General features: G+C 46.3%; 59 protein-coding genes, 2 tRNA genes, 1 pseudogene and 1 riboswitch (1 of these 63 only partly in view). Of the genes and pseudogenes, 31 read left to right on the top strand and 31 right to left on the bottom strand.

Going from position 1 to position 56247, the window contains the following annotated elements; genetic code table 11:
• Positions 1-250: the end of a Na+/H+ antiporter NhaC family protein gene (locus tag NQS30_RS15560; protein ID WP_015239249.1), read on the top strand. 1040 nt of this gene lie to the left of the window's left edge; only the last 250 of its 1290 coding nucleotides appear in the window; the start codon falls outside the window, past its left edge; its stop codon occupies positions 248-250.
• 30 nt (positions 251-280) lie between these two features.
• On the opposite strand, the gene pdxR (NQS30_RS15555) is transcribed toward NQS30_RS15560, so the two are convergent.
• Complete coding sequence (gene pdxR, locus NQS30_RS15555; protein ID WP_015239250.1) at positions 281-1663, bottom strand: MocR-like pyridoxine biosynthesis transcription factor PdxR; 1383 nt, start codon at positions 1661-1663, stop codon at positions 281-283.
• 117 nt (positions 1664-1780) lie between these two features.
• Here pdxR (NQS30_RS15555) and NQS30_RS15550 point away from each other — a divergent pair, with 117 nt between their 5' ends.
• Positions 1781-2401 carry an FMN-binding negative transcriptional regulator gene (locus NQS30_RS15550; RefSeq protein ID WP_015239251.1) on the top strand — a complete coding sequence of 207 codons (621 nt, stop codon included), beginning with the start codon at positions 1781-1783 and terminating at the stop codon, positions 2399-2401.
• A 47-nt stretch (positions 2402-2448) separates the two neighbouring features.
• On the opposite strand, the gene NQS30_RS15545 is transcribed toward NQS30_RS15550, so the two are convergent.
• A complete protein-coding gene (locus tag NQS30_RS15545; protein ID WP_218791501.1) occupies positions 2449-2811 on the bottom strand; it encodes a hypothetical protein in 363 nt (120 codons plus the stop codon).
• A 207-nt stretch (positions 2812-3018) separates the two neighbouring features.
• Between NQS30_RS15545 and NQS30_RS15540 the strand changes: the two genes are divergently transcribed.
• The 4 genes from NQS30_RS15540 (at position 3019) to NQS30_RS15525 (ending at position 6111) form a co-directional block, all read left to right on the top strand.
• Entirely contained in the window at positions 3019-3627 is a 609-nt protein-coding gene (locus NQS30_RS15540) for a class I SAM-dependent methyltransferase (protein ID WP_218791502.1), read from the top strand.
• Positions 3599-4285, top strand: a complete 687-nt coding sequence (locus NQS30_RS15535) for a response regulator transcription factor (protein ID WP_015239254.1) — start codon at positions 3599-3601, stop codon at positions 4283-4285. Before NQS30_RS15540 ends, NQS30_RS15535 begins: the two co-directional genes overlap by 29 nt.
• Positions 4282-5355 carry a sensor histidine kinase gene (locus NQS30_RS15530; protein ID WP_015239255.1) on the top strand — a complete coding sequence of 358 codons (1074 nt, stop codon included), beginning with the start codon at positions 4282-4284 and terminating at the stop codon, positions 5353-5355. Before NQS30_RS15535 ends, NQS30_RS15530 begins: the two co-directional genes overlap by 4 nt.
• Before the next feature lie 117 nt (positions 5356-5472).
• A complete protein-coding gene (locus tag NQS30_RS15525; protein WP_227590178.1) occupies positions 5473-6111 on the top strand; it encodes a TVP38/TMEM64 family protein in 639 nt (212 codons plus the stop codon).
• A 91-nt stretch (positions 6112-6202) separates the two neighbouring features.
• Here NQS30_RS15525 and NQS30_RS15520 read toward each other — a convergent pair whose 3' ends face one another.
• Positions 6203-7393 carry an MFS transporter gene (locus NQS30_RS15520; protein ID WP_218791503.1) on the bottom strand — a complete coding sequence of 397 codons (1191 nt, stop codon included), beginning with the start codon at positions 7391-7393 and terminating at the stop codon, positions 6203-6205.
• Positions 7394-7651: 258 nt separating this feature from the next.
• Between NQS30_RS15520 and NQS30_RS15515 the strand changes: the two genes are divergently transcribed.
• On the top strand, positions 7652-8230 hold the full coding sequence (locus NQS30_RS15515) for a TetR/AcrR family transcriptional regulator (protein ID WP_167340521.1): 579 nt from the start codon (positions 7652-7654) through the stop codon (positions 8228-8230).
• Positions 8231-8307: 77 nt separating this feature from the next.
• On the opposite strand, the gene NQS30_RS15510 is transcribed toward NQS30_RS15515, so the two are convergent.
• The gene (locus tag NQS30_RS15510) at positions 8308-9192 is read right to left on the bottom strand and encodes a DMT family transporter (protein WP_218791504.1); all 885 of its coding nucleotides are present in this window, start codon (positions 9190-9192) and stop codon (positions 8308-8310) included.
• A gap of 126 nt (positions 9193-9318) precedes the next feature.
• Here NQS30_RS15510 and pdxR (NQS30_RS15505) point away from each other — a divergent pair, with 126 nt between their 5' ends.
• Complete coding sequence (pdxR, locus tag NQS30_RS15505) at positions 9319-10707, top strand: MocR-like pyridoxine biosynthesis transcription factor PdxR (protein WP_218791505.1); 1389 nt, start codon at positions 9319-9321, stop codon at positions 10705-10707.
• Positions 10708-10772: 65 nt separating this feature from the next.
• Here the strand turns inward: pdxR (NQS30_RS15505) and NQS30_RS15500 are convergent, their stop codons facing one another.
• The 7 genes from NQS30_RS15500 to NQS30_RS15470 form a co-directional block, all read right to left on the bottom strand.
• Positions 10773-11072: a spore coat protein gene (locus NQS30_RS15500; protein ID WP_032866803.1), complete on the bottom strand. Its 300-nt coding sequence runs from the start codon at positions 11070-11072 to the stop codon at positions 10773-10775.
• A gap of 15 nt (positions 11073-11087) precedes the next feature.
• A complete protein-coding gene (locus NQS30_RS15495) occupies positions 11088-11285 on the bottom strand; it encodes a hypothetical protein (protein ID WP_025284324.1) in 198 nt (65 codons plus the stop codon).
• An 18-nt stretch (positions 11286-11303) separates the two neighbouring features.
• Entirely contained in the window at positions 11304-12440 is a 1137-nt protein-coding gene (locus tag NQS30_RS15490) for a zinc-dependent alcohol dehydrogenase (RefSeq protein WP_069006886.1), read from the bottom strand.
• Between the two features lie 18 nt (positions 12441-12458).
• Positions 12459-12827: a spore coat protein gene (locus NQS30_RS15485; protein ID WP_015416918.1), complete on the bottom strand. Its 369-nt coding sequence runs from the start codon at positions 12825-12827 to the stop codon at positions 12459-12461.
• 17 nt (positions 12828-12844) lie between these two features.
• The gene (locus tag NQS30_RS15480) at positions 12845-13090 is read right to left on the bottom strand and encodes a spore gernimation protein GerQ (RefSeq protein ID WP_069006887.1); all 246 of its coding nucleotides are present in this window, start codon (positions 13088-13090) and stop codon (positions 12845-12847) included.
• Between the two features lie 146 nt (positions 13091-13236).
• Entirely contained in the window at positions 13237-14451 is a 1215-nt protein-coding gene (locus tag NQS30_RS15475; protein WP_218791506.1) for an MFS transporter, read from the bottom strand.
• Positions 14448-15485, bottom strand: coding sequence for an ROK family protein (locus NQS30_RS15470; RefSeq protein ID WP_025284327.1), 1038 nt, complete (start codon positions 15483-15485; stop codon positions 14448-14450). The genes NQS30_RS15475 and NQS30_RS15470 overlap by 4 nt, the downstream gene beginning before the upstream one ends.
• 146 nt (positions 15486-15631) lie before the next feature.
• Here NQS30_RS15470 and NQS30_RS15465 point away from each other — a divergent pair, with 146 nt between their 5' ends.
• From NQS30_RS15465 to NQS30_RS15450, 4 genes are all read left to right on the top strand, one after another.
• On the top strand, positions 15632-16168 hold the full coding sequence (locus NQS30_RS15465; RefSeq protein WP_069006889.1) for a sugar O-acetyltransferase: 537 nt from the start codon (positions 15632-15634) through the stop codon (positions 16166-16168).
• Positions 16169-16380: 212 nt separating this feature from the next.
• A complete protein-coding gene (locus tag NQS30_RS15460) occupies positions 16381-17544 on the top strand; it encodes a sensor histidine kinase (protein WP_218791755.1) in 1164 nt (387 codons plus the stop codon).
• Positions 17537-18172: a two-component system response regulator YdfI gene (gene ydfI, locus NQS30_RS15455; RefSeq protein WP_012116939.1), complete on the top strand. Its 636-nt coding sequence runs from the start codon at positions 17537-17539 to the stop codon at positions 18170-18172. The genes NQS30_RS15460 and ydfI overlap by 8 nt, the downstream gene beginning before the upstream one ends.
• 97 nt (positions 18173-18269) lie before the next feature.
• Complete coding sequence (locus tag NQS30_RS15450) at positions 18270-20423, top strand: MMPL family transporter (protein ID WP_069006890.1); 2154 nt, start codon at positions 18270-18272, stop codon at positions 20421-20423.
• Positions 20424-20456: 33 nt separating this feature from the next.
• Here NQS30_RS15450 and NQS30_RS15445 read toward each other — a convergent pair whose 3' ends face one another.
• The 7 genes and pseudogenes from NQS30_RS15445 to NQS30_RS15420 form a co-directional block, all read right to left on the bottom strand.
• On the bottom strand, positions 20457-21179 hold the full coding sequence (locus NQS30_RS15445) for a gamma-glutamyl-gamma-aminobutyrate hydrolase family protein (protein WP_025284331.1): 723 nt from the start codon (positions 21177-21179) through the stop codon (positions 20457-20459).
• 293 nt (positions 21180-21472) lie between these two features.
• Positions 21473-21546: pseudogene (locus tag NQS30_RS21435) on the bottom strand (hypothetical protein); the annotation flags it as partial.
• Positions 21547-21593: 47 nt separating this feature from the next.
• Positions 21594-23003 (bottom strand): MFS transporter, encoded by a 1410-nt coding sequence (locus tag NQS30_RS15440; RefSeq protein WP_069006891.1) that lies wholly within the window; start codon positions 23001-23003, stop codon positions 21594-21596.
• The gene (locus NQS30_RS15435; protein ID WP_032870431.1) at positions 23003-23473 is read right to left on the bottom strand and encodes an Rrf2 family transcriptional regulator; all 471 of its coding nucleotides are present in this window, start codon (positions 23471-23473) and stop codon (positions 23003-23005) included. The genes NQS30_RS15440 and NQS30_RS15435 overlap by 1 nt, the downstream gene beginning before the upstream one ends.
• Before the next feature lie 222 nt (positions 23474-23695).
• Positions 23696-25327: a ribosomal protection-like ABC-F family protein gene (gene abc-f, locus NQS30_RS15430; RefSeq protein ID WP_205164465.1), complete on the bottom strand. Its 1632-nt coding sequence runs from the start codon at positions 25325-25327 to the stop codon at positions 23696-23698.
• 277 nt (positions 25328-25604) lie between these two features.
• Entirely contained in the window at positions 25605-26132 is a 528-nt protein-coding gene (locus tag NQS30_RS15425) for a GNAT family N-acetyltransferase (RefSeq protein WP_167340529.1), read from the bottom strand.
• A gap of 116 nt (positions 26133-26248) precedes the next feature.
• A complete protein-coding gene (locus tag NQS30_RS15420) occupies positions 26249-27106 on the bottom strand; it encodes a YitT family protein (RefSeq protein WP_032866769.1) in 858 nt (285 codons plus the stop codon).
• Between the two features lie 282 nt (positions 27107-27388).
• Between NQS30_RS15420 and NQS30_RS15415 the strand changes: the two genes are divergently transcribed.
• Entirely contained in the window at positions 27389-28522 is a 1134-nt protein-coding gene (locus tag NQS30_RS15415; RefSeq protein ID WP_014304447.1) for a glycerol dehydrogenase, read from the top strand.
• Between the two features lie 145 nt (positions 28523-28667).
• On the top strand, positions 28668-29879 hold the full coding sequence (locus NQS30_RS15410; protein WP_015239269.1) for a Bcr/CflA family efflux MFS transporter: 1212 nt from the start codon (positions 28668-28670) through the stop codon (positions 29877-29879).
• Positions 29880-29907: 28 nt separating this feature from the next.
• Here NQS30_RS15410 and fabF read toward each other — a convergent pair whose 3' ends face one another.
• Positions 29908-31143 (bottom strand): beta-ketoacyl-ACP synthase II, encoded by a 1236-nt coding sequence (gene fabF / locus NQS30_RS15405; RefSeq protein ID WP_015239270.1) that lies wholly within the window; start codon positions 31141-31143, stop codon positions 29908-29910.
• A gap of 108 nt (positions 31144-31251) precedes the next feature.
• Between fabF and NQS30_RS15400 the strand changes: the two genes are divergently transcribed.
• A complete protein-coding gene (locus NQS30_RS15400; RefSeq protein WP_007409314.1) occupies positions 31252-32091 on the top strand; it encodes a helix-turn-helix transcriptional regulator in 840 nt (279 codons plus the stop codon).
• 41 nt (positions 32092-32132) lie between these two features.
• Here NQS30_RS15400 and NQS30_RS15395 read toward each other — a convergent pair whose 3' ends face one another.
• Both NQS30_RS15395 and NQS30_RS15390 read right to left on the bottom strand, forming a co-directional pair.
• On the bottom strand, positions 32133-32876 hold the full coding sequence (locus NQS30_RS15395) for a sulfite exporter TauE/SafE family protein (protein ID WP_015416927.1): 744 nt from the start codon (positions 32874-32876) through the stop codon (positions 32133-32135).
• 157 nt (positions 32877-33033) lie between these two features.
• The gene (locus tag NQS30_RS15390) at positions 33034-33492 is read right to left on the bottom strand and encodes a spermine/spermidine acetyltransferase (protein ID WP_124692567.1); all 459 of its coding nucleotides are present in this window, start codon (positions 33490-33492) and stop codon (positions 33034-33036) included.
• 131 nt (positions 33493-33623) lie between these two features.
• Here NQS30_RS15390 and NQS30_RS15385 point away from each other — a divergent pair, with 131 nt between their 5' ends.
• From NQS30_RS15385 to NQS30_RS15370, 4 genes are all read left to right on the top strand, one after another.
• Positions 33624-34445: a MerR family transcriptional regulator gene (locus NQS30_RS15385; RefSeq protein WP_124692566.1), complete on the top strand. Its 822-nt coding sequence runs from the start codon at positions 33624-33626 to the stop codon at positions 34443-34445.
• Positions 34446-34660: 215 nt separating this feature from the next.
• Positions 34661-35533: a DMT family transporter gene (locus NQS30_RS15380; protein ID WP_015239274.1), complete on the top strand. Its 873-nt coding sequence runs from the start codon at positions 34661-34663 to the stop codon at positions 35531-35533.
• A 175-nt stretch (positions 35534-35708) separates the two neighbouring features.
• A complete protein-coding gene (locus NQS30_RS15375; RefSeq protein WP_025284337.1) occupies positions 35709-36326 on the top strand; it encodes an NUDIX hydrolase in 618 nt (205 codons plus the stop codon).
• A gap of 35 nt (positions 36327-36361) precedes the next feature.
• Complete coding sequence (locus NQS30_RS15370) at positions 36362-37144, top strand: class I SAM-dependent methyltransferase (protein ID WP_025284338.1); 783 nt, start codon at positions 36362-36364, stop codon at positions 37142-37144.
• A 48-nt stretch (positions 37145-37192) separates the two neighbouring features.
• Here NQS30_RS15370 and NQS30_RS15365 read toward each other — a convergent pair whose 3' ends face one another.
• A complete protein-coding gene (locus NQS30_RS15365; RefSeq protein WP_124692564.1) occupies positions 37193-38251 on the bottom strand; it encodes a tartrate dehydrogenase in 1059 nt (352 codons plus the stop codon).
• Positions 38252-38433: 182 nt separating this feature from the next.
• Here NQS30_RS15365 and NQS30_RS15360 point away from each other — a divergent pair, with 182 nt between their 5' ends.
• Entirely contained in the window at positions 38434-39120 is a 687-nt protein-coding gene (locus NQS30_RS15360; RefSeq protein ID WP_007409306.1) for a GntR family transcriptional regulator, read from the top strand.
• A gap of 141 nt (positions 39121-39261) precedes the next feature.
• Entirely contained in the window at positions 39262-40455 is a 1194-nt protein-coding gene (locus NQS30_RS15355; RefSeq protein ID WP_124692563.1) for a macrolide family glycosyltransferase, read from the top strand.
• A gap of 56 nt (positions 40456-40511) precedes the next feature.
• On the opposite strand, the gene NQS30_RS15350 is transcribed toward NQS30_RS15355, so the two are convergent.
• A complete protein-coding gene (locus NQS30_RS15350) occupies positions 40512-40766 on the bottom strand; it encodes a hypothetical protein (RefSeq protein WP_007409304.1) in 255 nt (84 codons plus the stop codon).
• A 231-nt stretch (positions 40767-40997) separates the two neighbouring features.
• Between NQS30_RS15350 and NQS30_RS15345 the strand changes: the two genes are divergently transcribed.
• Together NQS30_RS15345 and NQS30_RS15340 are read left to right on the top strand one after the other, a co-directional pair.
• Positions 40998-41267: a hypothetical protein gene (locus tag NQS30_RS15345; RefSeq protein ID WP_007409303.1), complete on the top strand. Its 270-nt coding sequence runs from the start codon at positions 40998-41000 to the stop codon at positions 41265-41267.
• Positions 41268-41403: 136 nt separating this feature from the next.
• Positions 41404-42762: a serine hydrolase gene (locus NQS30_RS15340; RefSeq protein WP_124692562.1), complete on the top strand. Its 1359-nt coding sequence runs from the start codon at positions 41404-41406 to the stop codon at positions 42760-42762.
• A gap of 52 nt (positions 42763-42814) precedes the next feature.
• On the opposite strand, the gene NQS30_RS15335 is transcribed toward NQS30_RS15340, so the two are convergent.
• The gene (locus NQS30_RS15335; RefSeq protein WP_007409301.1) at positions 42815-42988 is read right to left on the bottom strand and encodes a hypothetical protein; all 174 of its coding nucleotides are present in this window, start codon (positions 42986-42988) and stop codon (positions 42815-42817) included.
• Between the two features lie 196 nt (positions 42989-43184).
• On the opposite strand from NQS30_RS15335, the gene NQS30_RS15330 reads away from it, so the two are divergent.
• A complete protein-coding gene (locus tag NQS30_RS15330; RefSeq protein ID WP_007409300.1) occupies positions 43185-43751 on the top strand; it encodes a YdhK family protein in 567 nt (188 codons plus the stop codon).
• 51 nt (positions 43752-43802) lie between these two features.
• Here NQS30_RS15330 and NQS30_RS15325 read toward each other — a convergent pair whose 3' ends face one another.
• Positions 43803-44963: an MFS transporter gene (locus NQS30_RS15325; RefSeq protein ID WP_007409299.1), complete on the bottom strand. Its 1161-nt coding sequence runs from the start codon at positions 44961-44963 to the stop codon at positions 43803-43805.
• A gap of 54 nt (positions 44964-45017) precedes the next feature.
• Positions 45018-45117, bottom strand: a riboswitch (purine riboswitch).
• 176 nt (positions 45118-45293) lie between these two features.
• Between NQS30_RS15325 and NQS30_RS15320 the strand changes: the two genes are divergently transcribed.
• From NQS30_RS15320 to NQS30_RS15310, 3 genes are all read left to right on the top strand, one after another.
• Complete coding sequence (locus NQS30_RS15320) at positions 45294-46010, top strand: GntR family transcriptional regulator (RefSeq protein WP_007409298.1); 717 nt, start codon at positions 45294-45296, stop codon at positions 46008-46010.
• 121 nt (positions 46011-46131) lie between these two features.
• Positions 46132-46818, top strand: a complete 687-nt coding sequence (locus NQS30_RS15315; protein WP_007609773.1) for a FadR/GntR family transcriptional regulator — start codon at positions 46132-46134, stop codon at positions 46816-46818.
• Positions 46808-48022, top strand: coding sequence for a CynX/NimT family MFS transporter (locus tag NQS30_RS15310; RefSeq protein WP_012116961.1), 1215 nt, complete (start codon positions 46808-46810; stop codon positions 48020-48022). The genes NQS30_RS15315 and NQS30_RS15310 overlap by 11 nt, the downstream gene beginning before the upstream one ends.
• Before the next feature lie 59 nt (positions 48023-48081).
• Here the strand turns inward: NQS30_RS15310 and NQS30_RS15305 are convergent, their stop codons facing one another.
• From NQS30_RS15305 to NQS30_RS15280, 6 genes are all read right to left on the bottom strand, one after another.
• Entirely contained in the window at positions 48082-48396 is a 315-nt protein-coding gene (locus NQS30_RS15305; protein WP_007409295.1) for a DMT family transporter, read from the bottom strand.
• Positions 48396-48725, bottom strand: coding sequence for a DMT family transporter (locus tag NQS30_RS15300; RefSeq protein ID WP_003156023.1), 330 nt, complete (start codon positions 48723-48725; stop codon positions 48396-48398). The genes NQS30_RS15305 and NQS30_RS15300 overlap by 1 nt, the downstream gene beginning before the upstream one ends.
• A 72-nt stretch (positions 48726-48797) precedes the next feature.
• Positions 48798-49379: a TetR/AcrR family transcriptional regulator gene (locus tag NQS30_RS15295; RefSeq protein ID WP_007409294.1), complete on the bottom strand. Its 582-nt coding sequence runs from the start codon at positions 49377-49379 to the stop codon at positions 48798-48800.
• Positions 49380-49495: 116 nt separating this feature from the next.
• The gene (locus NQS30_RS15290; protein ID WP_007409293.1) at positions 49496-51058 is read right to left on the bottom strand and encodes an APC family permease; all 1563 of its coding nucleotides are present in this window, start codon (positions 51056-51058) and stop codon (positions 49496-49498) included.
• Positions 51059-51296: 238 nt separating this feature from the next.
• Positions 51297-52151: a manganese catalase family protein gene (locus NQS30_RS15285; protein WP_020955413.1), complete on the bottom strand. Its 855-nt coding sequence runs from the start codon at positions 52149-52151 to the stop codon at positions 51297-51299.
• A 111-nt stretch (positions 52152-52262) separates the two neighbouring features.
• Positions 52263-52730, bottom strand: coding sequence for an SRPBCC family protein (locus NQS30_RS15280; protein ID WP_015239285.1), 468 nt, complete (start codon positions 52728-52730; stop codon positions 52263-52265).
• Positions 52731-52857: 127 nt separating this feature from the next.
• Here NQS30_RS15280 and NQS30_RS15275 point away from each other — a divergent pair, with 127 nt between their 5' ends.
• The 4 genes from NQS30_RS15275 to NQS30_RS15260 all read left to right on the top strand — a co-directional run bounded on the left by NQS30_RS15275 (position 52858) and on the right by NQS30_RS15260 (position 56166).
• Positions 52858-53859 carry an NADPH:quinone oxidoreductase family protein gene (locus tag NQS30_RS15275; RefSeq protein WP_015239286.1) on the top strand — a complete coding sequence of 334 codons (1002 nt, stop codon included), beginning with the start codon at positions 52858-52860 and terminating at the stop codon, positions 53857-53859.
• Positions 53860-54287: 428 nt separating this feature from the next.
• Entirely contained in the window at positions 54288-55706 is a 1419-nt protein-coding gene (locus tag NQS30_RS15270; protein ID WP_015239287.1) for a sugar porter family MFS transporter, read from the top strand.
• Positions 55707-56007: 301 nt separating this feature from the next.
• A tRNA-Arg gene (locus NQS30_RS15265) sits at positions 56008-56084 on the top strand.
• Positions 56085-56092: 8 nt separating this feature from the next.
• Positions 56093-56166: transfer RNA gene (locus NQS30_RS15260), tRNA-Gly, on the top strand.
• Positions 56167-56247 lie beyond the last annotated feature (81 nt).

The following is a 56247-nucleotide window of genomic DNA, read 5'->3' as shown; positions in this document are numbered from 1 at the left end:
GCCGATTGCAAAGAATATCGCTGATAAATTCAACATCGACAACAGAAAATCGGCAAGTATTCTGGATATCTTTTCGTGCATGATTCAAGGATTGATTCCTTACGGCGCACAGCTGTTATCAGCCGGGAAATTCGGGAATATTTCACCAGTCAGCATCCTGCCATACTCTTTCTATCCCGTTTTAATCGGAATCTGCGGCATCGCCGCCATCATATTTGGACTGCCGAAATTCACAAGAAATACGAAATAAAAAAAGGCGCCGTTCGGCGCCTTTTTTCTTTCATGACAGCCAAGCATTTCTCAAAAGCTGTACGCCCTGTGTGATCTGATCCGTATCGAGATGGGCGAAACCCAGCTTTATGATCGGCGGTTCGGGTTTTTCGGCAACGAAATAAACGGCGGTAGGATATACCTTCACTCCGTACTGAAAAGCGCGTTCAATTAATGTTTCTTCTGTATAGTTCAGGTGAACTCTCACCAATATATACAATCCCGACTGCTCGCCGATGATCGTCACATGATCGCCGAACTGCTGCTTTACATGTGAAATCAAGTGCTGCATTTTTCGCCTGTAAACAATGCGCATGCGCTTAATATGGCGGGTCCATTCACCGGCCTTCATCAATTCAGCCATGGTCAGCTGGTTAAGCGAAGAAGCGGTGCTTTCGAAATGAATAAACCGTTTTTTATACCGGTGCAAAAGGCGCTGCGGCAAAACCATATAGCTTATGCGGATGCCCGGAAGAAAGGATTTTGAGAAATTCCCTAAATAAATCACCCGGTCTGATTGAATGGAAGCAAGAGCGGGAAACGGCTGCTGTGTATAACGGAATTCACTGTCATAATCATCCTCAAGAATATAACCCTCTCTATGATTCACCCAATTGATCAGAGTTTGGCGCTGCTGAATGGACATGCTTACGCCGTAAGGGCTGTGATGGGATGGGGTCACATAGATTAATTTTTCTTTCATTGCATGTAATTGAGAAAAATCAGCTCCGTTTTCATAGACAGGCATCGTTTCCAGAGATAGCCCGTGAAATTGAAAAGCCGCTCTGGCACCGTCAAATCCCGGGTCTTCAACGATCATTCCCGAAAAATCCTCTTTCAGAATCCGGCTGAGATATATCAGCATCTGCTGCGTGCTGCTGCCGATGATAATGGAATCCGCATCTGTTTTCACTCCGCGGGATTCCAAGAGATAAGCGGCAATTTGTTCACGCAGGTCTCTCTCGCCGAACGGTTCACCGTACAGGAAGCTTTTCTCTGATGTCAAAACTTGATTGTATAATTTTCTCCATGTTTTCAGAGGAAAATGCTTTTGATCGACGGCTCCGGCGCGAAAATCAATCAGGACCGGCTGAGTTGATTCGGTTTTTTCAGCGTAAACAACATCGTTTTCTTTTTGAAATATAGAAGGTTCTACTTCATTTACAAAATAACCTTTGCGTGTTTCTCCGCGAATGTATCCCTCCGCTAAAAGAAGATCATAAGCCATCAGCGTTGTATTGCGGCTTACCCGCAGGGAATCTGCCAGCTCCCGAATCGAAGGCAGCCGCTCATCTGCCTGAATATTTCCCTGCTCAATCAATGTTTTAAATTGCTCGTAAATTTGTTTGTATTTCGGGGTGTCGCTTTCGAAAGCGAAAATCATATTTTTCATCAGATGTTCTCCTCTGACATGTGTATTTATTCCTAACTGTACCTTTTAAAATGTCAGGTGATATCTTATTATAGCGGAAAGCGCTTTATCAATCCATGTTCGAGAGGAGAGTTTTGTATGTATATTCCGGCTCCATTTCAGCTGAGTGAAGCTCAAGCGTGCGATGTTATCAAAGAGTATGGTTTCGCAGCATTGTTTTCAACGGCGGAAGGCATGCCGTATGCAACCCACCTGCCATTGATGATGAGTAAGAATAACGAATACTTATACGGTCATTTTGCATTGCCGAACCCCCAATGGAAAGAGATTGATGGCCAAAACGTGTTAGCCGTTTTTCAAGGGCCGCATTGTTATATCTCGCCTAAATGGTATGAGACGAATCAGGCTGTTCCCACATGGAATTATGTGGCGGTTCATGTTTACGGAGAGGCGGAGCTTTTGGATGAGGAAGAAACCGTGCAGTCGATGAGTGATCTCGTATTGAAATACGAAAGCCCCGACAGCCCGTACAAATTAGAGGATGTCGATGCGAAATTGCTGGCAGGCATGAACAAAGGGGTAAAAGGCTTTAAAATCAATATCAGCAAAATAGAGGGGAAAGCAAAGCTGAGTCAAAATCATTCAGCTGCAAGACAAGGGCTGGTCGTACAACAGCTCAAACAGATTCCTCATACAAACGAACAGCTCATTTCCGGCTTGATGGAAGAAAACATCAAACAGATCACTGCGAACAACTGACAAGCATGTTAAAAACATACCGGCAGCATGCGGTATGTTTTTTCAGGTTATGAAGCTTTTCTCAGGATGAATAACGACTCAAACAGCACATAAACTAACGGCGCCATTAAAATGGAGAAAGAATGAAAAATAGCATACGGTATGAGTAAGTAAACGATAAGTTTCAATAGAATGGTAGCCGGTTTATTGAATGTCCAGCGGTTCTTCAAGATATCAGTCATACAAGCTAAAACAAGGCCGACCGTCAAATATCCGGCTGCTATGTAAAGATAAATAAAAAGGTAAAACGGGTAAGAAGACAACGGCGGTGTGTCTTCCTGTGTCATTTTTAAACTCATGTAAAAGACCAATAAAAAGCAAACGGACGAAATCAGAGCCAGCAAAAGGTGTTTATATAAATACTTCTTCATGTGTTTCACCTGCCTATGGCGCAATTATTTCTTAACATATTATGACATGGTTTTACCGCTGCTGAAAGAATCGGCAGCTGAAAAAGACGGCAAATCCCGCCGTCTTTTTTTATATCTTAAGATTTCTTAAGAACTTTCACCGCTTTTTCTTCAGGTTTTGAATGTAGAGTGTGTTTTATAAATTCAAAACAAATGGAGAGATTAAAGATGAAACGTCTGTTATTTTTATTTCAATATATTATGAATCCCAGATCTGTCGGCGCCGTTCTGCCCAGCTCACATTTTCTTGCTGAGAAAATGACCGGAAAAATTGATTTTCATAAAGCTGAATACATTGTTGAATACGGGCCGGGCACGGGAGTATTTACAAAAAAGCTGCTTGAAAAACGTCAGCCTGGGACGATGATCTTATTGATAGAACAAAATGAGGAATTTTATGCTTTACTGAAAGAAAAATATAAAGAGGAACAAAACCTATTTATTGTACATGGATCGGCTGAACATATTGAGAGTCATATGAAGGAGCATGGAATTCCTTATGCCGACTATGTCGTCTCCGGACTTCCTTTTGCAAGCCTTCCAAAAAAAGTGTCTGCTGATATTTTGAAGGATACAGCTAAAATCTTAAGAAATCATGGAGAATTTATTACATTCCAATATACTCAATATAAAAAGGCATTGATTGAGCAATTCTTTCCCAAAACAGAAGTAAAGAGAGAATTCAGGAATATTCCGCCGGCTTATGTTTTCAGCTGTTCATTGCCGCGAAAAAAGAGGGAGGATTCATATGGGGACAACCATTCTAATCGTAGATGATGACAAAGATATCCGAAACCTGATCTCTGTCTATTTAGAAAATGAAGGAATAGACACACAGAAGGCGGAAGATGCTGCTGAAGCATTGAAATTATTGGAGCAAAAGGAGTTTGACCTGATTATTTTGGATATTATGATGCCCAATATGGATGGGATTGAGGCATGCATGAAGATCAGAGAAGAACGCAATCTGCCCATCATCATGCTTTCCGCCAAATCGGAGGATATGGATAAAATTCAAGGACTGGCCTCCGGCGCAGATGATTATTTAACGAAACCGTTTAACCCATTGGAATTGATCGCCAGAGTGAAATCGCAGCTGAGAAGGTATAAAAAATACAATACAGATACGATCAGCACGGCGAACGTCATTGAAATCGGTGATTTGACCGTTAATACGGATACAAGGCAGGTGTGGGTGCGGGGGAAAGAAGTCAGGCTCACTCCGAAAGAGTTTGATATTCTGGAGCTGCTTTCGAGAAACAAAGGAATTGTCATGAGTGTTGAAAAAATATATGAGGCGGTATGGAAGGAAGACTTTTTTAAGTCGGACAATACCGTAATGGTCCACATCACAAAGATCAGAGACAAGATAGAAGAGGATTCTAAACATCCGATTTATATCAAAACGGTATGGGGAACGGGATATAAAATATGAGGAAGTTTGGAAAAAAGCTGATTGTCAGGCTTCTGATCGCGATCGCAATTAGTTATCTTGTTGCATTTGGTGTGTTGATTCTTGTTATTTTATCTATCTCATATCTGTACAAAATAAATTATTTAACAGATGTGAGCCAAGGAAACGCTAATTTTAGGATACTGATTCAATTTACTGCAGCTATTTTGACCTTTATTGCGGTTTTTTTGTTATTGGTGCGGAAAAAAATATTATATTTGAAACACATTACGGAGAGTGTTCACCATATTGCCAATGGAAATTTAGGCTTGACCATCAGGACTGAAAGCAGGGATGAATTGACACAGCTTGCACAACATATCAATTATATGTCCGAAGAATTAGAGAATAAATTTGAACATGAAAGACAATTAGAACGAGTGAAAAGTGAGCTGATCTCAAGTGTATCTCACGATTTAAGGACCCCGTTAACATCAATTATCGGATATTTGGATCTGCTTAAAAAAGAACAATACAACAGTAAAGCTCAATTTCAGGAGTACCTTGAAACGATTTATTCCAAATCGCAAAGGCTGAAATATTTAATAGATGAACTGTTTGAATATACACATTTATCGAGTCCGGATGTTACTTTGAACCGCAGCAAAACAGACTTGTCAGCCCTATTGGAACAAATCACGGGAGAGTACATTCCCATGTTTGAAAAGGAACGATTAACTGTCCGAAAATCAATTACGGAAGAGCATGTTCCCGTCTGTATTGATATAGAAAAGATGGTTCGCGTTTATGATAATCTTTTTATGAATGCGCTGAAGTACAGCATCAAACCATCTGAATTGTTCATAAACCTTGAAATAAAAGATGAAAAAGCGATTTTGCAAGTGTCAAACAAGGCCGAACATCTCACTGCTGACGATATCAATCAATTGTTTGAACGGTTTTTCAGAGGAGATAAGGCCAGGACGGGTCATCAAGGTACCGGGCTCGGACTTGCCATTTCAAAGAGAATTGTTGAGCTTCACAGCGGCCGTATCCATGCGGATTACAGCGGCGGCTGGCTTCGTTTTACTGTTGAACACCCGATTGACTAGAGCTTGCGGGACAAACGTTCCGTAAGCTTTTTTCATAGAATAATTTAAGAATCCTTAAGGATTTTACCGGCTGTTTCTTCATTTTCTTTGCTTATGATGTGATGGGAAGCGAGGAGAGTGGAGAAATTGAAAAATAAAATGATTTTATTATGTATATGGTTTTTAGGCGTTTATTGTTTGAAGGAACTGGACTTGCTGTCATTTGATATGAATGATGTAACGGACTTTATATCAGGGCATGCGGAATACGCGATGCTGCTGTTTTTGGTTTTGTGGGTCGTCAGGCTTCTCTTTTTTATTCCCGGCATGACGCTTATGTTTTTGGGCGGAATCTGCTTTGATCCGATGGTCAGCATTTTATTATCAATGGCCGGCCTGTTTATAAGCGAAACATTAGTTTATCTGTTTTCAAGGAAATTCGCCAGCGAAAAAACGACTCAATTACTGGAAGATAAATATCCTGACTTGAAAGTGTTATTGGAGGCGTACAATTATAAGTTTTTGGCATTGGGGATGATTTGTCCGGCAGCTCCTACGGATGTGATTTGTTTTTTATCGGCAGCAATCGGGTTAAGGTATTCTGCATACATGTTAACTGTATTGATTTCAAATATTCCTATGGTGCTATTGTCCAGCTTTGTCGTTATCAATTTCAGTGAATCAATTACAGGTATTGTGTTAGTAATCGTTTCGTTTCTATTGATTACGATCTTAACGGTGAGAATGTGGAACCGCATGAAGCAAAATTACTCATGAAACAGGGGTTTTTTGTTCCGAAGGATGTAAAGAAGAATACATCAAAAAAAGCTGTCAGCTTGGTCCTGACGGCTTATTTTTGGTGAATGGTTTATTTCTCCGTGGTGAAATAAAGCAATGCGATGACTGGGAACGCGATTCCAATCCATAATGTAATACTCCACCCGCCTGAGGCGTATGCCCATCCTCCGATTGATGATCCTATAGCACCGCCCAGAAAGAAGATGGCCATAAATAATCCGTTTAATCGGCTGCGAAATTCAGGTGCCAACGAAAAAATGGCACGCTGACTGAGTACGAGATTGGCAGATACACCCATATCCAACAGGATAGCTGCGGCCACCAGAACTGCTATGCCGACGGGGGAGCTGCTCTGAATCATGAGCGGGAGTATTAAAGAAACGATGACAGCACCGAGAGCGATTCCGGTGGCAAGCCGGGTCAAGCCGCGATCAGCCAGACGGCCGCCTATAGGTGCAGCCGCTGCACCTGCAATGCCCGCTAATGCATACAGCGCGATTGCCTTTTGAGAAAAATGAAAAGCAGGACCGGACAATAATAAAGGTACAGTCGTCCAGAACAAGCTGAAAGCGCCAAATACAAACGCATGATAAATGGCACGGCGGCGTAAGACCGGAGTCGTGCGCAGCAGCTTCCACATTGAACCGAGTAAGACGGTGTAGCTTGTGTTTGCTGTTGGTTTTCTGGCAGGAAGCACTTTTGATAAGACGATTGCCAGGACAACACTTAACGCGGCGGATAAAGCAAATATGGCATTCCACCCCCATATATCAGCGACCAGACTGGATATCGGACGGGAAAGCATAATACCGAGCAGCAGGCCGCTCATCACATTGCCGACAACCCGGCCGCGTGCGGCGTCCGGTGCAAGGTATGATGCGAACGGAACTAGCACTTGGGCTGCAATTGATCCCAGTCCGATGAAAAACGCAGCGGCTAAAAACAGTGTTCCATGCTTCGCAAATGCTGTCAGTGTCAAAGCGGCTGCGCTTAGAAGGAGCGATACAACGACAAGTTTTTTGTTTTCGATAATGTCTCCCAAAGGGACGAGAAACAGTAAGCCGGCAACGTATCCGATTTGAGTCAGCGTGACAATCAATCCGGCGCTGCTTGGAGAAAGTCCGATTGCCGCACTAATGAATCCTGCCAAGGGCTGTGCATAATAAAGATTAGCGACAATGATACCGCATGCCGTTGCGAGAAGAAGGGTTAAACCAGGTGAAATTCCCTGATCTGCTGTTTGTTTGTTTTCTTTAGCCATATGAATGAACTCCTTTTTAAGTGTTTTTTATGATGCTTGATAAATGATTTGCTGATTCATCTCCTTTACGCAGAGGCTTTTGGAGTCTGCATTTCATCAAGACTTCCCTCAAGTTATTTTATAAACTAAACGTTTAGTTTTATTATAAACAAATAATATACTAAACGTTCAGTTTTGTAAATGGGTTTCTGTTTTCTTTTTTTATAAAGGTTAAGTATACTGAACGTATCGTTTATAATTCGGGAAGGAATGATTCATGTGCAGAGTAAACGAGGACGGCCGCGCGATGAAGGAACACATAAGGCAATTCTTTCTGCAGCCTATGACCTATTGTTGGAAAATGGCTTTGACGCGGTGACAGTCGATAAAATTGCTGAGCGTGCCAAAGTAAGTAAGGCAACGATTTATAAATGGTGGTCAAACAAGGCTGCCGTTATCATGGACAGCTTTCTTTCGACCGCTACGGACAGACTGCCTGTGCCAGATACAGGATCAACAGTGCAAGATATATTGACCCACGCCACGAATTTAGCAAGATTTTTGACGAGCCGGGAAGGAACCGTTATTAAGGAATTAATCGGTGCGGGGCAGCTGGATGCAAAATTGGCGGAAGAATATCGCGCTCGATTTTTCCAGCCCCGCCGCCTCCAAGCGAAAGGCCTTCTGGAAAAGGGAATTCAAAAAGGTGAATTAAGAGAGAATCTTGATATTGACGTAAGCATCGATCTCATTTACGGACCGATTTTCTATCGTCTGCTTATTACAGGTGATGAGGTGAATGATTCCTATGTGCATGATCTGGTGATAAGTGCGTTTAAGGGAGTTCAGCCTGCCTGAAAAATAGCCGGATCATGTGAAAGAGATACAGACTTCTGCTGCCTACGGGCGGAATATAATGAAAAGGCCGAACAAGTTCATTGTTCGGCCTTTTCTGATTGATTTGCGAACTGCCGGGCGGCCGCCACGCAAGCGATAACGCCGATATTCACCGCCGCAAGTTCCCATCCTGCTTTTTCATGGAGAATCATGGCGGCCAGTAACAGTCCGAAGAAAGGCTGCAGAAGCTGCAGCTGTCCGACCGCGGCGATGCCTCCCTGGGCGAGTCCGCGATACCAGAATACGAAGCCGATCAGCATGCTGAATATTGAGACATATGCAAGACTGAGCAGTGCGGGCGCGCCGATGTTTGACCATGAGTCCGGCATGAAGCAGAAAGACAGGATGAACATAAGGGGAAGCGATAAAACGAGTGCCCAAGAGATCACCTGCCAGTTGCCAAGCCGCCGGGAGAGGCGGGCGCCTTCGGCATAACCGAGACCGCACACGATAATCGAAGCGATCATGTACGTATCACCGAGCGGAGAGGATTCTCCTCCTTGCAGCAGAGCATATCCGGCTACGAGGATGCTGCCGGCAGCCGAGAAAATCCAAAAGACCGGCCTGGGCCGTTCGCCTCCTCGCAGTACGCCGAAGATCGCCGTCGCAAGCGGGAGAAGCCCGATGTAGACAATGGCATGAGCGGATGTGACATGCTGAAGCGCTAAGGCTGTAAGCAGCGGGAAACCGATCACGACGCCGAGCGCTACTGTTATTAGTGAAATGATGTCGCTTTTGGCAGGGCGTTTCTCCTGAAAAATGAGGAGCAGAGCGCCTGCCAATATACCGGCTATCGCGGCGCGGCATACGGTGAGAAATACCGGGTCAAAGTCCGCTACAGCCAAGCGGGTCGCCGGAAGCGAGCCGCTGAAAATGAGCACGCCGATAAATCCGTTAATCCAGCCGTTTGCGGCTTTATTCATTCCAATCACTCCAATATATATTTCTAAACCCATTTTCAAAGTTTATAATGACTATAAACTGAAATTGGCCTTATACAAATGGCCAGTTTTTATAAAAAGAAGAATGCCAGTTTGGAGGGAGCAAAAATGGATATCACGCCATTTTTAAATAGAGATCTGGATATTCCGCTTTATCAGCAGCTTTATCGGCATTTTAAGGAAAATATGCATCAGGGCCGTCTTCCTAAAGGACTGAAGCTTCCTTCAAAAAGGCTTTTGTCAAGTCAGCTTTCCGTCAGTCAGACGACTGTAGAGCGGGCCTATGAACAGCTTGCCGCCGAAGGCTATATTGTCAGTAAGCCGAGAAGCGGATGGTTTGCCGATTATGACTCGGACGCCGTCTATGTGAAAAAGCCGGGCGCTTCGCCTGTTCAAACAAAGGCGAAGGAAGACCGCCAATGGATTGATTTTCACTACGGCACTGTGGATGCCGCTCATTTTCCGTTTTCGGCATGGCGCAAAAGCATGGTTGCAAGCTTAGATCAATACGGGCACGAGCTGTATCGGTCCGGGGATGATTTGGGCGAGCTTGAACTGAGAACGCTCATTTCGGAGTACTTATATCAGTCGCGCGGGGTGAATTGCCGTCCCGAACAAGTGATAGTCGGCGCCGGGAACCCTGCTCTTTTGCAAATGCTGTGCAAAATATTTGAAGCAAATCTATCCATCGGATATGAAGATCCGGGTTATCCGAGAGCGAGGGAGATTTTTAAAGCCAATCACATGAAGATCATTCCGATACCCGTCGATGATGAAGGAGTCTGTATCCGGAAGCTGAATGAAGAGCGGCCGCGTCTTGTATATGTCACGCCTTCTCATCAATTTACGTTAGGAACGATTATGCCGGTAAACAGAAGAATTCAGCTGCTGAAATGGGCGGAGGAACATCAATCGTTCATTATAGAAGATGATTATGACGGTGAATTCCGATACACCGGCCAGCCGATCCCATCATTGCAGGGGCTTGATCAGCATCACCGTGTCATTTATATGGGAACGTTTTCCCAATCTCTGCTTCCTTCGCTGCGCATCAGCTATATGATTCTTCCTTTGCCGCTTATCGAAAAAGGCAGGGAAATCGCTTCTTTATATAAACAGACCGTTTCCTGCCACAGTCAGCTGACGCTGGCTCAATTTATCAAAAGCGGAGAGTGGCAGAAACATATTAACAGAATGAGAAAGCTGTACCGGAAAAAAAGAGCGGTATTATTAGAGGCCGCGCGGCGCGAGCTGGGACAATACGTCAGGATTCGCGGAGAAAATTCCGGACTGCGGATTTTACTTGACGTTCAGCTGCCTTTCAGTGAAAAAGAGCTGATTGAAAAGGCGGAGGAACAAGGCGTCAAAATCTATCCCGTGTCTCTTACCTATCAAAAACAGGTCCCTGAAAAAACAGTTTCCCTCGGTTTCGCGGGGGTTTCTGAAACCGATATACAAGAAGGTATAAAAAAACTGAGAGCCGCCTGGGCGCTGTAAAAGGCAGCTCACAGTTTGAAATACTGAAGCTTGAGTCAGGGGTGATGTCTCAGCAGCAAAACGATTTATAGGACGGGCAGGCGGAGCGCCGTATCAATATTTTGTAAATTAAACCGGACTTGTTCATCTGTGTTCCACGGATGATACCAGCCTTTTTCCATCATATAGCGTGAGATTTGCTCATGCATGTCGATGGCTTCTTCTAAGTGCCGGGTGAGGATCGCTTTCACTTCAGGCGTTCCGGCTTCCGTCGCCGCCATCGCATAGTTTCTGACACCGCTTTTTGCCGAATTCAATAAATCCATTGCGACAATTTGGTCTGTCAGTGCATTCATTCCCGTCAAGTATTCAATAATCGGATTCATTCGTCATTCATCTCCTCATTCATGCTGTGCATCAGATAAAATTGAGGCAAATTCCTGCAATTGCCTTGTTGATGTATCCGCATCCTGCTGCATGATTTCTTTCAGCTGCGGATCGGATACGAGCGCTTTCATGGTTTTAGATTTCGTCAGACAAAGTGACTTAAAAGAAGCCATCTCCTGAATTTCGAGTAATTCATGTAAGGCGCGGGCCATTTCTGTAGCCTCCGTTCTTTAAGGTTTGAGTACAACTTTTATGCAATCATCTGTTTTCGTGTCAAACATCTCATAGCCGTGCTTCGCTTCACTAAGCGGAATGACATGGCTTACAACATCGCCCGGATCAATTTTGCCGGTTGACACCAATTCAAACATATACGGCATATAGTGGATGACGGGAGCTTGTCCTGATCGGATATTGACGTTTCGCTGCATGATATCGCCAAGGGGAAACCCGTTGTATCTGCCGCCGTACACGCCCGTAATCTGGATCGTTCCGCCTTTTCGCACCGCTTGGGATGCGATGACCAATGCGCTCATCGCCCCGCCCTGAAGTTTTAATCCGCTGGCGAGGAACTCAAGGTCTGTCATTTTCCCGTCCATGCCGACGGCGTCAATGACAACGTCGGCGCCGCCTTTGGTGATTTCCTTCAGGTAGCTGCCCGTATTTTCGTGGTCTTCGAAGTTCACGATTTCCACTTTATTCGTCCGTTTCGCATGCTGGAGACGGTAGTTGACATAGTCTACGGCTATTACGCGTTTCGCTCCCTTTAACCAGCAGAATTTTTGAGCGAAAAGGCCCACGGGCCCGCAGCCGAGAACGATAACTGTATCGCCTTCTTTTACGCCGGCATTGTCAACGCTCCAAAAGCCGGTTGTCATCGCATCGGAAATAACACTCAGTTTCTCATCCGGTTCTTCGCATGTTTCGGGAACTTTAAAATGAGTAAAGTTCGCAAATGGAACGCGCAAATACTCCGCCTGGCCGCCCGGATAGCCGCCGGCATTTCCTGAATAGCCGAAATAAGCGCCTATATCGCCGTTCTCATTTGATTGATCACATTGGCTTTCCAGGTGATTTTTACAATAAACGCATTCTCCGCAGGCGATATTAAAAGGAATAATGACGCGGTCGCCTTTTTTGACTTTCGTCACGCCGGGACCGGTTTCTTCCACGATGCCCATCGGTTCATGCCCGATGATGTAGTCTTCCTGCAAGTTCGGGATGAGTCCGTGGATTAAATGTAAATCTGATCCGCAAATTGCCGTACTTGTGACTTTTATAATCATGTCATCGTGGTTTTCAATCTTCGGATCAGGCACGTCTTTCACAACGACGTTTTTCACTCCTTGATACGTTACGGCCTTCATGCTGTAATACCTCCAGTGTTAGTGTTCATCAGGTGTGCGGTCAAACATCCCTTTTCTGTTCGTTTCAACGGGAAACAGATTCATATTTCCGACCATGAGGGTATTTTTCGCAGAGAGCTGATCCAATTTATACTGTTCGCTCAGATCATGCGGGTGAAACCACTTTTTGCTGACCATCAAGTCTGTTATCTCCTGATGCATCGTGATTCCCTGCATGAGCTGTTTGCGCAGCAAAGCTCTTACATCAGGTGAAGCGGTTTCTGTTAAAGCGACGGCGGTATTTCTGACGCCTTCTTTGGCGCGTATGAGAAAATCCATTGCGAATGTCATATCCGCAAGTTCAGGGACATGTAATGAATTGATCGGATCTAAATGGTCATGATTCAATGATGCTTACCTTCCTTTCAATTGATGATCGAAGTCGGCCGGTTTTGAGGAACGGGAGCCTGAAACGTTGCCCGTTCATAAACCGCCTGCAGATCAGCCAGGTCTTGAGAGGCTTGCTGAACGTCTTTTTCCATTAACGTTTTCAGATCCTGATCAAACACAAGCCCTTGCATGAGCTTGGATTTCGCGACACAAAGCGTCTTGAAGTTAATCATTTCATGTAAGTCAAGCGACTCGTGAGCCGCTAATTCACGCTTTTCCATAATTATCTTTAAACCTCCTCTTCTCAATTACGTAATTAATTTCCCCTGAGAAAAGAGCTATAGTCTTACAAATTTTGTTTATCAGAAAAAGCGGAGAAAAAGCCTGACGGTTCAAAAAAAGAGGAAGCACAATCGCTTCCTCTTGTTCACATGGAATGGCTGTTGGTGTCATGAGCGTTTTTCTGATGCGCGGGCGGTTTTGCCGCGCGGGAGACGAGCCCGCTGAGCACGATGCCGATCAGCACGATCATCAGCGCTCTGACAAGGCCGAATTCTTCACCGAGCAGTCCGAGAACGGGAGGGCCGACTAAGAAGGCGCAGTAGCCGACGAAGGAGATTGCTCCGACCCGCTTAACTGCTCCTTTTGGGTCATCGCCGGCTGCGGAAAGGCCGACCGGGAAGCCGAGGGAGGCGCCGATTCCCCAAAGAAAGACGCCGATTACGGCTGCTGTGAGGTTTCCGCTGAAAATCACAAGGGAAAGTCCGATGACACTGACGGCGGTGCAGAGACGAAGAACGGGCACGCGTCCGTACCGGTCCAAAAATGCCCCGCCAAAGATGCGGGCGATCAGCATAGCGGTGAGGAAAACGCCGTAAACCGCCGTGCCTTGCGCGTGCGTCACGTGAAAACCATCCGTCATGGTGAGCGGAAGCCAGTCATTGGCCGACCCTTCTGCGAAAGCCATTCCGAGCACGATGAGCCCGATCAGCAGCGTGCGCGGCTCTGTCCAGACGTTTACCGGCTTTTCGCTTGAAACTTCCTGCCGCCTTGAGACGGCATCTTCTTTCCCGGTGTCCTCGGGCAGAAACCGGAAGAAAGTAAAAATCAGGATAAACTCAATTCCGGCAATGAGCAGCAGGTGAACGAGAACGGGAACCTTGAATAAAATAGCGAGAGAGGCGAGTCCCGCGCCTAGCAATGTGCCGGCGCTGAATGATGCGTGCAATGCGGGCATCATGGTTTTCCCGGCGGCGCGTTCAAGGGCGGAACCATCTACATTAAGGGCCACTTCCGCAAGTCCGTAGCCGAGCCCGAAGATGATCAGTCCGGCAAATACGATGCTTTTGAAAGCGGCAAAAACACCTGCGCTGATGACGAATATCCCGATAATGACAATCAGAACGCTGATCAAAGCAACGAATCTGGTGCCTTTCCGCGAGATGATCCGGCTGGCGCTTAACAGGCCGATCAATGAGCCGCATGCAAGCCCGAAAATAATCAACCCCATCATTGACGTCGAGGCTTTCAGCGTTTCTCTGACTTCAGGCGTGCGGGAAATCCAGGATGAGAAAGCAAGTCCGGGCAGCGAAAAAATAATAAAAAGGGAAAGTTTCCATTTTTGAATGCCCTGTTTACTCATGAAATCAGTTCCCTCTCTGCCAAATGAAGCGGAAAACGCAGAGATTTTAAGGTGATGGCAATCAATCCTTTTTGATAATAGGGCTGGATGTCATCTATGAGAATCAGCTCGGGCATGTGTTCTTTCGGGACAAAAGCGGAGCATGCTTCATAAACCTGTTCCATATCCAACCCTTTTGATAATTCTCCGATAAACGCAATGGCCTGCGGATTGATGATTGAAATCATGGCGCTTGTCATCTTAACAGCCAGTTCCGGAAAAGAATCCGGTGAATAGAGCTTTTCAAGCTGCTGCTTGCGTGTCGATTCAAATGGAATATAAGAAATTTCTCCGGCGAATTGTGTATTGCCTTTGACTAAGCGCCCGTCTATAACGAAGCGCGCTCCCGGAGGATTGTCTTTGACAAATGCGGCCATGGCGATGGTTTTCGGGACGGTATATTGCTGATCGCGATAAAATCCGTACAAAGCGTAATGCATCTCGTTTTCTACATTGACTTTGACAGAATATCTGGCTTCAAGTCTTTCCTGCATCGGGATATCACACAGCTCCTCAGTGTCACAAATGCCGATCACCCCGTGGCTGACCACACCCTGAACCCCCATGCCGATCGCCTTTATATTGGGAAACCGCCTTATCCATTCGTCAGTAAGCCGTTCGATGACGTCATAATTGATGACATCATAAAAGCAGCTGTCTTTTTCAACATAGTCACCGTGCCAATCTGCCAGCGCGACGTCAATCGAATGGACGCCGCCTTCTGTTTTAACGGATATGCCGAGTACCAAATGACTGTCCGCATTTAACGTAAACTGCCTTGCTTTTCTTCCGCCTGTTGAGGCGCTCGGTTCCATTTCCATGACTTCGCCGCGTTCTTTTAATTCATGTAAAATGTTTCCGCACGTGGCGGCGCTGAGCCCTGTTTGTTGAGAGAGAAAGGAAATGGTGGCCGCATCCGTTTTCAGCAGCGCTTCAATGATGGTTTCTTCATTCGTTTTTTTTACAATGGATGTATTATTAATGGTATTCGCCATGATTCCGCACTCCTTTATTAATCACTTTTTAAAAGACTTATTAAAAGTAGTTTAAAATATACTTCCCGAATCAGTCAAGACGGTTTAAAATTGTTTTCAAACGGAGAATAAATAGAATATCCTTGCTGAGAATGGAGGCTCGACACATGAGTTCTGATAACAAAATCTATTATGAACGCGGAACGGAAGAGCTGAGGAAGAGAAACATCCGGGCGCATAGGCTTGTCCGGGAATTAAACGACGCCGATCCGGAAGCGTTTGAAACAAAAGAAGCGATCATCAGAGAACTGTTCGGGACGGCGGGAGAGAAACCGAGCATTGAGCATAACTTTCATTGTGATATCGGAACCAATATTCATGTCGGCGATCATTTTTATGCCGGCTATAATTGCACCATTTTAGACATGGCTGACGTGCGGATAGGCGATAACTGTATGATAGGGCCGAATGTCGGGATCTATACAGCCGGGCATTCTCTGCAGCCGGAAGGAAGAAATAAAAGCGGTTACGGCATTCCGATTACGATCGGCAGCAATGTATGGATCGGAGGAAGCTGTGTCATTTTAGCAGGCGTCACCATCGGCGAAAACTCCGTCATTGCGGCCGGTACAGTCGTTACGAAAGACGTCCCGCCAAATTCCGTCATGGCCGGAAACCCGGGAAAGGTCATAAAAAAGATATGAACAAAAAAGCAGCTTGCGAACAATCCCGCAGGCTGTTTTTTCTTTCACCCGTCATGCAGGAAAGAAGGGGAAGGTGAGGAGCAGGCACTTATGGTATGATGACAAATAGAATAAAACCTCGTGAGGCCGGTCGGCTAAAAGGAAGTGGACAGAGATTGTTTGGTACAAAACATCAAGAAGACTACGTCTCCCGTGACATACGTTCATTGCATATGCTTGCGCTTCGGGTGCCCGGTCTGGCGTTTATTTTAATGGTATATGCCGCATCAGTCTCTTTGCAGTACATTTATGAAAGCTGGACGGTTTTTTTGCTGCTGTTATTCACGATATTGATCGTCATTTTTACCGTGCTGCACTGGCATTCCCATCGCTGGGTGAAGAAAAAAACGTTTCTTTATTTCATCATACAGGGATTTATCATATATACATCGGCTAACTTGATGACTGGCGGCTATATTGCGGTTGTCGTCGGTCTCTATGCCTTTTTAATCGGGCAGATTATCGGAATGGCGGATAAGGGAAAAACGCTGCTCATACTCTATCTGTTCATTTTAATGTCCATAACAGCTTTGCACCAGGAGCATCCGCATCATCTGCTGCGTTTCATCGTTATCGCCGCTCCCATCATGATCGTGATTATCACGTATGCGGCCACATTTTTCGCGCAAGTTGTTGATGAAAAAATAAAAACACAGATGACGCTTGAAAAATTAGAGCTCGCTCACCGGCAAGTGAAACAGCTGACGCTCCAGAACGAAAGGCAGCGGATGGCGAGAGACTTGCACGATACGCTTGCTCAAGGATTGGTCAGCTTGCATATGCAGCTTGAAGCGGTGCATGTTCATCTTTCAAAGGGTAACACTGACAGAGCGAAAGACATCATCAGCCAGTCAATGGACAGAGTGAAAGGCACATTGGCTGATGCGCGCTCGGCCATTGACAACCTTCGCAGCACATCAGAAAAGATCGGGTTCTTAAAAGAAAGCATTACTGAACAAATCAACCATTTTACAGAAGCCTCCGGGCTGTCTTGTTTTTTAGATTACAGCGTGCATCATGTGCTTGACGTTCATATGGCGGAGAATTGCCATTACATGATCGGAGAAGGCCTGACAAACGCTGCCAAGCATGCAGAAGCAAAGAATGTCTGGGTATCCGTTCAGGAAGAAGAGGGACAGATCCGCATAACCGTCAAAGATGACGGGAAAGGTTTTGACGCCGGGACAGAAATGAGAAAAAGCGGACATTACGGGCTGCTTGGGATACAAGAACGCGTCAATATGATGAACGGCACTTGCCGTATAACAAGCGCCAGATCAGCGGGAACTCAGATCGAGATCATCATACCAATTCAAGGAGAGGCGGAACATGTATAAAGTGTTAATAGCAGATGACCATCTTGTCGTCAGAGAAGGTCTAAAGCTTTTGATAGAAACAAATGACCATTACACCATAACGGGAGAGGCGGAAAACGGGAAAACCGCCGTCCGCCTCGCAGAGGAACTAAAGCCCGATGTCATTCTCATGGATCTGTACATGCCGGAAATGAGCGGGCTGGAAGCCATTAAACAGATAAAAGAGCATTCTGATGTGCCGATCATTATTTTGACGACCTATAATGAAGATCATCTGATGATAGAAGGCATTGAATCAGGCGCGAACGGTTATCTGCTGAAAGACACAAGCTCAGAAACCTTATTTCATACGATGGATGCGGCGGTCAGGGGAGAAGTGCTTCTGCAGCCGGACATCTTGCGGCGTTTCCGGGAAATGAAAATGGAACGGGCAAATGCCAATGAAACACAGCTGACGGACAAGGAAATCATAGTTCTAGAAGCCGTTGCGCAAGGACATAAAAGCAAAGCGATCGCCTTCGATTTAGGAATCTCAGAGCGGACGGTAAAAGCGAGATTAACATCGATTTATAACAAATTAGGCGCTGATTCGCGGACGGAAGCCGTCACCATTGCCATGCAAAAAGGCATTCTGAAACTGAATATATAATGAAAAACTGCCCAAACGTACATGCCCCTATGTACGTTTTTTTATGTGAATGTGAACTACAATTAGGCAGAAAGTAATGATTGGAGAGGAGTATTCGATGTCTGGTTTTTTATATAAATTAGGGGGATGGTCTGCCCGCAACCGATTTAAAATGATCAGTGCGTGGCTCGTGATACTGATCGCTTCGATTGTGATCGCCATCTCGTTAAAACCTGCTTTTTCTGAGGATATGTCAATTCCCGACACACCTTCTGAAAAGGCGATGGATATCATTCAAAAAGAATTTTCAAAGGGTCCCGATAAAGGAAGCATACGGGTTATTTTCGGAGCTGAAGACGGGAAGAAATTGACGTCAAAACCGGAAAAACAAGCGGTTGAAGAGACATTAAAGAAGATCAAAACCGATCATTCAGTCGCTTCAATTGCAAGTCCTTTTGAGACAGGAACCATTTCTAAAGACGGCTCAGTGGCATATGCCGATATTACGTACAAAAAAGCGGCGGATGACATTACGGATGCGTCTGTTTCACATATGAAACACAGTCTGTCCGCCGCCGGAGACAAGGGCCTGCAGACGGAGCTCAGCGGCGATGTGCCGGGGGCCGGTGTTGAAATCGGCGGTGTATCTGAAATTGTCGGCGTTGTGCTGGCATTCGTCGTTCTGGCCATTACGTTTGGTTCATTAGTCATCGCGGGGCTTCCGATTGTCACGGCCCTGATTGGGTTAGGTGTAAGCGTCGCGCTGACGTTAATCGGGACACAGTTCTTTACGATAGCCTCGGTCAGTCTCTCATTATCCGGAATGATCGGCCTGGCCGTCGGGATTGATTATGCGCTGTTTATCTTTACGAAGCATCGTCAGTTTTTGGGCGAAGGTGTACAAAAAAATGAATCGATCGCGAAAGCCGCGGGAACGGCAGGCAGCGCCGTCGTTTTTGCGGGACTGACCGTGATCGTCGCGCTTTGCGGATTGACTGTTGTCGGCATTCCGTTCATGTCTGCCATGGGATTGACTGCGGCACTCAGTGTGCTGATGGCTGTATTGGCATCAGTAACGCTGGTGCCTGCGGTGTTGTCAATCGCGGGAAAACGGATGATTCCGAAATCAAACAAGAAGAAAGAAAAGAAAAGCGCCGGCACGAATGCCTGGGGGCGCTTCGTTACAAAGAAGCCTATTCTGTTAAGCATTTTCAGCATCATTCTTTTAGCCGTCATCAGTCTGCCGGCCATGCATTTAGAGCTGGGGCTGCCTGATGCGGGAATGAAAGCGAAAGACAGCCCGGATCGCCGCGCCTATGATCTGTTGTCTAAAGGATTCGGAGAAGGCTTTAACGGCAAGCTGACAATTGTTGCCGATGCAAAAGGGGTCAAGGGGAACAAAAGTGAAGCATTTCAAGACGCCGTGAAAGAAGTGAAGGACTTGCACAATGTGGCGAGCGTCACACCGGCCATGCCGAATCAAAAAGGGGACTATGCCATCATTACGGCAATGCCTGAAACCGGGCCGAATGATAAGGCAACGAAAGAGTTAGTGCAGGATATACGGAAACGATCAGACAAAAAAGGCATCCGCCTGCTCGTCACCGGGTCAACCGCGGTGAACATTGATATTTCAGACCGATTAAACGATGCCATTCCGGAATTCGCCATTCTCATTGTCGGGTTTGCGTTTGTATTGCTGACCGTTGTTTTCCGCTCGCTTCTCGTGCCCCTTGCCGCCGTCGTCGGCTTTTTGCTGACGATGACCGCTACACTCGGCTTATCGGTATTCGTCCTGCAGGATGGGAATTTCACCGGCTTGCTCAGCATTCCGGAAAAAGGCCCGATTCTCGCCTTCCTGCCTATTTTGGCGATCGGTATTCTTTTCGGGCTGGCGATGGATTATCAAGTATTCCTTGTCAGCAGAATGAGAGAAGAATATGTCAAAACAAAAAATCCGGTACAAGCCATTCATGCCGGATTGAAACATAGCGGACCTGTCGTAACAGCGGCGGGACTGATCATGATTTTCGTCTTTGCGGGATTCATCTTTGCGGGAGAAGCTACGATCAAATCCATGGGCTTGGCAATGACCTTCGGTGTACTTTTTGATGCGTTCATTGTAAGAATGACCATTATTCCGAGTGTCATGAAGCTGATGGGACATGCGGCCTGGTACTTGCCGAAGTGGCTGGATAAAATCATTCCGAACTTGGATATCGAAGGCCATAAGCTGACACAAGGCAAAACACCGGAGAAACCGGAAGAATAAAATGAAAAAGCAGATCGTTTTGATCTGCTTTTTTTATGTGCTGACCGCATCCATGAAAAGAGAAAAAAGCTTTTTCATGTCTTCATGTTTTTTTGTCAGCATTTCGGGATGCCATTGCACGCCGACGACAAATAATTCACCCGTCCGTTCAATCGCTTCAATGGCCCCGTCTTTCGCATAAGCCGAGGCTTTAAACGAAGGCGCCGTCTCTTTTATGATCTGGTGATGGAATGAATTCACCCGCGCTGAATCGCCAAACAAGGAATGAAGACGTGTCCCTTTTTCAAAAGAAACATGATGGGTTTTTAACGGCGGATCTTTTTCTTGATCATGCTTAATGTCAGCAAACGAAGCGTGTGTCAGGTCTTGATATAAAGTTCCCCCGTAAGTGACGTTTAACATATGCATCCCCCGGCAGATGGCCAGAATCGGCTTTTCTAAAGCAACCGCCGTGAGAATCAGCTCCTTCTCGTAGGCGTCCCGATCAGGAAAGGTCTTTCTTAAAGCCTGTAAAGGTTCTTCGCCGTAAAACAGCGGGTCTATATCCTGGCCGCCGGACAGAATGATCCCGTCAACATGAGAGACCTGTTCCTTTAAAAGCGCCGTCTCTTGAATTACCGGCAATATAAACGGCACACCGCCGGCCTCAGAAACAGACTGAATATAATCATTATTGACATATGCCCGATTATAACCCGGGAAAGGGCCGGATTGATCAGCCATAATGTTTCCCGTAATTCCGATGCGTTTGGCCATTCTTCGCCCCCCTGAACCATGCTCATAATTAATCTGAACGTAGGTTGTACAAATCAGTTTGAAATTATTCTTCTTAATTACGGAATCATTGTTTTAGAAAAAAGATTGACCGTACTGATGTAAGGGTTTCAGTTAGGATGAGTCTTCATTTGATTTTTGTTTATAAAAAACACACCGGTCCCGTTGAAGGGACGAGTGTGTGATGTACCGTGGTTCCACCCAAGTTCCTGATAAACGCTATTTATCGGCTCGATGCTGTAACGCAGCATGACGGTATCGGATACTTGATTTCACCGATACGGCTCAATGGCGGTAAGCTGCTTTCCCTCGTTAAAAAGGTCTCAGCTGTTCTTTCCTCTCTTGAAATGTCCTTATCAGCGACTGTTGATTTCGATATATTTCCACACGCCGCAATCAGTGGTTTGCATTTTTTTCTGTCGCGGCATTGCCGTTATGGGCCGCCAGAAACAGCCATACAAGCAATGCGGCGAGGCTGTACGCCGCTCCCATCATCAAAAACGTAAAGCCGGCACCGCCGTACCAAGTGGCGGACAGATGAATGATCACACCGGAAACCGCTACGCCGACCAAGGCTCCAATTTGCCTGTTGGCATTTAAAGCCGCACCGGCGATATTCGCATGCTGTTGTCCAGCAGCCTGCATGATCACAGTTGTCATGGCAGGAACTGTAATGCCGGTGCCAAGGTTCATAACAGACATCAAAACCGCCAGCTGCCAATAAGGAAAATCAGGAGAAACAAGCACAAACAACAGCAATGCAATGATACAGCTGGCCGCCATTGACATAAACATAAGCTGTCCGGCTTCAAACCGATTCGCCAGACGGGCAAACAGAATATTGCCCATCACGAAGACCGCCATCATCGGCAGCAGCTCAACACCGGCCATAAAGGAGCTTGCGCCTCTTGCTTCCTGCAAAAAAAGGCTTAGCATAAACATGCCGCCGAAAAGAGCAAAATTCAGCAAAAACCCAACGAATTGAGCAGCTGAGAATCGGCCGTTTTGATATAAGGACGCCGGCAGAATCGACGTTTCCGCAGAGATTTCCCGCAGCAAAAACAGCACAAATGCCAAAAGCGCCGCCGCGAATGCACCAAGAATTATGGGTGAGCGCCAGCCCGCTGAAGGCCCCTGTATCAAGGCAAACGAAAGAAAGCCGAGAGCAGCCATTCCAAGCAGATGCCCTGTAATGTTCATGCGGCTGCTTTTTCGCGGCACGTGGCCGAGTACTCGGTAAGCAGAAATGAGCGCAGCAACCCCTAACGGCACATTGATCAGAAAAATACTCTGCCAGCCTGCCGCCTGTACCAGCACGCCGCCAATAAAGGGCCCAAGGCCAGAAGCAGCGGAAACAAGAGCGGCCCACAGTCCAAACATTCGCGCCCGCACCCGCTCATCCGGGTAAGAGGCCGCCAAAAGACTGAGTGAGCTCGGCATAAACAAAGCCGCGCCAATCCCTTGCATGAGACGTCCGGCAATCAGCATCTGGCCATTAATAGATACGGCGCATAGGCAAGAGGCCATGACAAAAACGGCCAAGCCCAGTATGTATATCGCCTTCGAGCCAAAACGGTCTGCCAAGGCTCCGCCCGCCAGCAGAAGTGACGCAAACGTAAGGATGTACCCGTCCACAACCCACGTCACACCTGAAAGTGACATTGAAAGGGTGTTTTTCATATCAGCCATCGCCACATTCACGACGGTTACATCAAGAGTTGCCATGAGGAAACCAAGTGCGAGCACGATCAGCACGGATAGGCCTGTTGATGATTTTGATTTTTGTAAAGACCCGCTGTTTGTCATTACAAATGCCCTTTCACTTGCTTGTTTACCCAATCATCTATTTTTTCAAGATCATACAATTCCCCGACTCTGTTCATGACATGCTGCAAGGATTCTTCTCTCATGAGATTGGCCCATTTATCCTCGATTTCCCCCATGACTGTCTCCAGCACACAGTTGCTTTCATCCTCGAATACGGATTGCAGCAGGCCCTTCCCCTGATACATCGAACCTCTGCCTTCGACCGCCTGATAAACATCATAGAGCGTAATGTCCGTCAAAGGCTTCGTCAGGGTAAAACCGCCCTTGGTCCCCGGTATGGATTCTGCCAAATCGGCCTGTACCAATGTTCTCATCAGCTTCTTCAAATAAGACGGAGACACGCGTAAACGCTGGCTGATTGCTTCTGACGTTAAAGAAGACTGTACGGGCAGCCGTGACAATAACAGCAGCACAGAAACCGCCTGCTCCATCCCTGATTTCATTTTCATCCTATTCACTCCCGATCTATTATGGATAACTATTATCCATAATAGATCCCTTAGCAGCTTTTGTCAATAAAAAAAGCAAAAGAAACGGATCATTTCTTTTGCTTGGTACGGTTAACAAATCTGCTTGTGTTGAAGCGCTTCGTCACCATAAGTCATCTATTGAAACAATAAATCTTGGGAACAAAAACTTAAAAAACCCGTGACAATCACGGGTTTTTACATTCATTTCAATTTCTTGATCTCTTCCGTCAGCTCTTTGAATTTTTGATCAAGCTCACGATATTGTTTATCAGCCGGAGTCATGAAGCTGAGTTTTCCGAGGACTTCCTGCCGTTCGGTTTCAAGCTTCAATCGCAGTTCTTCAGCATCGTCCCTGATGGAGGGAGATTCTTTCCATTGTTTTCGGACGCTGCCGTTTGAGATATCAAGCCGGATGTCCGTCGTCTTTTCGACAAAGTAACGATCATGTGAAACGATGATGAGCGTTCCGTCGTATCGGGCCAAAGTGTCTTCAAGCTGCTCGCGTGACGGCAGATCAAGGTGGTTTGTCGGCTCATCCAGAATCAGCACATCTTTCTCCTCCAGAATAAATGCCATCAGCTTGCATTTGACCCGCTCTCCCATGCTCATCTTGCCGATGGGCTCCGTCCATTGCGTTGCGGTAAATCCTAAATGCTTCATGAGAGATTGAACATTTCCTCTTTCCTCGAACGTTTCTTTGTAAAAAAGCTGTTCGGGGGTTTTATCAAGCGGGAGGTCGAATACTTCCTGCGTTAAATATCCGACGTTTGCAGACGGAGAAATCCATATGCTGCCGTCCTGTGCTTTTTCCTGACCGAGGATGACCTTCAATAATGTTGTTTTCCCGCTGCCGTTCGGGCCTGTAATCGCGATCTTTTCACCGTGCATCACAGTGAAATTCACGTTTTTAAAAAGCGTTTGTCCGTCATATGACTTTGTGACATCCCTTACTTCTAAAAAACGCTTTCCCGCTTTTTTGCGGTGCTCAATGGAAAAACGGACTTCATACTCCGCTTCAACCGGTTCTGCTTTCGCTTTTTCAAGCTCTTTCTCAAGGCGCTTCTGCTTTGATTTAATCTGGGCGTCGGTGCGTTTTGCTTTTACGCGATGGTATTCTTTAAAGCCTTCTATTTTCGTTGATTGGGCGTGGGCTTTTTTCGACCAGGCGCTCAGCTCGTTCATTTGAGCTTCAATCCTTTTGACCATATGCTGCTGATTCTCATATTCCCGCTGCTGTGTCAGTCTTCTCTGTTTGCGGACCTCCATATAGCTTGAATAATTCCCTTTATGTTCAATGAGTTTCTTTCCTTCGATGGCCCAGATTTTTGTCGCCGCTGCATCTATAAAAGCACGATCATGCGAAACAAAAACAATGGTGCCTTTGTAATTCTTGATCTGATTTAGCAGTATTTCTAAACTGTGCTGATCGAGGTGGTTCGTCGGCTCATCTAATAACAAAAGGCTGCTTGAGGAGGAGAAACCTTTGGCAAGACGGGCTTTCAATTTTTCTCCGCCGCTTAATTGCGAAAAGGCGCGTGCGGGCACGTTCCACTTTTCCAACAAGGCTGCCTCCGCAGGCTCCGGATGGCCGGAATCATAAGCTTCCGTTTCTTGTTCCACCATATATATGTTCACATCTTGCATCATCTGGATCTGTCCTTGTGACGGCGCTTTTTGATTGCAGATCAATTGCAGCAATAACGATTTGCCGGCGCCGTTTTTACCGATAACGCCGATGGTGTCACCTTGCTGAACGCTCGCGCTGATCTGTTCAAAAAGGGGAACGCTGTTGATTTCATAACTGATGCCGCTTATTTTTAACATTTCTTTCATATGTCAATCCCTCGCTTTAAAGGGAGGACCAAAAAAATCCTCCCAATTGATTTGGAAGGATTAGCCGTACCTGTGCATGATCAAATAAGCTATTTTTACATAGCTTTCGTATCGTATAGAAAATGGGCAGACTAATCCTATTTTTTCTGATTTGAAATATTTGATTTCAAACGGTCAAAATAAGATTAGTTAATCATTGTCCACCCATCATCCCTTCGTATTTGTTACAAACAGTGTAGCACACACTTATCTGTAAAAGCAAAGGGTATAAGCCTTTTTATTCCAGATTGGAGACTTCCCACTCTTCTTCTAAAACGGCATAATAATATTCGTCCCACCATTCATTATCATGGGGAATGCATTTTTTGAAAAAGCCTTCCCGTCTCATCCCGATCTTTTCCATCACCCGGTGCGAAGCCATGTTTTCCGGCTGACATGTCGCAATGATCCGGTGTAATTTCATCTTGTTAAACCCGAATGCCAGCACGGCGCGCGCCACCTCTGAAGCATATCCTTTGCCCTGGTATTCCGGGTGAAACACCCAGCCGATTTCATACGTATGATCGCCAAAATACTGAAAAAAAGCAATGTGGCCAATGACCGTTTTTTCATCCTTCAATAAAACGGGAAACTTCCCGGCATGTTCACCGCTGTTTTCAGTAACGAATTTCCTGGCATCATCTTCGGTAAAGACACCCTCTGGTATATATTTCATGACATTCGGATTTGAGGTGTACGCATAGACATCCTGCCAATCTTCCGGTTCAAATGTCCGAATTACGAGCCTGTCAGTTTTGATATTCATTTTTTATGTTCCTCCATCAAAAAAGGTTTCATTTACTACTTCGATTGAAAGATGTAAAAACCTTTGAGCGGGGAAGAGCCGAATAAAAAAAGCCTGCAGCTATACACTGCAGGCGGTTATTTTTCATTTCCGGCGGCGGGCAGGTTTGTAAACCCGAATTGCCCTCCGACAGCTTCTTTTACTTCATGAATAACGATAAATGATTTCGGATCAATTTTTTGAACATGTTTTTTGATTTTCAGCAATTCGTTCTTTTTAATGACAACATAGATAATGCGCTTGTCTTTGCTGCCGTAATACCCGTATCCGTAAAAAATCGTCGCCGCGTTGCCGTACTCGGAGGTGATGGCTTTGGCGATTTCTTCGTATTGGTCAGACATAATGGTGAGAGCTTTTTTATTATGGAAACCCTCAATGACAATATCGACGATTTTGGCGCACAGATATACGAATATAAACGTATACAGCATATGATTGATGCCGATCGCTAAAACGGATGCAAAAATGATGACACAATCCATATAAAACATGCTTTTCGAGATGTTAAAGCCCTTTGTGTAATTTAATAAATACGCCAACAGCGTGGTCCCGCCGGTAGATCCGTCAGCGATAAAGATCAATGCCAGCCCCGCTCCCATCAGCAGAGCACCGAATACAATCCCGAGCACCATATCGTGCACGCCGAACGGAATAAAGCTGACGATGCTGAGAAAAACAGAAGTCATTCCCGTACCGAGTATCGTGTATAAAATCGTTTTTTTCGTTAAAAATTTATAAGCCAGCCCGATAAAAATCAAATTTACAACCAGAGTCGTAATACTTGCAGGTATATGGAAAAGATAATATAACACGAGAGCGATTCCCACGGTGCTGCCGTCCCCTAAATGATTCGGGATGACGAAAAATTCCACGGACGCCGCAATAAGAAAGGCTCCGGCCATAATCATCAGTATATCCTTGCAAATGTTCTTCATGTGCAAACCTCCTCCGCAGTCAAAAATATATAAAAAACAAAAACGCCTCAAAAATTATCCAGCAGAACTAAATAATTTTTAAGACGAATCATTCACAATCTCGTTTGTTCATTCAGTAAAGAATGATCAGCTTCAATATCGAAGATTATATAGACACCTTCACATCTTGTCAATGCCGTGAAAATTGATTTTTCTGCAGTGTATATGAGGTTTAAATCAATTTAAAACGAGGAATTATATCAGAAGAGTTTTCATTTCTGCTCTATCAATAAGAGAAATGTAATGAGAGACAACGAAGAAGGGATGATGACATTGGAACGAATTTTTATCAGTCCGGCCAAATACGTGCAGGGAAAAAACGCCATTGAAACGATCGGCGGACATCTGGAGGGCGTTGGTGAAAAAGCCGTCGTCATCGCGGACAAAACCGTATGGGATATCGCGGGCCACAAGGTGACGGCTGAATTAAAGAAAAGCAATATCTCTTCTGAAGAGGCGGTTTTCAACGGCGAAGCCTCCCAGGAAGAAATGAAAAGAATTGCCGGCATCGCAGAAAAAGCAGGCGCGACTATTGTCATCGGAGTCGGCGGCGGTAAAACGCTTGATACGGCCAAAGCCGTATCAGATGAAATAAACGGCTATACCGTTATCGTGCCGACGGCCGCTTCAACGGATGCTCCGACAAGCGGGCTGTCTGTCGTGTATTCTGAACAAGGCGCGTTCGAAAACTATCGTTTCTATCATAAGAATCCTGACTTGGTTCTGGTCGATACGAAAATCGTCGCGGAAGCTCCGCCGCGCTTTTTAGCATCAGGGATTGCCGATGCGATGGCGACGTGGATAGAGGCGCGCAGTGTCATCGCCAATGGCGGTAAAACGATGGCAGGCGGAATTCCGACAATCGCCGGAGAGGCTATCGCGGAAAAATGTGAAGCGGTATTATTCAAATACGGCCGTCTCGCTTATGAGTCTGTGAAAGCGAAAGCCGTTACGCCCGCATTGGAAGCGGTGGTTGAAGCCAATACACTTCTGAGCGGACTGGGATTTGAAAGCGGCGGCTTAGCTGCGGCGCATGCCATTCATAACGGATTTACCGCGCTTGAAGGTGAAATCCATCACTTGACCCACGGTGAAAAAGTGGCATTCGGCACGCTCGTTCAATTGGCGCTGGAAAAACGTTCGCTTGAGGAAATTGAGCGGTATATCGCGTTTTATATTAGCTTGGGGCTGCCTGTCACACTTGAAGACATCAAATTGAAAGACGCATCTAAAGAGGACATTATGAAAGTGGCAGAAGCCGCGACGATTGAAGAAGAAACAATTCATGCCGCTTTTGACGTGACGGCTGACGACGTGGCGGATGCCATTATAGCGGCTGATCAATACGCAAAAGCATTTAAAGAAAAACACGCGTAAAACCTTTTATCGCGTGACCCGGACCCAAGGGCTGTTACAGCCCTTGGTTTTTTTATGCCCTTTGAAAACTTTTAAAAATAAAGAAAAAATTATGATACAATATACAAATGTTTTGAGAGATTGACAAAGGAAAGGTGGGAACGATATGCTGCATAATCCGACCGGTAAGGAGCGGCTTGCGCTGGCTTTTCTTCTCGGAATGCTTGCGATACTGGGGCCGCTCAATATAGATATGTATCTGCCGAGTTTCCCTGAAATCGCCGAAGATTTAAGCGCCCGCGCTTCGCTTGTCCAGCTCAGTTTAACCGCTTGTCTGATCGGACTGACAATCGGACAGGTTGTTGTCGGCCCGTTAAGTGACGCGAAGGGAAGAAGAAAACCGTTATTACTATGTATTTTTTTATTTGCTTTGTTTTCTCTGTTTTGCGCGCTTGCACCGAACATTACTACATTAGTGATTGCCCGTTTTCTTCAAGGATTCACCGCTTCGGCAGGACTCGTTTTATCCCGTGCAATCGTCAGAGATGTGTTTTCGGGAAGAGAGCTTTCTAAATTTTTCTCGCTGCTGATGGTCATTACCGCCGTCGCGCCGATGGTGGCGCCGATGACGGGAGGCGCGATTTTACTGCTTCCGTTTGCATCATGGCATACGATTTTTCTCTTTTTAACCTTTATCGGGTTTTTGCTTGTTCTTATCATTGCGCTCAAGCTGACAGAAACCCTGCCGCCGGAAAAGCGGATTCCGAGCTCCATCGGAAATTCTGTGCGGACAATGGGAAGCCTGCTGAAGGATCGGTCATTTATCGGCTATGCGCTGACGGTCGGTTTTATTCACGGCGGGAGCTTTGCGTATGTCTCCGGAACGCCTTTCGTGTATCAGGATATTTACGGAGTCTCGCCTCAGGTATTCAGTGTTTTATTCGGCATAAACGGTCTGGCGATCATTACCGGAAGCTTTATCATCGGGCGTTTCGGCGGAATCATTCACGAAAAAAGCCTGTTGAGAATCGGCGTGATTACAGCGATGACGGCGACTGCCGTTCTGCTCGTCATGACGATCATTCACGGGCCGCTGGCGGCACTGGTGATTTCAATTTTTATTTATATGATTACGATCGGCATGACGCTGACAAGCACCTTTACATTGGCGATGGAAAAGCAGGGACACCGCGCGGGAAGCGCAAGCGCACTGCTTGGCATGCTTCCGCTTCTTCTCGGTTCCATCGTGTCGCCGCTTGTGGGGATGAATGAAGCGACGGCCGTCCCGATGGGGGCAATTATGTTCACGACATCCGTTATCGGTTCCATCGCTTTTTTCGCTTTAACAACAAAACCGGAGAAAGCAAAAAAGGAGTGAAATGATTCACTCCTTTTTTTGATGCCCGTTATTCATATTTCTTCAGCACGATTGCCGAATTATGCCCGCCAAAGCCGAATGAGTTGGAAAGGCCGATCGTTAACGATTGATGGCGGGGCCCGTCTGCTACATAGTCCAAATCACATGCCGAATCAGGGTGCTGCAGATTGATCGTCGGCGGGATGATGCCGTGTCTCAGGCTTTCTGTCAGAGCGATGGCTTCAACGCCGCCTGCCGCGCCAAGCATGTGGCCGAGCATTGATTTGTTGGCCGTAACCGGAATATCATACGCAAGCTCCCCGAATAATGTCTTGATGGCCAATGTTTCAGAAAGATCTCCGGCTTTTGTGCTTGTCGCATGAGCGCTTACGACATCAATGTCTTCCGCTGAAACGTTCGCCTTTTTCAAAGCGTTTTTCATCGCCAGGTATGCGCCCGTTCCTTCCGGATGGGAGGCCACCATATGATAGGCGTCAGAGCTCGCACCGTAGCCGAGCACCTCACAAAGGATCGGGGCATTTCTGCCGATTGCGCTATCCAATGATTCCAATACTAAGATGCCCGCGCCTTCACTCATGACAAATCCATCGCGATCCGCGTCAAACGGCCGGCTTGCCGCGGCGGGGTCTTCGTTTCTCGCTGACAGCGCGTGGGCATTGCCGAAGCTGGCTAATGACAAATTCGTAATCGCCGCTTCCGCTCCCCCGGCAAACATGATATCTGCGTCATCATTCCGAATGGCGTTGAATGCTTCCCCGATCGACGTATTGCCGATGGAACACGCGGTGACGGGAGAAAGTGAGGGGCCGAGCGCGCCTAATCTGATGCTGATTTGAGCGGCGGCCGCATTTGAGATCATCATGGGGACAAGGCTCGGGCTCACTTTTCGCGCTCCCCGTTCATTTAAAGTATGAACGTTATCAATCAAAGTCGTGATGCCGCCGATTCCCGAGCCGACGTACACGCCGAGGCGTTCACGGTCAATCTGATCGAGCTGAATCCCGGAGCTTTCAAGCGCCTGTTCCGCTGCCGCTAAAGCAAACTGGCTGAAACGGTCAAGCCGTCTCGCTTCTTTTCTGCCCCATCTTTCTTCTGCGTCAAAATCACGGACGGTACCGGCTATTTTTGTCTTTGAGCCGGAGACATCAAACGAATCGATGAAAGAGATTCCCGATTTTCCTTCCGTCAGGTGTTTCCAAAATGTATGCACATCATTGCCGAGAGGTGAAATCACTCCCATTCCGGTGATCACAACTCTTTTCATGGTCATTCCTCCTTCGGTATGTATTTATTGTAACTCGCAATTATCCTATTACAAGTTGTTGATTATCCTAGTATAATGAATACCAGGGTAAGAGAGGAGAGATTCGGTATGATACCAGAAGGAAGATTGCAGGCGCTCTCAGAGTTTTTAAAAACGCAGCGGGCCAAAATTTCTCCGCAGATGGCCGGGCTGCCGATGGGTACACGGAGAAGAACGCCCGGACTCCGAAGAGAAGAGGTCGCGCAATTAGCCGGCGTAAGCACCACGTGGTATACGTGGCTGGAGCAGGGCAGAGACATTAAGGTGTCCGCAGCCGTATTGGACGCCGTTTCCGATGCGCTGCAGCTGAACAAAGATGAGAGAAATTATTTATACGCGCTTGCCATTGAGGAGGGCGTGAAGCAGCCGTTTGCTGCGGAGGAAGAAGCGGTTATCAGCCCGTCCCTTTCAAAAATCCTGCAGGAGCTCCGTTATTGTCCCACCATTATCTCGGACAGGCGGTGTCATATCGTAGGGTGGAACCAAGCTGCGGCGCACGTGTTTTTAGATTTTGAACAAATTCCTCCTGAAAAGCGGAATCTCATAGAGCTATTGTTTTCCAGAAAAGAATTAAGAAGTTTAGCCGTGAACTGGGAGCACTTTGTGAAAGGATTCATCGCCATTTTCAGAACGTATTACGGCCAGTATGTAGCTGATACGTGGTATTCTCAGTTTATAGAAGAAATGGAGAAAACGTATTCGGAATTTCATACGCTGTGGAATGAGAGCGAAGTCAGCTCGGCACCCGAAGTATTAATTGAGTTCCGCCACGCGAAGGCGGGAAAAATGGTCTTTAACCTGACTTCATTTCAGGTTCAGGGCAACAGTGATCTGCGTTGCAGTGTGTATACGCCGGTAGATCATACCGAAACGGAAGCAAAGCTGAAAAAGCTCTTCGAAAACAGATGAAGAACAGAACAAAACGGGAGGCGGCCGCCTCCCGTTTCAGTTTAAAATAAAAGCATGAGACCGGCGATGGCCGGTGTTAAAAAGATGGCTGATTTCAGAATGACTTTCGGCACGAGGTTGGTGAATTTCGCTCCGACATATGCGCCGCACATCGTTCCGATCAGCACTTTGACCAACAGCATATAATCGACAAATCCTTCCGTCACATAACCGAGTCCTCCGCCGACCGCAAGCGGGATAATGACAAGCATGGTGGTGCCGACCGACTGGCGGATGGATAAGCGCAAAAGAATCATTAAGCCGATTTGGATGAAAGGGGCAGAGCCGATCCCGAACGTTCCGGACAAGATTCCTGCGATGACACCGAGTACAACAGCTTTCACCCATATGTTCAGATTGCTTTGCTGTCCGGAATCTTCTTGTGTTTCTTTTACAATAAATAACCGGACTAAAATAAGCAGAGCAGATAAAAACAGCATGCCCGCCGTCAAGTAATGCAGCAAATCTGCGGGGATAAGGGAAGTAAGCCTTGCCCCGAAAAACGAACCGAATGCCGCAAAAACGCCGACGATGAGGCCGATCTTCATCTGAATATTGCCTTCACGGTAGTGGCTGAAAGCCCCCGACAAACTTGTGAAAGCCATTCCGGCAAGGGAGGTGCCTAAAGCCGTATGAATCGGTACGTGAAACAGTATAGTTAAAAGTGCAATGACAAAACCGGCTCCCCCGGCGCCGATAAACCCGAGAATAATCCCGAGAAGAAACATAACGAGTATAATAAGCACAATCTTCTCCTCCATTTAGATGCCTGATCACCATGTTCCGCTCCGCTTTATCAGGTTTTAATAATCGACCGTAGTCCGTCGACCGTCGTCTAATATCTTTATGTTACCTCAAATTTAAGGTATTGGCAAGAAGCCGAATTGCTTTTATACAGAGGGTTTACAGCTCTTTCACCATCACTTTTTCACCATTGAAGTCCAGCTCTCCATTGAATAAGAAGCCGAATTTTTGATAAAGCCGCAATGCGTGCACGTTATCTTCAAACAGGCTTAAATAAATCCGTCTGCAATCATATATTTGAGTGAGATGACGGATTAGGGCATCAAGCAACAGCTTGCCCAATCCCCGTCCCTGATAGCGTTCATCAATAAAAAAACGGTCAAGCCACACTCTGCCGTTTTCATTTTCCTCATCATATTCCGGAAACCATCCGTACATGGCAAAGCCGACCAATTCCCCGTTAACATAAAGACCGGCCGGCTGATAATACCGGCAATCCTCAGCATCTTGTAAGCACTCTTCCGCGGTTTCAATAAATGAAGTCTGGCTTTCCCTTACATGAAGCGCCAGTATATCGGCACGGTTTTCTTCCGTGACTGTTCTGATTTCAATCGTCATACTTGATACTCCTCTTCCGCTTTTTTTGAGACGGTAAAGCTTTCATTGCGTAAGCCATTTGTGAATCAGTCTTCTCTCGGATACAATGATCATCATAAAGGATATGGTTACCGTATAGTCAAGGAGGCATTATGAGCGAAGACGTCAGAAAATACTTCACAACGGGTGAATTTGCAAAACTGTGCCACGTAAAAAAACAAACCCTGTTCCATTATGACGAGATCGGCCTGCTTTCTCCGGAAATCAAAAAAGCGAACGGATACAGATACTATTCCTATCATCAATTCGAACTGTTTCAGGTCATCGGTCTGTTTAAGGAGGTCGGCGTGCCCTTGAAGCAGATCAAACCGCTCTTAACAGACAAAACCCCTGAGGGTATCATCACGCTTTTAAAAGAGAAATCTTCAGAAATCGAAAGCAAAATCAAAAAGCTGGAGCACCTGCAAAGGATGATTCGGACAAAGGTGAAGCTGACCGAACAAGCCTTGGAGACAGACTTTTCCTCCGTCTCACTGCAGCGATTAGATGAAGAGACACTTATGATAGGACGGCCCGTACTCCATTTGCCAGAACGGCAATATACTGCCGCCATTTCAGATTTGATCCGCTATATGCGGGTACATGAGCTCGATCAGGGGCATCCGGTCGGCGGACTGTTTGCGCGGGAGCAGATTCTGAAAAAAGAATTCTACAACTACACCCATTTTTATATGAAGACAGAAGAAGGCATAGAGAATAGAGACCTCCATATCAAGCCGAAAGGGCTTTATGCCGTCGGGTACCAAATAGGGGATGAAGCGGAAGCGGCTTACCGCAGCATCATGCAGTTTATTGAAGAGTATGGGCTGGAAATGGGCGATTATGCATATGAAGAATATATGCTTGATGAGGTTGTGGCGGACGGGTTTGACAATCAGATCACAAGAATCCAGCTGCAAGTCCGCAATCCATAAAGCCGATGCCGCCGTTCATTTACGTCTTTTAACAAACCTTGTATAATGAGAAAAATCAGATTGCAATTGAGGTGAAAAACGATATGTTTCTAGCGCCCTTATTTGAACATGATGTACCGGCAGCACTTCTCCGCCCTTAATGGAGGAAAGTGACTGCGCTTCTCTCCGTTAGGGCATATGACGTGACCTAATATGATAACGGAGGGTGCATCAAATTGAAAAATACATTGTTCGGTTCGATTTATTTGGCATTGGCCGCCAGTATCTGGGGCGGTATGTATGTCGTTGTAAAAGTTGTGGTAGCGGTCATTCCGCCGCTTGAACTGGTATGGCTGAGATATGCGGTGGCGCTTCTTTCGCTTTTGATTCTCAGTTTATTTACACGCCAATCCTGGAAAGTTCATAAACGTGATTTATTACTGATCGCTGCGATCGGATTGATCGGCAACACGGTTTCGATCGTCACGCAGGAAATCGGCACGAAATTATCAACCGCGCAGATGGGTGCGATTATTACGGCATCCACTCCCGCATTTATGGTTGTATTTGCCCGGCTGATGTTGAAAGAACGGTTAACGCTGAAAAAAGGAATATCGACAGGGCTGGCGACGATCGGAGTATTGCTCATTGTGGGGAACGGAGATCTCAATATGTCGAGCCAGCTCGGCGGTCTCTCGCTTCTGGCTGCGGCGCTGACATGGGCTTTGATGTCCGTGCTGATGAAACGGGTTCCCGGCCATTACTCACCGCTTGTCGTCACAACGTATTCCATTTGCGTCGCATTTGTCATCCTGACCCCGTTTACAGCGGGCCCGCTTCGGGAGATTCCTTTGTCTCAGCTTGCCCGGCCTGAGATATGGGGCGGACTTTTATATCTGGGTGTGATCTCAACCGCCTGCGCGTTCATGCTTTGGAATCGCGGATTGCAATTACTGAATGCGGCAAGCGGCGGTCTGTTTTTCTTCTTTCAGCCGCTTTCCGGGACTTTGCTCGGCTGGCTGCTGCTGGGAGAGACGATCGGAGGAACCTTCTGGATCGGGGCGGCTCTTATTGTTTCAGGCGTCGTTCTCGTCATGAAAGAAAAATAGAAAATGAAAAAAAGCCATTCAGCAAATGAATGGCTTTTTTCTGTTTTCCCGGCAGGATTCGCCCCTCCATAAACAGAAAACAAGGAGCAGAAACGGATCATGGGCACCGGTACTCTCAAGGTGCAATATCCTGACTCTTGGGGTTTCGTCAATTAACATAACGGGCGGTGAAAAAATGGAGCCAAAATGGCTAGATTGGGCAAAACAGCTTCAATCCGCGGCGCAAGCGGGGCTGGCTTATTCCAAAGACATATATGATATTGAGAGATTTGAAGAAATAAGAAAAATAAGCGTGGATATCATGGCGCATCATACCGGCACCGACAAAAGGGTCATCAAAGACGTATTCGCCGGTGACACGGGCTATCCCACTCCGAAAGTTGATATCAGAGCGGCAGTTTTTAAAGATCAGAGCATATTAATGGTAAGAGAGAAAAGCGACGGCAGATGGGCGCTGCCGGGCGGATGGGCTGATATCGGGATTTCTCCGGGCGAGACCGCTGTCAAAGAAGTAAAAGAGGAGTCAGGAATCGACGTAAAGCCCGTTAAACTGTTAGCTGTAATGGATAAGAAATGCCATTCCCATCCGCCGTCCGCCGCCCACGTTTACAAAGTGTTTATCAAATGCGAGATCATCGGCGGCCGGATCAGGGAGGGAACAGAAACAAGCGCCGCCGGCTTTTTTGCGGAAACGGAACTGCCGCCGCTATCTGAAGCCCGCAATACAGAAAGTCAGATTGAAAAGATGTTTGCGTATCTCAAACATCCGGACGAACCCGTTTATTTTGATTAAGGCAGCAATCAGAAAGAAAAGGGGGCCCGAGTATAATGGAGGATTCAATTAAACAGCAGGCGCAGCGGCAATTTGCCAAAAACGCCGCGAAATATGTGACTAGTCCAGGACACGCCGCAGGAGAGGATTTGGCGTATCTCGTTTCAGCTTCCGGTGCCGAAAAGCATATGGACGTGCTGGATATCGCGACGGGAGGCGGACATACGGCTAACGCTCTCGCTCCTCTCGTACGCTCTGTTATCGCCTATGACCTCACGGAAGAAATGTTAGCAGCCGCTGAAGCATTTATAACCGGAAACGGATGGACGAACGTGTCATTCGAAAAAGGCGATGCTGAAAAGATGCCGTTTTCCGATGCTGCTTTCGATATCGTCACATGCAGAATCGCGGCGCATCATTTTCCCGATGTCAGAGCCTTTGTTCATGAAGCGTTTCGGGTTGTCAAACCGGGCGGCAGACTGCTTCTCATTGACAATACCGCACCTGAAAAGGATGAATATGACCATTTTTATAATGACATTGAGAAGAGACGGGATCAGAGCCACTTTCGGGCGTGGAAAAAAACAGAATGGCTCCGTTTTCTGGAGACAGCCGGCTTCCGGATTGAATCCGCTGTCTGCTTTTTGAAACCATTTCAATTTACCGTCTGGTGTGAACGGGCAGGCCTGACTGAAGAGAAAGCCGCATTACTGGAAAAACAGATGCTGGATGCTCCTCGTGATATACAGCGGTTTTTTTCTGTAGAAAAGGATCAATCAGACCGTATTGCGGGCTTCACAGGTGAATCGGCCTGTTTCTGCGCGATCCGTCCCGTCTGAGACGAAAAAAACCGCTGTGCAGTTTTCCTGCCCGCGGTTTTTTTCGTATTATCTGTTCTTGATTTGAGAAATAATAGCGGAAGTGACATCTTCCGTTGAATGTTTTCCGCCGACATCAGGAGTCAGAATGCCGCTGTTTGTGACCGTTTCAATAGATTGTAAGAGGAGATGGCCCAGTTCCTCTTCTCGGAATGAATCGAGCATTAATTTCGCCGTCCATATTTGGCCTATAGGATTGGCAATTCCTTTTCCGACAATATCCGGGGCGGAGCCGTGAACAGGCTCAAACATGGAAGGATATTTGCCGTTTACATTGATGTTGGCTGCGGGAGCGATTCCGATGCTTCCCATAATCGCCGCGCCGATATCTGTCAGCACATCTCCGAACAGATTTGAAGCGACAATGACATCGAAGCGTTCCGGCTGCGTGACAAAGAAGGCCGCCAGTGCATCGATGTGCTGGGAATCCGTCTCAATCCCGGCGTACTCACGGCTGACCTCTTTAAAGATGTCATCCCAGAACGGCATCGAGTGAACAATACCGTTAGATTTCGTCGCGCTTGTGACGTGTTTCCGCCGACTTGCCGCCAGTTCGAAAGCATACCGCATCACTCTTTCCGTACCCCGGCGGGAAAAGACCGCGTTTTGTATGACGATTTCGTCCTCACCCTGATAGATTCTGCCGCCGACAGAGCTGTACTCGCCCTCACTGTTTTCGCGGACGACTATCAGATCAAAATCCTTCGGATTAACGAGGGGGGAAGTGATTCCCGGCAGGAGCTTCGCCGGCCGCACATTAATCACCTGTTCAAATTCCCGGCGTATCTTGATGAGCAGCCCCCACAGCGAAACATGATCGGGGACGAGTTTTTGATTCCCCACCGCTCCCAAAAACAAAGCATCAAAGTGCTGTAACCTTTCTAATCCATCATCCGGCATCATCGTCCCGTGCTCCAAATAATACTCGCAGCTCCACGGAAAACAAGTGAAATCAAAGGCAATGCCTCCATGTAATTCGGCAATCGCGTTCAACACCCGCTCCGCTTGAGGGACTGTTTCTTTCCCCACACCGTCCCCCGGTATGCTGGCAATCTTGTATGTTTTCATGTTTCCGTCACCTCTGAATGAATTGTTTTCGGTTTACGGCAGACCGTCGACCGTCGTTCATCATAATTCCATATTACGCCACCTCCGATATGCTGACAAGCTCGGGAATGTTGCTTCCATAGATAAACTGTTATATGATCTTGGTAACAATAAGGCCTAAATTGTATGAAGAGGTAGGAAAGATGGATAATTTTAAATTAGATAAGCCAATCCCGTATTATCTGCAATTTTATTCCCAATTGAAAAAAATGATATTTGACGGGATTTTTAAACCGGGTGAACGGCTGAATGAGACTCAGCTGGCCAAGGATTTCGGAGTCAGCCGGTCGCCGGTCAGAGAAGCCATGCGGCTCCTTGAAAAGGACGGGCTTCTGACGGCAGACGATCGAAACGGCTTTGTCATTTATTCTTTGTCCGTTAAGGATGTTGAAGAGATTTATAAAATCAGAATGTCACTTGAATCACTGGCGGTCGAACTGGTTATTGATGAAGCGGCTGAGAGTGAAATTGACCTCATTGAAAAACAGCTGCGGGAGACGGAAGAAGCCATCAATAAAGGCGTCAAAGAGACTGAGATTATTTCCTTAAACGAGTCGTTTCATCGGCTCCTTGTGGATTTCAGCCGCAACAGCCGGCTGGCCATGCTGCTTGAGCATGTCAATGTGCTGATTCATTTTTGCAGAGTTCTTAATTTTAAAGGAGATGACCGTGCGGAAGTTATTCTGCATGAGCACCGGAAAGTCTTTGAAGAAATAAAAAAGGGCGACAAAACAAAAGCCGTGCAATATATGACGGAGCATCTCAAGCATGATGAAGAACATCTGAAAGGCGTGCTGAGAGCGGAAGAAACAGACGAATCATCACGATAGACAAGGCGAAATGCCTTGTCTTTTTTTTGCCGATGTCATCGAACCGTCATAAAGACCTGACGGATGTTCCTTGCATGATTTTTTCCGCGTCATTTATGATGGATATGGAAGAGACGCAAAAAAGGCAAAGGAGATTGAAAAATGGCGAAACATATTCTGATGATCAATTTTCCCGCAGAAGGACATGTAAACCCGACATTGGGTATGACAAAGGCCTTCAGCGAACGGGGCGATCACGTTCATTATATCTCAACGGAAAAATACAAAAGCAGACTGGAAGGAGTAGGGGCGAAAGTTCATCTTCACAGCGATCTGCTCAGAATGACACCTATTGATCCCGGCAGTCCGTCCGGCATACTTGCATTTTTAAAGGTTCATATCAAAACGTCACTGGAGATTTTACATATTGTGCAGCGGCTGGCAGAGGACATTCAATTCGACGCCGTCTATTATGATAAATTCGGTGCGGGAGAGCTGGTGCGGGATTATCTCAACATTCCCGGCATCTCTTCTTCAGCGTCCTTCCTGTTCAATGAAGACCGTCTGAAAATACTGCCGCTCCATCCGGAATCGGGCGTGCCGTTTCAGCCGGACAGGGAATGTGAAGAGCTGTTGGCCGAGATGAAAGACAAATACGGTGTCGCCCCTGACAGCATGGTTCAATTTATGAACAACACAGGTGAATTGAACGTCGTCTATACAAGCAGATATTTTCAGCCCGAAAGTGAGACATTCGGAGATGAGTATTTATTTATCGGTCCGAGTTTTCCGAAGAGAAAAGGGCGCGTCGACTTCCCGATTGACGCATTAAAGAATGAAAAAGTCATTTATATCTCAATGGGAACGGTGCTCGGGGACACGGAAGCGTTTTTCAATCTGTGCATAGACGCGTTCTCAGATTTTGAAGGAAAAGTAGTCATTGCCGCCGGGGAAAAAGCCGATCTGTCGAAAATCAAACAGGCGCCGGAAAACTTTATCATCGCCCCGTACGTGCCGCAGCTTGAAGTGCTGGAGCAGGCCGACGTGTTTATCACGCATGGCGGAATGAACAGTGTAAATGAAGGCATTCATTATCAAGTGCCGCTGGTCGTCATCCCGCACGATAAAGACCAGCCGATGGTTGCGCGCCGCCTGACTGAATTGGATGCAGGCTATACAGTGCAAAAAGATGAAGTAAGCGCTGAAAAGGTAAAGCTTGCCGCGGAAGAAGTGCTGCATAACGGAAAATACAAACAAGGCATTCAAGCCATTAATGAAAGCTTTAAAGAATGTACGGACATGAAGGATGTTCTCGCCCGGATCGACCGGTTTATTGAACAAAAACATGCTCAATAATACATGGAAAAAGCCTGTTTCCTCTGTCAAGGGAAACAGGCTTTTTATAATGGCTTTTAGATGATGTGATGTTCTGCATTTGCAAGTTTCACAAGAGTCAGAAGAGATTCTGCCTCACGTGCGTCGAGTGTTTTTGCCAGACGGTCTTTTTCAAAGATCTGCTGGCCGAAGACATTCACTGACGCCTGGTCAACCGCCGTGTGCCAGTTCTTTTGTGAATGATTCTCAGAAAAAGAGAAAACGAACACGGTGAAGACCGCTATAAGCATCGCCATGACCCAAAATTTTTGCCGATTTCCTGCTGCTGACATAGGCCGCCTCCTAAACATTTTACTGGTATTAGATCATATATGAGCTGTTTTTAACAGAGTAAAGAAGTCATTATTTCATGTAGTCCAAATGAAACGGAGCACAGCCGAAAGCCCGCCGGTCAGGCCGATGAGCCAATTCATATTTTGTTCATATTTTATTAAAAGTTTATCCAAGTCTGTCCTTTACAGTAGATATAACCACAAAATGCTGCTGAAAGGAGCCTTTAAAAAATGCATATTCATATGATCAACAAAAACCAGTTTGAGAGTGACTTGGAGGCGGCCGGCTTCAGCCGTCAGGCAGATGATATTATCGGCAAAATGAAAGAGTACGTAACGGAATACGCGGCTTCATCTGAACGGTTCCTGATTGAAATTCAAACCGTCATGAACGAATACAAAGCCGTCGTCTGCGCGATGTTTTCGACCATGGAAATTGCCGGTGCAAATAAAGACGAGAAGCATGTTGAATTCGAAGCCTGCACAGTATTGTGTGAATAAAAGACATTCATCAAATCTCCGCGGCTGCCTGAACGGCAGTATACTGACTGGTGTTCCGGAAAGGGAAAATATTGAAACTTCTAAAGCGGCCGTTCGTATAAAAGGGTAAATCAGCTTGTATATGGAGGTTCGTGAAATGAACGAAAAGAAAAAACAAGCGTTTGAACAGCTTTTCAGCACTTTAGACGAAAGACATGAAATAAACGGCGCTGTATTGGCAGCGGAAAACGGCCGCATCTTATACCAGGGTTCATTCGGCGCTGCAGAACTGAAAACAAAGAGGATGCTGAATGACCAATCGGTCTTTGAATTGGCCTCAGTATCGAAGCCGTTTACAGCTTTGGGCGTTATCATTTTAGAGCAGCAAGGGAAGCTGCGTTATGACGATATGATAGAGCGGTGGCTTCCTGATTTTCCTTATCCGGGCATTACCATTCGGCATTTACTCCATCATACGTCAGGATTGCCGGACTATATGGAGTTGTTCTTAACACATTGGGACCGGGACAGAATTGCCGTTAATCAAGATGTGATCAATATGCTCAAGCAGCATAAGCCGGAAGCTTATTTCCCGCCGGGCAAGGAGTGGCTTTACAGTAATACGGGGTATGTGGTGTTAGCGGTTATTATAGAAATTGTATCAGGCATGAGTTTTGCTGAATTTATGAAACAAGCCGTATTTCATCCGCTTCGTATGCACGATACGCGGATTTATAACAGAAGGCTGAGTAAAGAAAACATTCCGAACTATGCATATGGCTATGTGTATGATGTTCATTCCGGAGAATATGTGCTGCCGGATGAACTTGAGGAAACTGATTATGTCGTCTTTCTTGACGGAATTCAAGGTGACGGAACCGTTAACTCCGCTATTAGAGATTTATATCTGTTTGATCAGGCTCTTTATACGGAAGAAATCATCGGCAAAGAGTCTAAAGATCAAGCGTTTACACCGGGCTATTGGAATGAAGAAGAGCAATTCGGATACGGATTTGGCTGGATGATTCAAAACAGCCCCCAAAAAGGGAAGGTTATCAGTCACGACGGAGGCTGGCCGGGCTATTCAACTCTGATGATCCGATATATTGACCAGAATAAAACATTGATTTATCTCAGCAATATGGAACAATCGTATCAATTTGAACAAGCTGTAATTGCCGCGGCTGTAAACATCTTATTTGATCAGCCATACGTGATTCCGAAACGTCCGGCAGATCAGAAAAAAGCAGATATCGATCCTGCGATTTACAGCAGATTTACCGGCAATTACTCATTTCAGGATGACACACATGCATCGGTGGCGGTAAAAGAAAACCGATTGTATCTTACAATAGACGGGCAGACTCCATTCGAATTATTCCCAATGACGGAAACCCGTTATTTTGTCAGGGCGCTGCCGCTTGAAATTGAATTTGCAGGTGATAAAGCACAAACAGCCCCGCATTTCGTTTTATATCAGGACGGCACAGAAGAAACGGCTGTGCGGATAGACTGAGTGACATGCAAAACAAAACCGCCGTCCTGAGAAGACGGCGGTAATAGAAAAGTCAAACCCCTTTGATGACGCGAAATTTTCTTTTCGGCTCTGACATAAATATAGAAGAAAAAATCATAGCTCCGAGCATTGTGATGTATTCCATATAAAGCGAAACCTCTGCCAAAACCAACCCCGCAATCATTAAAACAGCGCCCAATACCACCGCAAAAACCTTCGTTTTCATGATGAGTTCCCCCTATTATCTGATAAATGAATTATACTGCATCTCCATTAATGTGTACATTTTGTGAACAATTTCACCTGATGAAAGGCAATAAAGAGAGATTTGAAGAATTAGGAGAAATGACAGGCCATCTTTTTGTTTTACTGAAGAAACGAAAGGGAAAGTGAAAAATCAAAAAGGCAAAGGAGTTCTTGAAATGAAAGCGAGACTATTTTTATTCAGCATGTTTCTCCTGATCCCCGTTCTGGCGCTTGCCGGATGCAACAGCCAATCTTCAGGAGGAAGCGAAAAAGCGAAAGACAAAGAAACGCACTCTCACGAAGACATGAATCACTCAGGTTCATCCGAGGTGCCGAAAGGTTTAAAGAAGGCAGAAAATCCGACTTATAAGGTCGGCAGTGACGTCATGATTTTAGCTTCTCATATGAAAGGCATGAAAAATGCACAAGGAACCGTAAAAGGTGCTTATGATACAACGGTTTACAGTGTGTCTTACACTCCGGAAACGGGAGGAAAGCGCGTCGAAGATCATAAATGGGTCATTCAGGAAGAGCTGAAGGGCGCCGGGGATAAAACGTTAAAACCGGGTGACAAGGCCGTGATCGAGGCATCCCATATGAAAGGCATGAAGGGCGCCGAAGCCGTTATTGATTCAGCCAAAAAGACAACCGTTTATATGGTCGACTATACACCGACTGACGGCGGCCAAAAAGTAACCAATCATAAATGGGTGACAGAAGACGAGCTTGCTGCCGCAAAATAAAAAGACCGCAAAAGCCGAAGGAATTCCTTTGGCTTTTTTGCGGTCTTACATTTATGCGGATTTTCTTTTCAAAGCGGGTCTCGTTAAAGAGAATACAGCTAACGCGACAGCGATAATGACAATCAAACCGCCGCACCAGGCTGTTGCTGTGACAGAACCGGTTTGTCCGATCACGCCGCCGCCGATGGCTGACCCGAGCGCGATGCCGATCTGCAAAGCGGACGTGTTGAAGCTTTGCTGAATATCGGAAGACTCAGGCGCAATTTTGATTAAATAGCTTTGCTGCGCCGGCGCAAGGCTCCAGCTGAGCAATCCCCAGATCACCATCGCAGGCAGGAAAATGATTAAAGAAACCGTTGTCAGCGGAAGAATAAACAGAATCAGAGCGAAAGAAACGGTCACAAGCATGATGCTTTTAAATGCTCCTAAACGGTCATACAGCCACCCTCCGAACGGGCCGCCGCATACCGCTGACAGACCGAACAAAAAGTAGCATACACTGACCCAAACGGAACTCAAATGAAGCGTTCTTTCCAAAAAAGGCGCAAAGTAGGCATAGAGTGTGTAATGCCCCGCCAATGTAAACAAGGTGACAAGATGTGCGCTGGCAATTTTGGCGGTCCCGATCGTCTTGATCTGCTCACGAAACGGAATCATTTTTTCAGCAGGTATTTTTTCAAAAAAGACGCTGATAATCAGCATGGAAACGAGAGATAATACGCCGATTCCCAAGAACAGAACGCGCCATCCGAAGGCATTGCTGATGATAATGCCGACAGGCACGCCTAAAGCGATTGCGGAGCTGAACCCCATGAAAATGATGCCGATCGCCCGCGCTCTGTATTCAGGCGCCACGATTTTAGGAGCAATCGTTAAAGAAAGGACGACAATCAGCCCTGTGCTCATGGAAGCGAGAACCCGTGACACCATAAGTACGGCGAAATTGGGACTGAAATAAGCCACCAGATTACTTAGGAAGAAAATAAACAGTGCGATTAAATAAAGCCGCTTTCGTTCAGCCTTTGCCGTCACCGCCAAAAGCAGCGGGCCGGATACCGCGTAACCGAGCGCAAACACGCTGATCAGCTGCCCCGCGCTGACGATAGATATATCTAAGTCGGAAGCGATTTGCGGAAGAATACCGCCCACAATTAATTCAACCAATCCGACTGCGATGGTAGATGCTGCAAGCAGAAATACTTTGAAATTCATGTACAGATACTCCTTTTTTTATTTTTTAGAAAATAAAAAATCCTGATTACAAAAAGTGTACGGGACAATTTTTGTAATCAGGATTTTACGGTTCCTGGTAGACACCCTCAAACCATATCATTGAGGTTATACAATGTATGCAATATTCGGTTGTGTCCGTTTCTGCAAAAATTCTACCATAATAGTGAGGGAGATTCCATAGAAAATTCGAGGAAATCCTTTCAATTTCAATATCGGCGGCTGTAACGTCATTGATGAAGCAGGGAAAAAAATTTATGATAACCGTAAGGAGTCTATACAGATCAAACATTATACAGCCGGAGGAAACCGATGAATAAGTACGAAAAAATCGCCAACGAAATGAGAAAGAGGATTAAAAGCAGTGTATATGACATAGATCAGCCGATCCCGGATGAAAAGACGCTCGCTGCGGAGTTTGGGTGCAGCCGGATGACGATGAAGCGGGCGCTTGATACACTTGCGGCTGAAGGAATGCTTTTCAGAAAAAGAGGGCACGGCACGTTTATCATTCAATCAGCCATGCAGGATGAGCACGTTCACGTAGTCAGCAACGAAATTCTCGGCCTGAGCAATTTGTTAAAAGGAAAAAATATCAAGAGCAAGGTCATCCGGTTTGAAGTGCAGTTTCCGTCTCAAGATGTCGCCGCACATTTGGCCATCGATGAAAAGACTCCCGTCTATTATGTAGTAAGGCTCAGAATTGTTGAAGGCGAACCGTACGTTCTTGAAAAAACGTACATGCCGGCGAGCCTTATACCCGGCATTAATGACGAGGTGCTCAACCATTCCATCTATGATCATATTACGCGGGAACTCCAGCTCAAAATCGCAGGCTCACACAGAAAAATCAGAGCGTGCAAGTCGGATGATATGGATCAGCAATATCTCGGCTGCCGGCCGGATGACCCGATACTTGAAGTCGAGCATGTAGGCTTTTTGGACAACGGCACTCCCTTTGAATATTCATTTTCCCGCCACCGTCATGACAAGTTTGTCGTGACCTCAGTCAATATAAAACGTTCATAAAAGCGCCGAAGAGTGAGAGAAAAACTCACTCTTTTTTTGTTGCCGCTGATTTACATCTTCGCTTCTTTTATGTTATATTACCCAATGATAGAATCATCCTACAAATTTCAGAGGTGTTTTGATGGAGATATCCAAAACAAGCAGACTGTCGCTCGTAGAACAAGTGGTGACGCAAATTGAATCGTTAATTCAATCGGATAAATGGCCGGTCGGGACGCGCATTCCCCCTGAGCTGGATTTAATGAAGCAATTTGATGTGAGCCGAAACACATTGCGTGAGGCCATTCGGGCGCTCGTACATGCCGGCCTGCTTCAGACAAGGCAGGGGAGCGGTACGTATGTCAGCTCATCCAGTGTTCTCGGCGCGGCATTTTACCGCCATATTAAAAAATCAAATTTGCTTGAAACATTAGAAGTCAGATACGCACTCGAAAGAGAAGCTGCGCGATTGGCGGCGGAAAGGCGTAATGACGAAGACCTGAAAGCACTGAAGGCATGCTTGGATGAATGTGAAGCGGCCTTGCAAAATGAAGATCGAAAACGGTATGCCGAGGCTGACATTAAACTGCACAAAACCATTGTACAGGCGGCCCATAACAACATGCTTTCTGATCTATACGAGCATATGACGGAGGCGCTTTGTGCGTCAGTCCATAACCTGTTGGAAATCACCCCTGCTATACGGATCCACACCCAGCTTGCCGCCGCGATTATCGGACAAAAACCGGATCAGGCCATGGAGGCCGTCAACCAATACATCACAGTATTTAAAGATACTATACACATGGAGGATGAACATGAAAATTAAAGACGAACATCAAATTCTGCAAGCAAGTCAGCGTAAAAAACTGATATTGCTGGTCATCGGAGTCATATTGATAGGGGCCAACCTCAGAGCGCCTCTGACATCGGTCGGGCCGCTCGTTTCCTCAATTCGGGACAGCCTCGGCATGACCAATGCGGCTGCCGGCACCATTACGACAGTGCCGCTTTTGGCCTTTGCATGTCTGTCACCGTTTGTTCCTTTATTGTCCCGGCGCTTCGGGACCGAGATTGTGTTACTGTCATCATTAATTGTCTTGACAGCCGGAACTCTGCTGCGCTCCATCGCCGGAATCGGCACTCTCTTTTTCGGAACGATCCTGTTGGGATTGTCGATCGCCGTATGCAACGTCCTGCTGCCGAGTCTCATTAAACATAAGTTTCCCGGAAATTTAGGCATCATGACCGGCGTCTACTCGGTTTCTATGAATCTGTGCGGCGCGATTGCATCCGGCATCAGCGTGCCGATCGCCTCTTCAGCGGGGTTAGGCTGGAAAGGCGCGCTCGGCTGCTGGGCTATCCTTTCTTTCATTGCGTTTGTCATGTGGATTCCGCAAATGCGAGGACGCGAACTGCCCGTCCGCACGACTGGGACAAACGGAGAGAAGAAAAGCAGTCTGCTGCGGTCTCCGCTTGCTTGGAAGGTGACGATGTTCATGGGGCTGCAATCCCTTATTTTTTACACCGTCATCGCTTGGCTGCCGGAAATTCTTCAGCAGAATGGACTCAGCTCAAGTAAGGCGGGATGGATGCTTTCATTAATGCAATTCTCAGTCCTGCCGATTACTTTTATCGTGCCGATCGCTGCCGCTAAAATGAAAAATCAGCGCGCACTCGCCGGACTGACGGCTTTATTTTTCCTTATCGGCATTGCCGGCGTTCTTTTCGGAAGCCCGGCTCTCACTCCGCTATGGGTCATTTTGATCGGAATTGCGGGAGGCTGTGCGTTCAGCTTGGCGATGATGTTCTTCAGCCTGCGGACCCGGCATGTTCATGAAGCCGCGGCGCTTTCCGGCATGGCCCAGTCATTCGGATACCTGCTTGCCGCGTTCGGGCCGCTCGTATTCGGTTTGCTGCATGACATCACGCACGGCTGGACGGTTCCGTTATTCATGCTGATCGCAGTCTCCGTTCTGATTTTCATTTTCGGAGTCGGAGCGGGAAAAGCGGAACAGATCAAAACAGCATAAAAAAACAAAGGGCCCGCTTAGGGTCCTTTGTTTTTTATTTAAAAAGCTGTCTCAGGCCGTCACGTTGTCAGTTTTAAGCCGATGACACCGATGAGGATAAGCCCTAGAGACACCAATTGTGACAGATTGAATTTTTCTTTAAACCAAAGTATGCCCACGGCCGAAACGCCGATGCTTCCCATGCCGGTCCAAGCCGCATACGCGACACCTGTGGGAAGAACCTGCATCGCTCCGGAAAGGCAAAAGAATGAAAGCATAAAGCCTGTTACCATGACAATCAGCGGCCACTTTTTTTTAAAACCGTCAATATGTTTCATGGCAACGGCCGCTACAACTTCCTCCGCTCCGGCAATAAATAACAGCAGCCATGCCATTAATGTTCACCCCTTGTTTCAGTTTCTTTCGTAAATACCTTCATTCCTAAAATGCCGGACAACAGCAAAGCCAAAAAGAATATTTGCCCGATTGAAAACGATTCGCCTAAAATGACGCCCGTTACATATGTGCCGACGGTGCCTATTCCGACAAAAACGGTATATGCGGCAGCCATCGGAATTTTTTTATAAGAGCGGATCAGCATCAGAAAGCTGACGGCAATCAGAAGGAAAATACCAATCCAATCAAAGAGCGAATCCGCATGCTTCAGGGCGGACGCCCAAACTACTTCTAACAGTCCGGCTATCAATACAAGCAGCCAATACATGATACAGTCACCTCAGTTATGAATGAATGTCAGTCATTTTTACGGCGGTCAAAAATGATCGGTCTCTGCCAATCATTTCTGCAAGCTTCTTTTGAGAAAGCTGAATATTTCTTTTTTATATACTTCGAGATCGACATCCTGTTCACAGCCGATATAAAACCGTTCAGCCGCGTTCTCGACAACGTTGATAATCGTTCTGGCTGTCCATCTGACATGAATGCCGCTGTGGACCTCACCCTGTTCAATGGCCGTATTGATCACGCCTTCCAGCCAGGAATAATAAGGCTGATAAATGGCTTCCCATTTCTCCATTGAATGATCGATGGCAAGACCGGAATAACAGAGAACGATAATATCTTTATGAAGCCGGGTGATGTGAAATGTCTCATCTACCAAAATGTCCAGCAACGTCCAAAAATCTTCAGAACCGTCCGTTTTCCCTTTTATTCTGTCCAGCGTAGTGTCGAGCAGGTTTTCTGCAATCGCGGATATCAGTGCGTTTTTAGAAGAAAAATATAAATAAAACGTACCTTGGGCCGTTCCGGCTTTTTTGACGATTTCTGAAATGGATGCTTTGTCTAATCCTTTTTCAGAAATGACTTCAATCGCGGCTTGCAGGATCTTTTCGTATTTTCCCGAGCTTTGTTTTGCCAATAGAGGGGTTCCTCCTTTTATGAATGACTGTCATTCATTTTATCGCATGTTCTCTTTTTTGTCATCCCTTAAAATAAAAATACCGGAAAGAAGACCATACTTCTTTCCGGTATTCGTCATTTATCACTGTCGATCATAGCCTTCGGCAGTCCCGTATATTTTGCCCAGTAATAAATACCGAGCGAACCGATGGCGATCAGAATCAGGTCAAGCGGATTGCTGATAATGCCCAATCCGTGGCCGAACGAGCCGAGATAGGAGAAAATCAGCATCATGACATAAAAGCCGACGATCCACCATGCTGATTTCAGCTGCTGCCGTATGCTGACATCATCTTTGGGAGCATATTTACTGAAACAGAGATAGATCAGAAACATGACAATTTGAGAACCGAGAAGCCAGGATACGGTGCGCCATCCGGACCAATATACAATATAAGAGGTAAAAATAAACGACAGCGGCCCGATGATGCTCATCCCTTTTAAATAAAACGGTCTGTTAATATTCTTCGCGTTGACTCTCAGCGCCGCAGAAGAAATCGGCGCAATCGCATAAGACAGAATCAATGCGACGGAGCATACGTTGACAAGAGCGTTCCAAGAAGGGAACGGAAGCGTCCAAAAAACAGCCAGACCGAACGAAAGCCAAAGGGAGGCACGCGGTGTCCCGGTTTCTTTATTGACTTTAGAAAAAATGCTGAATAATGTTCCGTTTCTGGCCCAGGCATAGACGAGACGTGAAGTCGTATTCATAAAGATATTTCCGTTACCACCCGGTGATAAAATCGCATCTAAAATGACCAATGTCGCAAGCCACCCCAAACCGAGTAAAACGGCGATATCTTTGAACGGAAGGGAGAATTCAGTCCCGATAGCCGGCCATCCGTGCTTCAGGGTATCCGCCGGGATCGCCCCGATAAAAGTGAGCTGCAGCACGGTGTAAATAATAGTAGAAACGATAATACAGACAATCAATGCGATCGGAATGTTCCGCTTCGGATTCTGCACTTCACTCGCGACAGCCACAATCGGATGCAGCCCAAGGTATGCAAACATGACGCCGCCTGTGGAAATCGCGGCCTGAATTCCGGTGAAGCCAAAAGGCGCGAATCCGTGAACGGTCATATTGCCCGGGTGAAAATGAAAAATCAGTACTACAATTACCGTAATCGGTACGACATATTTAAAAATCGAAATAATGAAGTTTGCTTTCGCAAAGGTTTTGACACTCCAGTAATTGAGGAGGAAGAACAGGCAGAGCAGCGCAAATTGCAATATCCACCCGGCAATTGTCGGAGAATCGGAGCCTTTTACGGTCAAACCGGGAAACCAATACGCCACGTATTGGCGGACTGCCGTGACTTCTATAGAAATAAGACTCGTGTATGCCACAATGGTGACAAAGGAAATTAAATATCCGACGAGGTGTCCGTGTGAATATACGGGATACCGGATAATTCCCCCGGTCCGCGGCAGCGCAGCGCCCAGTTCCGCATAAACCAAGCCGATCAATAAGATGATTCCCCCGCCGATCAGCCAGGAAAAAACGCCTGATGGGCCCGCTTTAGAGGCGACGTTGCTGACGGCAAACAGCCATGCCGAACCGAATATGGCTCCCATGCCGATTAAAATAAGATCAAAAAGTGACATAGTTTTCTGGAAGTTTCCTTGCTTAGACATTCGCTGCCTCCTTAGAAAAGACATTGTTCTCTTTACATAATTCCCATTATCATTCAAACATACCCAGCCGGCCGGCTGGAAAATTAGGACAACTTTCGAAACGAAGTATGTACAGCAATGTGCTCACATTATAATAACGGCCGTATGGCAAGATCTCCCGGCTTATATTCCCCGTTTTAAACACATTCAAACCTCATATTCAGAAAAACAAAAAACGCCCGAAACAGGCGTTTTTTTGTTACAAGTTCATATCTTTCAGTCCGGGGCTGTGCTCATTCGGAAGCTCAGGAAGTTCCGGCACGGGGAAACCTTTAGGAGGCTCGGACACACTTAAGTCGCCGCCGTTTCGGCTCGGCGTCGTTCCCTGCAGAATTTCTCCGATCCGTGTCGGATCCAGTCTGAAATTAAATTGAGTATTATGATAACCCATCTCAACGAATTTCCGGCATTCCGGGTATTTTTCAATATCATAATTCGGCACGGGAAATAATTTGCCCCATTCGACACCCAGTGTTTCCAACGCTTTTGTAAATGCATTTTGATGGGCGTTGTCACGGACGATCAGAAAACCGAGTGTTTCTCTGAACGTCTGATTTGAACTCATTTCATAAATGCGCGTCTTTTGCAGCACGCCGGTTGATTCCAGCACGACATTGTCCAATAAATCGGAAATCAGATTCCCGTGGTTGTATACCCAAGACCCGTTCCATGGATTGCCGCCGGCGTCTACAGGAAGAGAACTTTGCGCTCCGATGATAAAATGGTGCGGATTGGCGTGTTTAACTGCTTCGTCAAGCGGCGCCTGATCTGCTGCCTGATTTCCGGGGCCCTCAGCGCCGCTTTCGTCGAGCAGCGCATTAATCGTATGCTGGACAAGCTCAACGTGTGCGATCTCTTCTAAAAATACACCGCGAAGCAGGTCACGGAACTGTTTTTCTTTTCCTCTGAAATTAGAGCTTTGGAAAAAGTATTGCATCATCGTCCGCATTTCTCCGTAGTGCCCGCCTAAAATTTCCTGAAGCACCTTGGCCGCGGCCGGGTCCGGCTTGTCCGGTTTAATGATATTGATCAGCTCTTCTTTGTAATAATACATAAACAGCGCCCCCTGAAAGAAGTTTTCGGTTCTTCTGTTAGTGTCTTTGCAAAGTCAGTTTTTATGTATCGGCATCAAAAAAAGGACGGAAAGCGTGTCCGTCCTTCTGTGTTAAGCCTCAACAGCCCCGCGAAGTTTCGTGTTGACAAGCCCGTTCCATCCTTGATCCATCGTACTGTGAATCTCGGAGCTTTTCCGATTGACTTTATTGATGACGGATTCCGGCTCTTTCCATCCGCCGTGAATGAGAGTGAATTCCGTATCTCCGCTTTCTGTTTCCTTTAAGACAAAAGAAACGATCCAGCCTTCCGTATCCCACGAAAAAGAAAGGCGGTACGGCGCTTCAATATCCAGCAGCTTGCACGGAGACGGACCGAACGGAGATTCCAGCTGAAACTCACTGTCTTCTTGAGGTGTGAAATCATTCGGCATAAACCAGAGAGACAGGCCGTCCGCAGTGGAGACCGTATCCCAGACAACTTGTATCGGCGCATTGAAAACGGCGGTATGAATAATGTCCGGTAATGGCTGATTGCTGCTGCTGTTGTTTTTGTTATCTTTGTTTTGTTTATCAGACATGATGCGTAACCACTCTTTCGCTGTTTTTACTTTTGATCATACTACACGAGGCAGGACATTTGAAAACAAATCAAACTTATTTTATGCTTTTCCAAAGCCATTTAATTCATTTTAAGGAGACGTAGTGATGACAGATCAATTTAAAGCGTTAGTAGTCGATCAACGTGAAGACCGGTTTTCAGTCAGCGTACGGGAGCTGGCGGTTCAGGACCTTCCCGAGGGTGAAGTGCTGATTAAGGTTTGCTACTCAGGGGTGAATTATAAAGACAGCTTGGCTGCCATTCCTGACGGCAAGATCGTAACGTCGTATCCTTTCGTGCCGGGAATTGATTTAGCGGGAATTGTCGTTTCCTCAGATGACGCCCGTTTCAAAGAGGGGGATAAAGTCATTGCGACAAGCTACGGCATAGGTGTTTCCCGCTTTGGCGGTTATAGCGGGATGGCCCGCATTCCGGCAGATTGGATCGTGCCGCTGCCTGAAGGTCTGACACTTAAAGAAGCCATGACGATCGGAACCGCCGGCTTCACTGCCGCATTGTCCGTCCAGCGTCTTGAAGAAAACCATGCCGCTCCTGAAAAAGGGAAGGTGCTGGTGACAGGAGCGACAGGCGGCGTCGGAAGCTTTGCCGTCTCCATTCTTTCAACCTTAGGTTATGAGGTCGAGGCCAGTACGGGAAAAGAAGACGAAAGCGGCTATTTGAAGAGCCTCGGAGCAAAGACGGTCATTCACCGTGACGAAGTGTATAACGGCACGTTAAAACCAATGCAAAAACAAAAATGGGCAGCGGCCGTCGATCCGGTCGGAGGTGAGCCGCTTGCTTCAGTTCTCAGCCAGATTCAGTACGGCGGATCAGTTGCTGTGAGCGGACTGACAGCGGGAACGAAACTCCCGTCTACAGTCTTTCCGTTTATATTGCGCGGCGTCAGTCTCTTGGGAATCGATTCCGTATTCTGTCCGATGGAGACAAGAAAGAAAACATGGCAGCGTTTAGCTGATGACTTCAAGCCTGCAGATCTGGAGGCCTTTATTCAAAAGGAAATTACACTTGAAGAGCTGCCGGATACGCTTCCTGCTCTTTTAAAAGGAGAAGCGAGAGGAAGAACGATCGTTACAATAAACGAAGAATAAATCAAAAACCCCCAACTGCTGATTGGGGGTTTTCACTATATAATCAATTTTTTATCTAAAAGAGATTAACTATTGATCATATAGTGAAAATGAGTTGATTAAAAACATAAATTGATTACATATAGGTAATATAAAGGTAAGTTATAAAATTTTCTGAAATATTTATTGACTGAAAGCGCTTTTAAAATTATGATAATAACATAAATGCCAATAATATCATTATAACTTCACTACAAAGTAACTATAAAATAACAATTTAACGAAAGGGGAGAGTGGATAATCACTATAAATGATAACGCTTTCAAATTATTTTCTTCTTATATAACTGTTTTGGACGGTCAGAACTTGTATGCAGACGTTATGGGTGCAAATATTGATAACTGAATATTCCGATATTATCTCTGTGTAAAAACTAGGAGGATTTGAAGATGAATAAAAATAGCAGCCAGCATTCATTTTTGAGAACCATCATTTTAGTATCGACGTTCGGGGGTCTGCTTTTCGGCTACGATACAGGTGTAATTAATGGGGCGCTGCCGTTTATGGCGGAAGCTGACCAGCTTAATCTTACCGCTTTGACTGAAGGGATGGTGGCGAGCTCCCTGCTCTTGGGGGCTGCGATCGGAGCAGTTTTCGGAGGGAGATTGTCGGACTATAACGGCAGACGTAAAAATATCCTTATCCTTGCCGTTTTGTTCTTTGCGGCGACGCTTGGATGTACACTGGCGCCTAACGTATCTGTTATGGTCATCTCCCGTTTTCTGCTGGGGCTTGCCGTCGGGGGAGCATCCGTAACCGTTCCGGCGTATTTGGCTGAAATGTCGCCGGCGGAAAGCCGAGGGAGAATGGTTACCCAAAATGAATTGATGATTGTAACAGGCCAGCTGCTTGCCTTCACGTGTAATGCTATCATCGGCAATGTGCTTGGTGATACCTCTCACGCCTGGCGCTATATGCTCGTTATCGCGGCCCTTCCGGCGGTATTCTTGTTTTTTGGTATGCTGAAAGTTCCTGAAAGTCCGCGCTGGCTGGTTTCTAAAGGAAGAAAAGAAGATGCTCTGCACGTTCTCCGGCGAATAAGGAATGAAGAGAAAGCGAAGTCTGAGCTCGCTGAGGTTGAATCTGCCTTTCATAAGGAAGCTGAGATGGAGCAGGCCGCCTTTAAGGATCTTGCCGTTCCGTGGGTGCGCCGCATTGTGTTTATCGGGATCGGAATTGCGGTAGTGCAGCAGCTCACCGGCGTGAATTCAATTATGTATTATGGAACTCAAATTTTAAAAGATGCCGGTTTCGAGACAAAAGCCGCATTAATCGGCAATATCGCTAACGGTGTGATTTCGGTGCTCGCGACTTTTGTAGGAATATGGCTTCTCGGCAAAGTCGGCCGCCGCCCGATGCTGATGACGGGGCTGATCGGAACGACTGCGGTGCTGCTTTTGATCGGAGTTCTGTCTGTCGTGCTGAAAGGATCGCCTGCTCTTCCTTATGTGGTTCTTTCATTAACAGTCACTTTCCTTGCGTTTCAGCAGGGGGCTGTCTCTCCGGTGACCTGGCTGATGCTGTCGGAGATATTCCCGCTTCGATTGCGGGGGCTTGGTATGGGGGTCACTGTCTTCTGCCTCTGGATCGTGAACTTCCTTGTTGGTTTCACTTTTCCGGTCCTGCTCGCAAACATCGGATTGTCTGCAACCTTCTTCATTTTTGTCTTGTTAGGGATAGCTTCCGTTATATTTGTGAAAAGGTTCCTTCCGGAAACGAAAGGTCTGTCGCTCGAACAGCTTGAACAAAACTTCCGTACTTATGAAAAAACAGATCGTAATAGCGCAGAAGCCAAGGTGAGCGGGTAATCTGGATAGACGCGGGGTTCCTAGGAATCCTGCTTTTTTATTTATTATATAGAAGGGAATAATAAGTGAGAAAAAAGTTTCGTAAAAGTGTTGACCTAATTTGAAGTGCATGGTATATTATTAAACGTCGCTGATGAACAAAGCGAAAACGACAAATGAGAAAATGATCTTTTAAAAAAAGACTTTACAAATTCTCAAAAGCATGTATAATAAATGAGGTCGACAAAAAGACTTCGAAAAGAAATAAAAAACACTTGACATCATAACTGATTGGTAGTATGATAGTTAAGTCGCCTGATAAGCGCCCGTAGCTCAATTGGATAGAGCGTTTGACTACGGATCAAAAGGTTAGGGGTTCGACTCCTCTCGGGCGCGCCAATTCAAACGCGGGTGTAGTTTAGTGGTAAAACCTCAGCCTTCCAAGCTGATGTCGTGAGTTCGATTCTCATCACCCGCTCCATTATAATGATCTTTGAAAACTAAACAAGACAAAACGTACCTGTTAATTCAAAGTTTTAAATAAATCGCACAGCGATGTGCA

It is taken from the genome of Bacillus sp. B1(2022) (assembly GCF_040259625.1).
Classification (GTDB): domain Bacteria; phylum Bacillota; class Bacilli; order Bacillales; family Bacillaceae; genus Bacillus; species Bacillus velezensis.
This window is presented reverse-complemented; position numbering and strand designations above follow the sequence as displayed.

Bases quoted from the DNA above. Each gene is read 5' to 3' on its own strand.
- pdxR (WP_015239250.1), bottom strand. From the start codon at position 1,663: ATGAAAAATATGATTTTCGCTTTCGAAAGCGACACCCCGAAATACAAA.
- NQS30_RS15550 (WP_015239251.1), top strand. From the start codon at position 1,781: ATGTATATTCCGGCTCCATTTCAGCTGAGTGAAGCTCAAGCGTGCGAT.
- NQS30_RS15545 (WP_218791501.1), bottom strand. From the start codon at position 2,811: ATGAAGAAGTATTTATATAAACACCTTTTGCTGGCTCTGATTTCGTCC.
- NQS30_RS15540 (WP_218791502.1), top strand. From the start codon at position 3,019: ATGAAACGTCTGTTATTTTTATTTCAATATATTATGAATCCCAGATCT.
- NQS30_RS15535 (WP_015239254.1), top strand. From the start codon at position 3,599: ATGGGGACAACCATTCTAATCGTAGATGATGACAAAGATATCCGAAAC.
- NQS30_RS15530 (WP_015239255.1), top strand. From the start codon at position 4,282: ATGAGGAAGTTTGGAAAAAAGCTGATTGTCAGGCTTCTGATCGCGATC.
- NQS30_RS15520 (WP_218791503.1), bottom strand. From the start codon at position 7,393: ATGGCTAAAGAAAACAAACAAACAGCAGATCAGGGAATTTCACCTGGT.
- NQS30_RS15510 (WP_218791504.1), bottom strand. From the start codon at position 9,192: ATGAATAAAGCCGCAAACGGCTGGATTAACGGATTTATCGGCGTGCTC.
- pdxR (WP_218791505.1), top strand. From the start codon at position 9,319: ATGGATATCACGCCATTTTTAAATAGAGATCTGGATATTCCGCTTTAT.
- NQS30_RS15500 (WP_032866803.1), bottom strand. From the start codon at position 11,072: ATGAATCCGATTATTGAATACTTGACGGGAATGAATGCACTGACAGAC.
- NQS30_RS15495 (WP_025284324.1), bottom strand. From the start codon at position 11,285: ATGGCCCGCGCCTTACATGAATTACTCGAAATTCAGGAGATGGCTTCT.
- NQS30_RS15490 (WP_069006886.1), bottom strand. From the start codon at position 12,440: ATGAAGGCCGTAACGTATCAAGGAGTGAAAAACGTCGTTGTGAAAGAC.
- NQS30_RS15480 (WP_069006887.1), bottom strand. From the start codon at position 13,090: ATGGAAAAGCGTGAATTAGCGGCTCACGAGTCGCTTGACTTACATGAA.
- NQS30_RS15475 (WP_218791506.1), bottom strand. From the start codon at position 14,451: ATGAGTAAACAGGGCATTCAAAAATGGAAACTTTCCCTTTTTATTATT.
- NQS30_RS15470 (WP_025284327.1), bottom strand. From the start codon at position 15,485: ATGGCGAATACCATTAATAATACATCCATTGTAAAAAAAACGAATGAA.
- NQS30_RS15465 (WP_069006889.1), top strand. From the start codon at position 15,632: ATGAGTTCTGATAACAAAATCTATTATGAACGCGGAACGGAAGAGCTG.
- NQS30_RS15460 (WP_218791755.1), top strand. From the start codon at position 16,381: ATGCTTGCGCTTCGGGTGCCCGGTCTGGCGTTTATTTTAATGGTATAT.
- ydfI (WP_012116939.1), top strand. From the start codon at position 17,537: ATGTATAAAGTGTTAATAGCAGATGACCATCTTGTCGTCAGAGAAGGT.
- NQS30_RS15450 (WP_069006890.1), top strand. From the start codon at position 18,270: ATGTCTGGTTTTTTATATAAATTAGGGGGATGGTCTGCCCGCAACCGA.
- NQS30_RS15445 (WP_025284331.1), bottom strand. From the start codon at position 21,179: ATGGCCAAACGCATCGGAATTACGGGAAACATTATGGCTGATCAATCC.
- NQS30_RS15440 (WP_069006891.1), bottom strand. From the start codon at position 23,003: ATGACAAACAGCGGGTCTTTACAAAAATCAAAATCATCAACAGGCCTA.
- NQS30_RS15435 (WP_032870431.1), bottom strand. From the start codon at position 23,473: ATGAAAATGAAATCAGGGATGGAGCAGGCGGTTTCTGTGCTGCTGTTA.
- abc-f (WP_205164465.1), bottom strand. From the start codon at position 25,327: ATGAAAGAAATGTTAAAAATAAGCGGCATCAGTTATGAAATCAACAGC.
- NQS30_RS15425 (WP_167340529.1), bottom strand. From the start codon at position 26,132: ATGAATATCAAAACTGACAGGCTCGTAATTCGGACATTTGAACCGGAA.
- NQS30_RS15420 (WP_032866769.1), bottom strand. From the start codon at position 27,106: ATGAAGAACATTTGCAAGGATATACTGATGATTATGGCCGGAGCCTTT.
- NQS30_RS15415 (WP_014304447.1), top strand. From the start codon at position 27,389: ATGAGAGACAACGAAGAAGGGATGATGACATTGGAACGAATTTTTATC.
- NQS30_RS15410 (WP_015239269.1), top strand. From the start codon at position 28,668: ATGCTGCATAATCCGACCGGTAAGGAGCGGCTTGCGCTGGCTTTTCTT.
- fabF (WP_015239270.1), bottom strand. From the start codon at position 31,143: ATGAAAAGAGTTGTGATCACCGGAATGGGAGTGATTTCACCTCTCGGC.
- NQS30_RS15400 (WP_007409314.1), top strand. From the start codon at position 31,252: ATGATACCAGAAGGAAGATTGCAGGCGCTCTCAGAGTTTTTAAAAACG.
- NQS30_RS15390 (WP_124692567.1), bottom strand. From the start codon at position 33,492: ATGACGATTGAAATCAGAACAGTCACGGAAGAAAACCGTGCCGATATA.
- NQS30_RS15385 (WP_124692566.1), top strand. From the start codon at position 33,624: ATGAGCGAAGACGTCAGAAAATACTTCACAACGGGTGAATTTGCAAAA.
- NQS30_RS15375 (WP_025284337.1), top strand. From the start codon at position 35,709: ATGGAGCCAAAATGGCTAGATTGGGCAAAACAGCTTCAATCCGCGGCG.
- NQS30_RS15370 (WP_025284338.1), top strand. From the start codon at position 36,362: ATGGAGGATTCAATTAAACAGCAGGCGCAGCGGCAATTTGCCAAAAAC.
- NQS30_RS15365 (WP_124692564.1), bottom strand. From the start codon at position 38,251: ATGAAAACATACAAGATTGCCAGCATACCGGGGGACGGTGTGGGGAAA.
- NQS30_RS15360 (WP_007409306.1), top strand. From the start codon at position 38,434: ATGGATAATTTTAAATTAGATAAGCCAATCCCGTATTATCTGCAATTT.
- NQS30_RS15355 (WP_124692563.1), top strand. From the start codon at position 39,262: ATGGCGAAACATATTCTGATGATCAATTTTCCCGCAGAAGGACATGTA.
- NQS30_RS15350 (WP_007409304.1), bottom strand. From the start codon at position 40,766: ATGTCAGCAGCAGGAAATCGGCAAAAATTTTGGGTCATGGCGATGCTT.
- NQS30_RS15345 (WP_007409303.1), top strand. From the start codon at position 40,998: ATGCATATTCATATGATCAACAAAAACCAGTTTGAGAGTGACTTGGAG.
- NQS30_RS15340 (WP_124692562.1), top strand. From the start codon at position 41,404: ATGAACGAAAAGAAAAAACAAGCGTTTGAACAGCTTTTCAGCACTTTA.
- NQS30_RS15335 (WP_007409301.1), bottom strand. From the start codon at position 42,988: ATGAAAACGAAGGTTTTTGCGGTGGTATTGGGCGCTGTTTTAATGATT.
- NQS30_RS15330 (WP_007409300.1), top strand. From the start codon at position 43,185: ATGAAAGCGAGACTATTTTTATTCAGCATGTTTCTCCTGATCCCCGTT.
- NQS30_RS15325 (WP_007409299.1), bottom strand. From the start codon at position 44,963: ATGAATTTCAAAGTATTTCTGCTTGCAGCATCTACCATCGCAGTCGGA.
- NQS30_RS15320 (WP_007409298.1), top strand. From the start codon at position 45,294: ATGAATAAGTACGAAAAAATCGCCAACGAAATGAGAAAGAGGATTAAA.
- NQS30_RS15315 (WP_007609773.1), top strand. From the start codon at position 46,132: ATGGAGATATCCAAAACAAGCAGACTGTCGCTCGTAGAACAAGTGGTG.
- NQS30_RS15310 (WP_012116961.1), top strand. From the start codon at position 46,808: ATGAAAATTAAAGACGAACATCAAATTCTGCAAGCAAGTCAGCGTAAA.
- NQS30_RS15305 (WP_007409295.1), bottom strand. From the start codon at position 48,396: ATGGCATGGCTGCTGTTATTTATTGCCGGAGCGGAGGAAGTTGTAGCG.
- NQS30_RS15300 (WP_003156023.1), bottom strand. From the start codon at position 48,725: ATGTATTGGCTGCTTGTATTGATAGCCGGACTGTTAGAAGTAGTTTGG.
- NQS30_RS15290 (WP_007409293.1), bottom strand. From the start codon at position 51,058: ATGTCTAAGCAAGGAAACTTCCAGAAAACTATGTCACTTTTTGATCTT.
- NQS30_RS15285 (WP_020955413.1), bottom strand. From the start codon at position 52,151: ATGTATTATTACAAAGAAGAGCTGATCAATATCATTAAACCGGACAAG.
- NQS30_RS15280 (WP_015239285.1), bottom strand. From the start codon at position 52,730: ATGTCTGATAAACAAAACAAAGATAACAAAAACAACAGCAGCAGCAAT.
- NQS30_RS15275 (WP_015239286.1), top strand. From the start codon at position 52,858: ATGACAGATCAATTTAAAGCGTTAGTAGTCGATCAACGTGAAGACCGG.
- NQS30_RS15270 (WP_015239287.1), top strand. From the start codon at position 54,288: ATGAATAAAAATAGCAGCCAGCATTCATTTTTGAGAACCATCATTTTA.